The 56,995-nt window shown below is 70.3% G+C and carries 52 protein-coding genes (1 of these 52 cut by a window edge); 27 read left to right on the top strand and 25 right to left on the bottom strand.

All coding sequences use genetic code 11. From position 1 onward, the window contains the following. Window positions 1-67: 67 nt before the first annotated feature. Window positions 68-853, bottom strand: coding sequence for an IclR family transcriptional regulator (locus ACFYRX_RS20940; protein ID WP_389101682.1), 786 nt, complete (start codon window positions 851-853; stop codon window positions 68-70). Further along, window positions 850-1,269, bottom strand: coding sequence for a MarR family winged helix-turn-helix transcriptional regulator (locus ACFYRX_RS20945; RefSeq protein ID WP_389101684.1), 420 nt, complete (start codon window positions 1,267-1,269; stop codon window positions 850-852). Before ACFYRX_RS20945 ends, ACFYRX_RS20940 begins: the two co-directional genes overlap by 4 nt. 242 nt (window positions 1,270-1,511) lie before the next feature. Between ACFYRX_RS20945 and ACFYRX_RS20950 the strand changes: the two genes are divergently transcribed. The 4 genes from ACFYRX_RS20950 to ACFYRX_RS20965 are packed head-to-tail and all read left to right on the top strand — an operon-like array spanning window position 1,512 to window position 5,323. Next, window positions 1,512-2,429 (top strand): SDR family NAD(P)-dependent oxidoreductase, encoded by a 918-nt coding sequence (locus ACFYRX_RS20950; protein WP_389101686.1) that lies wholly within the window; start codon window positions 1,512-1,514, stop codon window positions 2,427-2,429. Window positions 2,430-2,461: 32 nt separating this feature from the next. Further along, window positions 2,462-3,337 (top strand): amidohydrolase family protein, encoded by an 876-nt coding sequence (locus ACFYRX_RS20955; protein ID WP_389102705.1) that lies wholly within the window; start codon window positions 2,462-2,464, stop codon window positions 3,335-3,337. A gap of 10 nt (window positions 3,338-3,347) precedes the next feature. After that, window positions 3,348-4,853 (top strand): long-chain fatty acid--CoA ligase, encoded by a 1,506-nt coding sequence (locus tag ACFYRX_RS20960; RefSeq protein WP_389101688.1) that lies wholly within the window; start codon window positions 3,348-3,350, stop codon window positions 4,851-4,853. Window positions 4,854-4,867: 14 nt separating this feature from the next. Further along, entirely contained in the window at window positions 4,868-5,323 is a 456-nt protein-coding gene (locus tag ACFYRX_RS20965) for a MaoC family dehydratase (protein WP_389101690.1), read from the top strand. Window positions 5,324-5,395: 72 nt separating this feature from the next. Here ACFYRX_RS20965 and ACFYRX_RS20970 read toward each other — a convergent pair whose 3' ends face one another. From ACFYRX_RS20970 to ACFYRX_RS21005, 8 genes are all read right to left on the bottom strand, one after another. Continuing rightward, window positions 5,396-7,066, bottom strand: coding sequence for a histidinol-phosphatase (locus ACFYRX_RS20970; RefSeq protein ID WP_389101692.1), 1,671 nt, complete (start codon window positions 7,064-7,066; stop codon window positions 5,396-5,398). Between the two features lie 10 nt (window positions 7,067-7,076). Continuing rightward, entirely contained in the window at window positions 7,077-8,900 is a 1,824-nt protein-coding gene (locus tag ACFYRX_RS20975) for a LamG-like jellyroll fold domain-containing protein (protein ID WP_389101694.1), read from the bottom strand. 35 nt (window positions 8,901-8,935) lie between these two features. After that, on the bottom strand, window positions 8,936-11,875 hold the full coding sequence (locus ACFYRX_RS20980; protein ID WP_389101696.1) for a glycoside hydrolase family 2 TIM barrel-domain containing protein: 2,940 nt from the start codon (window positions 11,873-11,875) through the stop codon (window positions 8,936-8,938). Continuing rightward, window positions 11,872-12,831, bottom strand: coding sequence for an alkaline phosphatase family protein (locus ACFYRX_RS20985; RefSeq protein WP_389101698.1), 960 nt, complete (start codon window positions 12,829-12,831; stop codon window positions 11,872-11,874). Before ACFYRX_RS20985 ends, ACFYRX_RS20980 begins: the two co-directional genes overlap by 4 nt. 27 nt (window positions 12,832-12,858) lie before the next feature. Beyond that, window positions 12,859-13,728: a carbohydrate ABC transporter permease gene (locus ACFYRX_RS20990; RefSeq protein ID WP_389101700.1), complete on the bottom strand. Its 870-nt coding sequence runs from the start codon at window positions 13,726-13,728 to the stop codon at window positions 12,859-12,861. Further along, entirely contained in the window at window positions 13,725-14,699 is a 975-nt protein-coding gene (locus ACFYRX_RS20995) for a carbohydrate ABC transporter permease (RefSeq protein ID WP_389102708.1), read from the bottom strand. Before ACFYRX_RS20995 ends, ACFYRX_RS20990 begins: the two co-directional genes overlap by 4 nt. Window positions 14,700-14,733: 34 nt before the next feature. Then, window positions 14,734-16,011: an ABC transporter substrate-binding protein gene (locus ACFYRX_RS21000; RefSeq protein WP_389101702.1), complete on the bottom strand. Its 1,278-nt coding sequence runs from the start codon at window positions 16,009-16,011 to the stop codon at window positions 14,734-14,736. Between the two features lie 65 nt (window positions 16,012-16,076). After that, entirely contained in the window at window positions 16,077-17,093 is a 1,017-nt protein-coding gene (locus ACFYRX_RS21005; RefSeq protein ID WP_389101704.1) for a carbohydrate kinase family protein, read from the bottom strand. A 127-nt stretch (window positions 17,094-17,220) separates the two neighbouring features. Between ACFYRX_RS21005 and ACFYRX_RS21010 the strand changes: the two genes are divergently transcribed. From ACFYRX_RS21010 to ACFYRX_RS21025, 4 genes are all read left to right on the top strand, one after another. Beyond that, the gene (locus ACFYRX_RS21010) at window positions 17,221-17,985 is read left to right on the top strand and encodes a DeoR/GlpR family DNA-binding transcription regulator (protein ID WP_389101706.1); all 765 of its coding nucleotides are present in this window, start codon (window positions 17,221-17,223) and stop codon (window positions 17,983-17,985) included. Continuing rightward, entirely contained in the window at window positions 17,982-19,319 is a 1,338-nt protein-coding gene (locus tag ACFYRX_RS21015) for a 6-phospho-beta-glucosidase (protein ID WP_389101708.1), read from the top strand. Before ACFYRX_RS21010 ends, ACFYRX_RS21015 begins: the two co-directional genes overlap by 4 nt. Before the next feature lie 76 nt (window positions 19,320-19,395). Then, window positions 19,396-22,443, top strand: coding sequence for an alpha-mannosidase (locus tag ACFYRX_RS21020; protein WP_389101710.1), 3,048 nt, complete (start codon window positions 19,396-19,398; stop codon window positions 22,441-22,443). Between the two features lie 4 nt (window positions 22,444-22,447). Continuing rightward, window positions 22,448-23,698, top strand: a complete 1,251-nt coding sequence (locus ACFYRX_RS21025; RefSeq protein ID WP_389101712.1) for an alpha-L-fucosidase — start codon at window positions 22,448-22,450, stop codon at window positions 23,696-23,698. Between the two features lie 80 nt (window positions 23,699-23,778). Here ACFYRX_RS21025 and ACFYRX_RS21030 read toward each other — a convergent pair whose 3' ends face one another. Together ACFYRX_RS21030 and ACFYRX_RS21035 are read right to left on the bottom strand one after the other, a co-directional pair. Further along, a complete protein-coding gene (locus ACFYRX_RS21030; protein ID WP_389101714.1) occupies window positions 23,779-25,458 on the bottom strand; it encodes a carbohydrate binding domain-containing protein in 1,680 nt (559 codons plus the stop codon). 371 nt (window positions 25,459-25,829) lie between these two features. Beyond that, on the bottom strand, window positions 25,830-26,966 hold the full coding sequence (locus ACFYRX_RS21035) for an ATP-grasp domain-containing protein (protein WP_389101716.1): 1,137 nt from the start codon (window positions 26,964-26,966) through the stop codon (window positions 25,830-25,832). A 263-nt stretch (window positions 26,967-27,229) separates the two neighbouring features. Here ACFYRX_RS21035 and ACFYRX_RS21040 point away from each other — a divergent pair, with 263 nt between their 5' ends. Both ACFYRX_RS21040 and ACFYRX_RS21045 read left to right on the top strand, forming a co-directional pair. Continuing rightward, window positions 27,230-28,090 (top strand): metallophosphoesterase family protein, encoded by an 861-nt coding sequence (locus tag ACFYRX_RS21040; RefSeq protein WP_389101718.1) that lies wholly within the window; start codon window positions 27,230-27,232, stop codon window positions 28,088-28,090. Next, entirely contained in the window at window positions 28,087-28,767 is a 681-nt protein-coding gene (locus ACFYRX_RS21045) for a 4'-phosphopantetheinyl transferase (RefSeq protein WP_389101720.1), read from the top strand. Before ACFYRX_RS21040 ends, ACFYRX_RS21045 begins: the two co-directional genes overlap by 4 nt. A gap of 32 nt (window positions 28,768-28,799) precedes the next feature. Here ACFYRX_RS21045 and ACFYRX_RS21050 read toward each other — a convergent pair whose 3' ends face one another. Continuing rightward, entirely contained in the window at window positions 28,800-29,039 is a 240-nt protein-coding gene (locus ACFYRX_RS21050; protein WP_389101721.1) for a hypothetical protein, read from the bottom strand. Between the two features lie 243 nt (window positions 29,040-29,282). On the opposite strand from ACFYRX_RS21050, the gene ACFYRX_RS21055 reads away from it, so the two are divergent. Further along, window positions 29,283-30,305, top strand: coding sequence for an alpha/beta fold hydrolase (locus ACFYRX_RS21055; RefSeq protein ID WP_389101723.1), 1,023 nt, complete (start codon window positions 29,283-29,285; stop codon window positions 30,303-30,305). Between the two features lie 25 nt (window positions 30,306-30,330). Here the strand turns inward: ACFYRX_RS21055 and ACFYRX_RS21060 are convergent, their stop codons facing one another. Continuing rightward, the gene (locus ACFYRX_RS21060; RefSeq protein ID WP_389102711.1) at window positions 30,331-30,861 is read right to left on the bottom strand and encodes a toxin-antitoxin system, toxin component; all 531 of its coding nucleotides are present in this window, start codon (window positions 30,859-30,861) and stop codon (window positions 30,331-30,333) included. Window positions 30,862-30,893: 32 nt separating this feature from the next. Then, window positions 30,894-31,550 (bottom strand): helix-turn-helix domain-containing protein, encoded by a 657-nt coding sequence (locus tag ACFYRX_RS21065; protein WP_389101725.1) that lies wholly within the window; start codon window positions 31,548-31,550, stop codon window positions 30,894-30,896. A 224-nt stretch (window positions 31,551-31,774) separates the two neighbouring features. On the opposite strand from ACFYRX_RS21065, the gene ACFYRX_RS21070 reads away from it, so the two are divergent. Further along, window positions 31,775-32,425: a hypothetical protein gene (locus ACFYRX_RS21070; protein ID WP_389101726.1), complete on the top strand. Its 651-nt coding sequence runs from the start codon at window positions 31,775-31,777 to the stop codon at window positions 32,423-32,425. Window positions 32,426-32,537: 112 nt separating this feature from the next. Here the strand turns inward: ACFYRX_RS21070 and ACFYRX_RS21075 are convergent, their stop codons facing one another. From ACFYRX_RS21075 to ACFYRX_RS21090, 4 genes are read right to left on the bottom strand one after another with little or no spacing between them, the layout of a single operon-like run. Next, window positions 32,538-33,353, bottom strand: a complete 816-nt coding sequence (locus tag ACFYRX_RS21075) for an ABC transporter ATP-binding protein (RefSeq protein ID WP_389101728.1) — start codon at window positions 33,351-33,353, stop codon at window positions 32,538-32,540. A gap of 26 nt (window positions 33,354-33,379) precedes the next feature. After that, the gene (locus ACFYRX_RS21080; protein ID WP_389101730.1) at window positions 33,380-34,159 is read right to left on the bottom strand and encodes an ABC transporter permease; all 780 of its coding nucleotides are present in this window, start codon (window positions 34,157-34,159) and stop codon (window positions 33,380-33,382) included. Further along, window positions 34,156-34,929 (bottom strand): ABC transporter permease, encoded by a 774-nt coding sequence (locus ACFYRX_RS21085; RefSeq protein ID WP_389101732.1) that lies wholly within the window; start codon window positions 34,927-34,929, stop codon window positions 34,156-34,158. The genes ACFYRX_RS21080 and ACFYRX_RS21085 overlap by 4 nt, the downstream gene beginning before the upstream one ends. After that, entirely contained in the window at window positions 34,926-35,897 is a 972-nt protein-coding gene (locus ACFYRX_RS21090; protein WP_389101734.1) for an ABC transporter substrate-binding protein, read from the bottom strand. Before ACFYRX_RS21090 ends, ACFYRX_RS21085 begins: the two co-directional genes overlap by 4 nt. Window positions 35,898-36,058: 161 nt before the next feature. Here ACFYRX_RS21090 and ACFYRX_RS21095 point away from each other — a divergent pair, with 161 nt between their 5' ends. Next, a complete protein-coding gene (locus ACFYRX_RS21095) occupies window positions 36,059-36,913 on the top strand; it encodes an IclR family transcriptional regulator C-terminal domain-containing protein (RefSeq protein ID WP_389101736.1) in 855 nt (284 codons plus the stop codon). Here the strand turns inward: ACFYRX_RS21095 and ACFYRX_RS21100 are convergent. The 3 genes from ACFYRX_RS21100 to ACFYRX_RS21110 are packed head-to-tail and all read right to left on the bottom strand — an operon-like array spanning window position 36,828 to window position 39,030. Beyond that, complete coding sequence (locus tag ACFYRX_RS21100; protein ID WP_389101738.1) at window positions 36,828-37,766, bottom strand: PDR/VanB family oxidoreductase; 939 nt, start codon at window positions 37,764-37,766, stop codon at window positions 36,828-36,830. The two genes, ACFYRX_RS21095 and ACFYRX_RS21100, sit on opposite strands and share 86 nt — an antisense overlap. Beyond that, entirely contained in the window at window positions 37,763-37,960 is a 198-nt protein-coding gene (locus ACFYRX_RS21105) for a hypothetical protein (RefSeq protein ID WP_389101740.1), read from the bottom strand. The genes ACFYRX_RS21100 and ACFYRX_RS21105 overlap by 4 nt, the downstream gene beginning before the upstream one ends. Continuing rightward, on the bottom strand, window positions 37,957-39,030 hold the full coding sequence (locus ACFYRX_RS21110) for a Rieske 2Fe-2S domain-containing protein (protein ID WP_389101742.1): 1,074 nt from the start codon (window positions 39,028-39,030) through the stop codon (window positions 37,957-37,959). The genes ACFYRX_RS21105 and ACFYRX_RS21110 overlap by 4 nt, the downstream gene beginning before the upstream one ends. Before the next feature lie 365 nt (window positions 39,031-39,395). On the opposite strand from ACFYRX_RS21110, the gene ACFYRX_RS21115 reads away from it, so the two are divergent. Beyond that, complete coding sequence (locus ACFYRX_RS21115; protein ID WP_389101743.1) at window positions 39,396-40,202, top strand: SGNH/GDSL hydrolase family protein; 807 nt, start codon at window positions 39,396-39,398, stop codon at window positions 40,200-40,202. A gap of 69 nt (window positions 40,203-40,271) precedes the next feature. Next, window positions 40,272-41,570, top strand: a complete 1,299-nt coding sequence (locus ACFYRX_RS21120; protein ID WP_389101745.1) for a DUF3533 domain-containing protein — start codon at window positions 40,272-40,274, stop codon at window positions 41,568-41,570. 82 nt (window positions 41,571-41,652) lie between these two features. Here the strand turns inward: ACFYRX_RS21120 and ACFYRX_RS21125 are convergent, their stop codons facing one another. Further along, window positions 41,653-42,228 carry a PadR family transcriptional regulator gene (locus ACFYRX_RS21125; RefSeq protein ID WP_389101747.1) on the bottom strand — a complete coding sequence of 192 codons (576 nt, stop codon included), beginning with the start codon at window positions 42,226-42,228 and terminating at the stop codon, window positions 41,653-41,655. Window positions 42,229-42,353: 125 nt separating this feature from the next. Between ACFYRX_RS21125 and ACFYRX_RS21130 the strand changes: the two genes are divergently transcribed. The 4 genes from ACFYRX_RS21130 to ACFYRX_RS21145 all read left to right on the top strand — a co-directional run bounded on the left by ACFYRX_RS21130 (window position 42,354) and on the right by ACFYRX_RS21145 (window position 46,490). Continuing rightward, the gene (locus ACFYRX_RS21130; protein WP_306985059.1) at window positions 42,354-42,746 is read left to right on the top strand and encodes a nuclear transport factor 2 family protein; all 393 of its coding nucleotides are present in this window, start codon (window positions 42,354-42,356) and stop codon (window positions 42,744-42,746) included. Window positions 42,747-43,210: 464 nt separating this feature from the next. Further along, the gene (locus ACFYRX_RS21135) at window positions 43,211-45,187 is read left to right on the top strand and encodes a Xaa-Pro dipeptidyl-peptidase (RefSeq protein WP_389101749.1); all 1,977 of its coding nucleotides are present in this window, start codon (window positions 43,211-43,213) and stop codon (window positions 45,185-45,187) included. A gap of 101 nt (window positions 45,188-45,288) precedes the next feature. After that, window positions 45,289-45,813, top strand: coding sequence for a SigE family RNA polymerase sigma factor (locus tag ACFYRX_RS21140; RefSeq protein ID WP_328747096.1), 525 nt, complete (start codon window positions 45,289-45,291; stop codon window positions 45,811-45,813). Next, entirely contained in the window at window positions 45,810-46,490 is a 681-nt protein-coding gene (locus ACFYRX_RS21145; protein ID WP_389101751.1) for a hypothetical protein, read from the top strand. The genes ACFYRX_RS21140 and ACFYRX_RS21145 overlap by 4 nt, the downstream gene beginning before the upstream one ends. A gap of 491 nt (window positions 46,491-46,981) precedes the next feature. Here ACFYRX_RS21145 and ACFYRX_RS21150 read toward each other — a convergent pair whose 3' ends face one another. After that, window positions 46,982-47,842, bottom strand: a complete 861-nt coding sequence (locus tag ACFYRX_RS21150; protein WP_389101753.1) for a LysR family transcriptional regulator — start codon at window positions 47,840-47,842, stop codon at window positions 46,982-46,984. 82 nt (window positions 47,843-47,924) lie between these two features. Continuing rightward, entirely contained in the window at window positions 47,925-48,677 is a 753-nt protein-coding gene (locus ACFYRX_RS21155; protein ID WP_389101755.1) for an SDR family NAD(P)-dependent oxidoreductase, read from the bottom strand. A 329-nt stretch (window positions 48,678-49,006) separates the two neighbouring features. On the opposite strand from ACFYRX_RS21155, the gene ACFYRX_RS21160 reads away from it, so the two are divergent. The 8 genes from ACFYRX_RS21160 to ACFYRX_RS21195 all read left to right on the top strand — a co-directional run. Further along, entirely contained in the window at window positions 49,007-49,495 is a 489-nt protein-coding gene (locus ACFYRX_RS21160; RefSeq protein WP_389101758.1) for a GNAT family N-acetyltransferase, read from the top strand. Window positions 49,496-49,782: 287 nt separating this feature from the next. Further along, complete coding sequence (locus ACFYRX_RS21165; RefSeq protein ID WP_389101760.1) at window positions 49,783-50,811, top strand: chitinase; 1,029 nt, start codon at window positions 49,783-49,785, stop codon at window positions 50,809-50,811. A 206-nt stretch (window positions 50,812-51,017) separates the two neighbouring features. Further along, on the top strand, window positions 51,018-52,322 hold the full coding sequence (locus ACFYRX_RS21170; protein ID WP_389101763.1) for an extracellular solute-binding protein: 1,305 nt from the start codon (window positions 51,018-51,020) through the stop codon (window positions 52,320-52,322). Beyond that, window positions 52,322-53,260 (top strand): carbohydrate ABC transporter permease, encoded by a 939-nt coding sequence (locus ACFYRX_RS21175; protein ID WP_389101766.1) that lies wholly within the window; start codon window positions 52,322-52,324, stop codon window positions 53,258-53,260. The genes ACFYRX_RS21170 and ACFYRX_RS21175 overlap by 1 nt, the downstream gene beginning before the upstream one ends. Continuing rightward, window positions 53,257-54,084 carry a carbohydrate ABC transporter permease gene (locus ACFYRX_RS21180; protein WP_389101769.1) on the top strand — a complete coding sequence of 276 codons (828 nt, stop codon included), beginning with the start codon at window positions 53,257-53,259 and terminating at the stop codon, window positions 54,082-54,084. Before ACFYRX_RS21175 ends, ACFYRX_RS21180 begins: the two co-directional genes overlap by 4 nt. Next, the gene (locus ACFYRX_RS21185) at window positions 54,081-55,406 is read left to right on the top strand and encodes a carboxylesterase family protein (RefSeq protein WP_389101772.1); all 1,326 of its coding nucleotides are present in this window, start codon (window positions 54,081-54,083) and stop codon (window positions 55,404-55,406) included. The genes ACFYRX_RS21180 and ACFYRX_RS21185 overlap by 4 nt, the downstream gene beginning before the upstream one ends. After that, on the top strand, window positions 55,400-56,545 hold the full coding sequence (locus ACFYRX_RS21190) for an ROK family protein (protein WP_389101774.1): 1,146 nt from the start codon (window positions 55,400-55,402) through the stop codon (window positions 56,543-56,545). Before ACFYRX_RS21185 ends, ACFYRX_RS21190 begins: the two co-directional genes overlap by 7 nt. A 31-nt stretch (window positions 56,546-56,576) precedes the next feature. Continuing rightward, window positions 56,577-56,995: the 5' portion of a GMC oxidoreductase gene (locus ACFYRX_RS21195; protein ID WP_389101777.1), read on the top strand. It continues 1,120 nt past the right edge of the window; 419 of the gene's 1,539 nt are visible here — the first part of the coding sequence; its start codon is at window positions 56,577-56,579; its stop codon lies off the right edge, out of view.

Consider the following 56,995-nt stretch of genomic DNA (forward strand, 5'->3'; position numbering starts at 1 on the left):
GTACACGGCGGGGCGTACCAGGACCGGGCGGGCGGCGGACGTGAGCGGTGGCTCGGGCGCCGGGACCTCACCGGTGCGAGGGATATCCGGTGCCCGACGGGGGCATGGTCGTGGGCTGCCACCCCAGTGCCCGTGAGATGCCGAGCGCGGCCAGCCGTACGGCGGGGATCAACGCCGGTACCCGGGCGTCGTCCTGAGGCACGACGACCGACACGGCCGCGACCACCGTGCCGTCCGGGCCGCGCACGGGGGCGGCCACCGACAGGGCGTCGTCGGTGACCTGACGGCTGCTCACCGCGACGCCGGTGCGCCGGACCTCGGCCAGGACCCGGCGCAGTTTCACCGGTTCGGTGAGGGTGTACGGCGTGAAGACGGCGAGCGGGGTCGCGCAGTACTCCTCCTGCTCCCGCGCCTCGCAGTGGGCCAGCAGGACCAGGCCGACCCCGGTGGCGTGCAGCGGCCAGCGGGCCCCGACCCGGATGTGCACACCGACCGACGAACGCCCCGAGATCCACTCGATGTAGACGACGTCGTTCCCGTCCCGCACCGCCAACTGCACGTTCTCGTGCGTGGCTTCGTACAGGTCCTCCAGATAGGGCAGCGCCAGTTGCCGCAGCGCCACCCCGCGCGGTGCGAGCGCCGCGACCTCCCACAGGCGCAGCCCGACGTGGTAGACCCCGGAGTCGTCCCGCTCCAGGGCGCCCCAGTCGGTCAGCGCGCCCACCAGCCGGTGTGTGGTGGTCAGGGTCAGCCCCGCCCGCCGGCTGATGTCGGACAGGGACAGCGCCGGGTGGTCGTGGTCGAACGCGGCGAGCACGGACAGCAGCCGGTCCGGCGCGGAACGCACGGTCATGGCTGGTCGGCGACTCTCAGGAGGAGGGCCTGGAGCGTCTCGCGTTCGGCGGCGTCGAGCGGGGCGAGCAGGTCGTTGGTCACCCGGCGGCCCGCCTCGTCGGTGCCGCGCAGGAAGGCGCGGCCGTTCTCGGTGAGGGCGACGATCTTGCTGCGGCGGTCGTCGGGGGAGGGGCGGCGCTCGGTCATCCCCAGCTTCTCCAGGTCGTCGACCAGGCCGACGATCGCGCTGGGGTCGTAGCCGAGCCGGGTGCTCAGCTCCCGCTGGAGGGCGCCGTCGGACCCCGCGAGGTAGCGCAGCACCGCGTAGTGGCGCAGGCGCAGCCCCGACTCCTGGAGGAACGTGTTGAACAACTGACCCGAGCGCAGGCCCAGGCGGTACAGCAGATAACCGGTGTCCGCGTGCAGCCCGCGCATCCACGGCTCCTCCGAGTCGATGGCCTTCGGGGTGACGTGCTGGCGTGTGATGGCGGGCTCCCTGTGCTCCGGAGGTCGTGGTGATCCCAGCATGGCGCACCTGTGAGTCGACTACAACTATTGACGTCACCAATTATTGCTCTTAGCTTCGATCTCGTAGCTGCATCTCTCGTAACCGAATCTCTCGTAACCGCACCTCTTGTAGCCGCATCTCAAGCATCAGCTCGTGAAGGGACTCGCTCGTGCCCAGCATCGATCTCACCGGCAAGGTCGCCGTCGTCACCGGCAGTGGCCGGGGCCTCGGCCTCGCCTACGCGCACGCCCTCGCCGCCCACGGCGCCTCCGTGGTCGTCAACGACGTCGACGAGGCGGTCGCCGAGCAGGCCGTGAAGTCCATCGTCGAGGCCGGCGGAAGGGCGGTCGCCGAGGTGGTTCCGGTCGGCACCACCGAGGCCGCCGAGCGGCTTGTGAACCGGGCGGTGGAGGAGTTCGGACGGCTCGACATCCTGGTCACCAACGCGGGCATCCTGCGCGACAAGGTGCTGTGGAAGATGACCGACGACGACTTCGACGCGGTGATCACCACCCACCTCAAGGGCACCTTCACCTGCGCCCGCGCCGCCGCCGTCCGCATGCGCGAGCAGGGCGAGGGCGGCACCCTGATCCTGGTCGGCTCCCCGGCCGGACAGCGCGGCAACTTCGGGCAGACGAACTACTCCGCCGCCAAGGCCGGCATCGCCGCGTTCGCCCGCACCTGGTCCATGGAGCTCGGCCGCGCGGGCATCACCGTCAACGCGATCGTGCCCGTGGCGGCCACCGCGATGACCGAGACCATCCCCGCCTTCGCCCCGTACATCGAGGCCATGAAGAACGGCGAGGCGCTCCCGGACTTCCTGCGCAAGGGCGAGGGCTTCGGCACCCCCGAGGACTGCGCGGCCATCGTGCCCTTCCTCGCCTCCGACGCCGCCCGCTCCGTCACGGGGCAGGCGATCGGCATCGGTGGCGACAAGGTGGCACTCTGGTCCCATCCGCAGGAGATCAGCGCGGCCTACGCCGACGGCGGCTGGACCCCCGACACCCTGGCCGACGCCTTCCCGACCTCGGTCGGCGCCGAACTCCAGACGGTCGGCATCCCGGCGCCGAAGCTTCCGGAGGCGTGATGGAACCCCCCGTCAAGACCCCGACGACCCCCATGAACGTCGACGAACTGGTCGCCATCGACGTACACACCCACGCCGAGGTGTCCTCCAAGGGCCACTCCTCGCTCGACGAGGACCTGCACGACGCCTCCTCGGCCTACTTCAAGGTGCAGGGCAAGCGGAAGCCCACGCTGGAGGAGACGGCCGCCTACTACCGCGAGCGGAAGATGGCCGCCGTGATCTTCACGGTGGACGCCGAGTCCGCGACCGGCACCGCGCCCGTCCCGAACGAGGAGGTCGCCGAAGCCGCGGCGGCCAACTCCGACGTCCTCATCCCCTTCGCCTCCATCGACCCCTTCCGCGGCAAGGCGGGCGTCAAGCAGGCCCGCCGCCTGGTCGAGGAGTACGGGGTGAAGGGCTTCAAGTTCCACCCCAGCATCCAGGGCTTCTTCCCCAACGACCGCGCGGTGGCATACGACCTCTTCGAGGTGATCGAGGAGACCGGCACCATCGCCCTCTTCCACACCGGCCAGACGGGCATCGGCGCCGGAGTCCCAGGCGGTGGCGGCATCCGCCTCAAGTACTCCAACCCCCTCCACGTCGACGACGTGGCCGCCGACTTCCCGCACCTGAAGATCATCCTGGCGCACCCGTCCTTCCCCTGGCAGGACGAGGCGCTCGCGGTCGCCACGCACAAGCCGGGCGTGCACATCGACCTGTCCGGCTGGTCGCCGAAGTACTTCCCGCCGCAGCTCGTGCAGTACGCGAACACACTGCTCAAGGACAAGGTCCTCTTCGGCTCCGACTTCCCCGTCCTCACCCCCGACCGCTGGCTCGCCGACTTCGAGAAGCTGCCGATCAAGGACGAGGTCAAGCCGAAGATCCTCAAGGAGAACGCCGCCCGTCTGCTCGGGCTGACGAAGCCGTAAGGGGCCCCAGATGCGCAACGAGGGACTCGGGTCATGGCCCGCACGCCGGGCCCGCAAGACCCCGCACCGCACCGCCCTGATCCACGGCGACACGACGGTCACGTACGGCGAACTGCACACCCGTGTCACCCGCCTCGCGCACGCCCTGCGCGCCCGGGGCATCCGGCGCGGCGACCGGGTGGCCTACCTCGGCCCCAACCACCCCTCCTACCTGGAGACGCTGTTCGCGGCCGGCACCCTGGGCGCGGTCTTCGTCCCCCTCAACACCCGCCTCGCCGGACCGGAGATCGCCTACCAGCTCTCCGACTCCGGTGCCAGGGCGCTGGTCTACAGCCCCTCGCACGCGGGACTCGTCGCCGGACTGCCGGGCAGCACCGACGTCCGTACGTACGTCGAAGTCGGCCCGGAATACGAGCAGTTGCTCACCGGGCCGGCGGTGGAACCGATCGACGAGCCGGTCGCTCCCGACGACACCTGCATCATCATGTACACCTCGGGCACGACAGGCCGCCCCAAGGGCGCCATGCTCACCCATGGCAACCTCACCTGGAACGCGATCAACGTCCTCGTCGACCACGACCTGATCACCGACGAACGCGCCCTGGTCTCCGCGCCGTTGTTCCACACGGCGGGCCTGAACATGCTGACCCTCCCGGTGCTGCTCAAGGGCGGCACCTGCGTCCTGGTCGAGGCCTTCGACCCGAACGCGACCTTCGACCTGATCGAACAGCACCGGATCACCTTCATGTTCGGGGTGCCCACGATGTTCGAGCAGGTGGCGAGGCACCCGCGCTGGCCGCACGCGGACCTGTCCTCCCTGCGGATCCTGACCTGCGGCGGCTCCCCGGTGTCGACCCCGCTCATCACCGCGTACGGCGAGCGGGGGCTCACCTTCCTCCAGGGGTACGGCATGACGGAGGCGTCCCCCGGCACCCTGCTCCTGGACGCCGAGCACTGCGTCAGCAAGGCGGGCTCCGCGGGCGTCCCCCACTTCTTCAGCGATGTGCGGGTCGTACGGCCGGATCTCGTGCCCGTCGACGTCGGCGAGACCGGTGAGGTCGTGCTCCGCGGCCCGCATGTCATGCCCGGCTACTGGGGACTGCCCGAGGAGACCGCCGCCTCCTTCACGGACGGCTGGTTCCGCAGCGGGGACGCGGCCCGCGTGGACGAGGACGGATACGTCTTCATCGTCGACCGCATCAAGGACATGATCATCTCCGGCGGCGAGAACATCTACCCCGCCGAGATCGAGGACCTGCTCCTCGCCCACCCGGACATCGTCGAGTGCGCGGTCATCGGCGTCCCGGACGACAAGTGGGGCGAGGTGCCGCGGGCGGTCGTCGTACCCCGGGAAGGCGCGTCCGTCGACGGCGACGAGGTGCTCGCCTCCCTCGCCGGGCGGCTCGCCAAATACAAGATCCCCAAATCGGTGGTGCTCGCGGACGAACTCCCGCGCACCGCCTCCGGAAAGCTCCTCAAGTCCCGGGTGCGCAAGCGCTTCGGCTCCGACTCCTAGATAAGGACAGCTACATGAGCGTCACCGTCAACGGCCTCGACGAACTGAAGAAGCTCGCCGGCAGCGACCTCGGCACCAGCGAGTGGATCGACGTCACCCAGGAGCGCATCAACACCTTCGCCGACGCCACGGGCGACCACCAGTGGATCCACGTGGACCCCGAGAAGGCGGCCGAGGGCCCGTTCGGCGCCCCCATCGCGCACGGCTACCTCACCCTCTCCCTGTTCATCCCGCTCTTCACCGAGCTCCTGGACGTCCAGGGCGTCACCACCAAGGTCAACTACGGCCTGAACAAGGTCCGTTTCCCCTCCCCGGTGAAGGTCGGCTCCCGCATCCGCCTCGTCGCCAAGCTCACGGACGTCGAGGAGGTGCCGGGCGGTGTCCAGGTCACCGTCGACGGCGCGGTGGAGATCGAGGGCGGCGCCAAGCCGGCGGCGGTGCTGCAGAGTCTTTCCCGGTTCTACGCCTAGAAAAGGCAGCGGGGAACTGCGCGACCGCTGTGACCGGTCGCGCAGTTCCCCGCGCCCCTTCGGGCGCTCGCCTCAGCCGGTGACGTCGACGAAGACCGGGTTGGAGTAGAACCACGTGTCCGCCCACGGGTCACCGTCACCGGGCGCGTGCGGAATCGGCCCGTGCGGGTCGACCGAGGCACCGAGATACCCGGCACCGTGGCGGTTGCCGTCGCTGCCGCGCAGCCGGACGTAGAAGGACTCGTCCCCGGCGGTCAGCGGGATGCGCAGGGTGTACGTCCCCTTACGGCCCGACACGTCCTTCGTCTGTACGACCTTGGTGTCGGGCGCCTTCCAGCTGTCCCGGTCGGCCACCGGACCGCGCACCGCGCCCCGGATCACGTCGACGTGCGCCAACTCGGGCAGGATTCCCTGCGGGTTGGGGCGGGAGGCGGTCGTGACCGTGACGTACAGCGTGATCTTCTCGCCCTTGCGGACCCGGAGCCGTCCGCCCAGCGTGACACCGCGCCCGAAGTCGCAGTCCCGCTTCACACGGACGTCGAGCCCGTCGAGCAGATGCCCGTGGTCCACCCAGACCCGGCCCGCACGCATGCCCGCCATGACCGAGCGGTAGCCGTAGCGGGTCACGCCGACGTGGGTACGGCTGAACTGACCCGGCCAGAAGTCGCTGCCGGGCTGCGCGGTGTCGGTGTTCACCGGGTCGGGCAGCTTGCCGGTGTTGTCGAAGTTCTGCCCCGCCGGCCAGTCGCCGTTCTTCCAGGTGTCGAAGACGGTGCGGTGGTTGTCGGAGTTCGTGGTGATCGAGAACAGGCTGCCTTCGGCCAGCATCGAGTCCCACAGCCCGCCGACGGTCGCCGTCGCCCAGTCGAAGCCGCCGTACGTCACATAGGCCTCGGCCGGATAGCCCGACCACGACTGCGCCGAGGGCTTGTTCTCGTACTCGCCGCGGATCGACGTCGCACCGCGCCAGCCGGGGAGAGCTGCGCCCTGGGCGCCGGGTGCGCCCTCCATGCCGATCATGATCTCGGGGGCCGCGTCCCGCCAGCCCCGCATCTCGTGCGGGGAGTCGATGCCGAGACGCAGCGGGTGGTTGGCGAGGACGAGGACGTCGTCGACGTAGCCCGAACGGCGCTGCTCCGCCAGCCACTTGATCGCCTTGACGGCGTGCGCCTCGTTGCGGGCGGTGTCCGCCGCGCCGGCGGAACCCTCGGTGTAGCCGAGCAGCTTGCCGTCGTAGGCGAGCTCGAACTGCGTGAGCAGATCGGTCTCGTGGGGGCCGGGAGCCGCGAACACCGTGCAGTGCTCGGCGGCCGGGATGTACCACTCCAGGCCCTGGAAGATCAGCTGACGCGGGTTCTCCGCACGGGCCTTGACGATCTCCGCGTGTTCCAGCTTCGCGCCGTAACTGGCGTGCCCGAAGTTGGAGTGCTCGTTGAACACCATCCAGTCCAGGCCGTACCTGGCGGCGGCCTTCGCCTGCTGGGAGAACGTGTACTTCGCGTCGTGGCTGTACACGGAGTGCACGTGGTGGTCGCCCACCAGGTAGGCCAGGCGCGGGTCGTCGCCGCCGAAGCCGTGCCGCTGGGGCGAGGCGAAGGCGGGCGTCGCCGCCGAGCCGAGGGCGAACGCGGCGCCGAACAGGCCCGCGCCGCGCAGGAGTCCGCGTCTGGACACGCCTTGCGCGTCGAGCTCGGCGGGAGGGACGGAGGGGTCGGCCCAGGAGGGCAGTTGCTGCTCGGTCATGGTGATCCCGTCAGTGCGTCATGAAGGAGGAGACGGGCAGTGCCCGCGAGACGATCCGTACGTCGCCGAGGCGGCCGTGGAAGATCTGGTCGATCGTGTCGGCGTACGTGTAGCCGCCCAGCAGCCACGGCTCGCCGACCGAGGTGATCCCGACGGCGGACGCCTTCGGGTTGCGGACGACCGGGCAGCCCTGGACGTACAGCGTGGTGTGCCGTCCGTCGTTGACGACGGCGAGGTGCCACCAGGTCTCCAGCGGCGTCTCCTGGCCCCAGTTGGTGGCGATGCCCTCCTGGTTGAGGGGACGCATGGCCCACTGCGGCTCACGGTCGTTGGAGAGCGAGAGCGTGGCGAGCGGCTCGTCCGGGTCGTCACCGGTCTTGCCGGCGGCGCCGCCCGTACCCCGCCGACTGACCAGTCCCGCCCAGGCGTTGTGGTCCGGGTCCCAGTCGGCGGGCATCCGGTAGAACACCTCGATGGTGTAACCGTCCTTGAAGGTCGCCCTGTTGAGCGGCGCCCCGTCGACCGTCTGCAGGTACGCGCCCTTGAGCGGCGACTTGTAGCCCTGGAACTCCAGGCTGCCGTGGCCGGGCTGGTCCGGGTGGTGGTCGGCGGACCAGCCGAGCGAGCCGCCGCCGACCGACACCATGGTGAGGTCGTTGCCCCGGCCGGACAGGTCACGGACCGTGCCGGAGGCCGCCGACTCGAAGCGCCAGTACGCGGCCGTACCCGGGATCAGCATCTTCGACGCCGGGCGAGCCGCACGGGCGGGCACCGGGGCGAAGCCGGCGAACCGCTCCGCGAAGTCGATGTCGACCGTGAACCGGTCGGCGTCGCCGCTCAGTTCGATCTCCTGCCGCTCCAGCTCGTTGAGCCCCTTCGCGGCCCGGCCGAGGATCCACGGCGAGACCGTCTCCACGTCGATCACACCGCGGTCGAGGTCGAAGCGGTACAGGCGGATCATGGCGGCGCCGCCGAAGTACCGGTTCTGGTAGTTCGTCAGGTGCAGGTGGACGTCGTTGCCCGCCGTGTTCGTGCGGGTCGCCCGCCCGGCCGGCCAGTAGTGCCCGTTGAGGGTGAGGAAGATCTGGTCGTGGTCCTTGACCAGCTGGTCCCACAGCTGCTGACCGTAGTCCGACAGGGTGTCGTCCTCGACGACCAGCTCGTGCGTGGTGAGGACGACCGGCGTGGTCGGGTGGGCGGCCAGGACGCTCTTCGCCCAGGCGTACCCCTTGTCCGAGAGCCGCCAGTCCAGCGCGAGCACCATCCACTCGCGGCCCGCGGCCTTGAAGAGGTGGTAGGTGTTGTAGCCGTCGGGCGAGGCGCCGCCGAAGGTCTTGTGTCCCTTGAACCGGTCGGGCCCGAACGTGTCCAGGTAGGGCGAGGTGCCGCGCTGGTCGGTGGTGGACGACTTCACGTCGTGGTTGCCCGCGAGGACGCTGTAGCCGACGCCCCGCCGGTCGAGGAGCCTGAACGCCTCGCCGATCGCGGCGACCTCGGGTGCCGCGCCGTTCTGGGTGAGGTCGCCGAGGTGGGACAGGAAGACGATGTTCTCTTCCTTGCCCTGCTCGAGCAGATACCGCAGCGAGGCCTCGACGGGCGCCTTGTCGATGCTCGGCCCGTCGAAGAGGTACTGCGTGTCGGGCATCACGGCGAGCGTGAAACGCCGGCTCTCCGTGTCGGGACGCCAGCCGGACGTCGTGGCCTCGGCCACGGTCGGCAGCGCGACCCCCGCCGTGGCGGCTGCGCCGAGCAGGGCCGTCGCCCGCAGGAAACTGCGCCGTCCGGCGCCGGCCTGCGCGGCCTCGCCCTGGTTGTGGTCATGCGAAGTACACACGTGTGCTCCGTAGCGAAGGGAAGTCGAGAGGGGGTTCAGAGCGCGCGCAGGGTCCAGCTCCAGCGATGGACGCCCGGCGCGACGAGATAGGAGGAAAAGGTGTCGGGGCCGCACGAGGCGGTGCCGAGGCCGCGGTGGGCCGCGTCGATGTGCACCACGCAGCCCGCCCGCGGAACGAGTTCGTCGTGGTGCGCGGCGCCGGTGAGGTCCGCGGCGCGGTACCGGCTCACACTGACCTGGCGCGGTTCGTCCAGGACGACCGACAGGCCGGTGGCGTCCGGTGCCGAGAGCGTGAAGTGCCGTACGCCGTGCCGGCCGCCGCTCTCCTGCGGACGCAGGTAAGGGGTGAACAGCTCGTCCACGGGCACGGAGTGATGGCCGACGGGAGCCCCGAAGGCGCGGTCCGGATACGACTCCCAGGGGCCCTGTCCGTACCACTCCATCAGGTCGAGCCCGGCGACCGTCTCGAACACGGAGCCGACCCGTGCCACGTCGTGGAACTCCTCCGGCAGCTCGGCCGACTCCTCGACGTGGACGCCGCCCTCGACGGCGGTGAAGACCTGCACATGGCGGACGACACCCGTCTCGCAGACGTACTCGGCGTGCACGGTGGCCCGTCCCACGCCCAGGCGCACGTCCGCGACCTTGCGTACCAGCGCGTCGAGCCCCCAGCCACGCCAGCGCGGTGCCATGCCGCCGAGCTCGTCGTTGTCGGTGGGCGCCCGCCACAGGCTGAGCGTGGGGGCGCAGGTGAGCAGGGGGTGGACCAGGAGTCCGTCGGCGTCGACCTCGACGGAACGGTTCTGCACGGTCACGGGAGTCTGCGGGACCGCCTCTCGCAGCCGCACCTGGGGCACGCACACCACGGTGCCGCGCGGCGCCCAGGGCTCGTCCCCGGCGGTCGTCACCCGCAGGGTCAGCCAGGCCTCGCCGTCCTCCTCAGGCAACTCGAACGGCAGCGCCACCGCCGCCGTCTCGCCGGGCCGCAGATCGGGCAGTTCGGCGGGCGCGGTCAGGGTGCGGCCGTCGGCCAGGGACAGCTCCCACTCGGCCGCCAGCCAGGCCAGGCCCCGGAAGTGCTGGTGGTTGCCGAGGACGATGCCCTCGTGCCGGAAGCACTCGATGCGCACCGGCGCCGCGATCTCCCGATGCTCGTACATCACCGGCTTCGGCGTGCGGTCGGGGAAGACCACGCCGTCGGCGATGAAGGCGCCGTCGTGGATCGCCTCGCCGAAGTCGCCGCCGTAGGCCCAGCGGTGGCCGGGCGCGGCGACACCGTTGTCAAAGAGTCCGACGCCCCCACGTCCGACCGGTCTGCCGTCGTTCACACGCTGCAGAATGCCGTGGTCCCAGAACTCCCAGATGAACCCGCCCTGAAGTCCTGGCGTTGACTCGATGGCCGCCCAATGGTCCGCGAGCGTGCCGTTGCTGTTGCCCATGGCGTGGGAGTACTCGCACCAGATCAGCGGCTTGGTCTGCCGGCCGGACAGCGCGTGCTCCACGCACTCCTCCAGCGAGGCGTACATGGGGCAGGCGATGTCGGTCGCGTCGCCGGTCGCCGCCCAGTCGAGCTTGGCCGCCCCCTCGTACTGGATCGGCCGGGTCGGATCGTGCCGACGCACCCAGCCGGCGGCCGCGTCGTGGTTGGCCCCGTAGTCGGACTCGTTGCCCAGCGACCAGACGATGACCGACGGGTGGTTCTTGTCCCGCAGCACCATCCGCGAGACCCGGTCCACGAAGGCGTTCAGATAGCGCGGGTCGTCGGCGATCTCGTGGGCGTGGTCGTGCGACTCGATGTCCGCCTCGTCGACGACGTAGAAACCGAACTCGTCGGCGAGGTCGTAGAGGGCGGGATCGCCCGGGTAGTGGGAGGTGCGGATCGCGTTGAACCCGAAGCGCTTCAACGTGATCAGGTCCGCGCGCATGTCGTCGTACGACACCGTCCGCCCGGTCAGCGGGTGGAAGTCGTGCCGGTTGACTCCACGGATGAAGACCCGCTCGCCGTTGACCAGCAGGTCACGGCCGACGATCTCGACGTCCCGGAAGCCGATCCGGTGCCGTGCGGTGTCGGCGACCGTGCCGTCGGCGCGGTGGAGGCGGACGGTGAGGTCGTAGAGCTCGGGAAGCTCGGCGTTCCAGGTGCGGACGTCCGGGACGGTGGCGGTGAGACGCGCCTCGCCGAGGAAGTCGGAGACCCGGTCGTCCTCGGCGTTGAACCGGTCGAACTCGGCGTCCTGGGTGAGCAGTTGGCCTTCCAGGTCCCCGCTGACGTACCACCCCTCGGGCAGCGCGCCGCCCGTGTCCCGCACCTTGCAGTCCACCCGCAGCTCTCCGCCGTGCGAGGCCCGCACGGTCACGTCCGCCAGATGCAGCGGGTCCGTCGCGTACAGCAGTACGGAGCGGGTGATCCCGCCGTGCCACCACTGGTCCTGGTCCTCGATGTGCGAGGCGTCGGACCACTTGACCACCGTCAGCCGTACGACGGTCCGCGCACCGGTGCGCACAAGTCCCGTCAGGTCGAACTCGGCCGCCAGGTGGGAGTCCTTGGAGACGCCGACGGGCCGCCCGTCCACGTGCACGAGGAGCACGCTCTCGGCGGCCCCGACCTGGAGCACGACCCGGCGCCCGGCCCACTCGGCGGGGACGTCCACCTCACGTTCATAGACCCCCGTCGGATTCGCGGCGGGGGAGTGCGGCGGGAACTGCGGGAACGGCATCCGTACGTTGGTGTACTGCGGCAGGTCGTCCGCGCCCTGCATCGTCCAGACGCCGGGGACGTACGCCGAGGACCACGCACCGCCGACCGGCGCGTCCGGAGCGGGCAGCAGCTGGAAACTCCAGTCGCCGTCCAGGGGGAGTACTCCGGAGCGCCGGTCGACGGCGTTCATGGGCAGCCGCCCCCAGGAGGTCACCTCGGGTGCCTCCCAGGGCCGCAGGGCGATGAGGGGATCGGTGGGGCGGGGTGCGTCGGTCATGACCGTTCCGGAGTCGGAGGTGCGGTGGGTGGCGCCGGGGCGTGGCAGGACTGTCCGTGGCCGTGCAGGACCCGGCCCTGCAGGCCCCAGGCCGGGTCGACAGGGACGCCGAGCCGGTCCAGGACGGTGGGAGCGATGTCGATGAGACGCGGTGTGTCGAGCCGGGTGCCGCCGGACATACCGGGCTCGGCCAGGACGACGAACACCTCGCGCTCGGCGCGGGTGTCGCCGCCGTGGCCGCCGCTGTCGAGGTGGCCGTGGTCCGTGGTGACCAGCACGGTCCAACGCTCCCGCGCGCGGGCGGGGTCGGAGCGCCGGGCGTCGATGGCCGCAAGGAGCCACCCGAGGTGGGTGTCCTGGGTGAGCAGGGCCCGGTCGTAGGCGAGGCTGTGCGGGCCCATGGCGTGGGCGGCCTCGTCGGTGGCGCCGAAGTACACGAAGACGGCGTCGGGATCGTCCTGGGTGAGCCAGCGCTCGGCGGTGCGGGCGACGAGGCGGTCCGCGGTGGCGTAGCCGTCCGACTCGCCGTCATAACGCACCCGGCGGCCGATGGCGGGGCCGAGGGTGCCGCGTCGGATCAGTTCCGGCCAGGACACCGCGGCCGCGGTGCGCAGCCGGCGCCGGGCGGTGACGGCCCGGCTCAGGAAGTCGGGGTAGCGGGCGTAGTCGGCCCCGGCGAAGTCGTTGCCGCGCACGCCGTGCCGGTCGGGCCACACCCCGGTCAGCACACTCGACCAGCCGGGCCCGGAGTCGGTGTAGGCCATGCTGGTGGACGGCCCGTCCGGGGCCTGGCCGTCCACCTCGCCGTAGGGCAGCAGGCTGGTGCCGTGGGCGCCCGCCGCCATCAGTGCGTGCAGCACCGGCGCGGTGGCCGGCGAGCGGGTCAGCAGGTCGTACCGCAGCCCGTCCATGCCCACGACGAGCACCTTGCCGCGTCCGCCGATGTCGTACGTCACCGCCCACCCCCTTCTCACGGCACCGGGTCAGGAGCCCTGTACCGCGCCCTCGGTGGCACCCGCGATGAACCCGCGGGCGAAGATGCTGAACACGATGACCAGCGGGAGCGCCGCCATCAGGACACCGGCCATGACCATGCTGTAGTCGGTGGTGTGGCCGACGTTGAGCTGGGCGAGCTCCACCTGGAGGGTCACGTGGCCCGGGTCGGTGAGCACGACGAGCGGCCAGATGTAGTCGTTCCAGCAGTTGACGAAGGCGTAGATGGCGAGGAACGACAGCGCGGGCCTGATCATCGGCAGCGCGATGTTCCAGTACTGACGGAAGAACCCGGCGCCGTCGATGCGCGCGGCGTCGAGGAGTTCGTCGGGCACACCGTTCTGGATGTACTGGTGCAGCCAGAAGATGCCGAAGGCGTTGGCAAGGGAGGGCAGGGCGAGCGCCTTGAGCATCCCGACCCAGCCGATCTTCGACATCAGGATGAACTGCGGCAGGATCGCCAGTTGCAGCGGCAGCATCATGAACAGCAGCAGCGTGCCGAAGAGCAGTTTGCGTCCGGGGAAGTCGAACTTGGCGAAGGTGAAGGCCGCCAGGGAGTCGATGAACAGCACCAGGGCGGTGGTGACGGTCGCGACCAGCACCGTGTTGAGCATCGACCCGAAGAAGTCGATGGTGTTCAGCACGTGCCGGATGTTCTCCAGCAGATGGGAGCCGAAGGTGAACTTCGGCGGGCTCTTGTAGATGTCCTGCGTGGTGTTGGTCGCCATGATGATCGTCCACGCGAACGGGAAGACCGAGACCAGGACGGCCACGACGAGGATGATGTGCGCTGTCAGGCCCTTGGGGCGGCGAAGTCGCCTGCCGCCCGTGGCCGGCCGCGCGGTGTCGACCGCGGTCATGCCTTCCTCCCTCGTGTGGTGATGCGCCAGTTGACGGCGACGAGGATGATGATCAGGACGAAGAAGGCCCACACGATGGCCGCGCCGTAGCCGTAGTCGTTGTTGAGGAAGGCCGACTGGTAGAAGTACAGCAAGGTCGTCAGACCCGCCTGGCCCGGTCCGCCGAGGTTGGCGTTGGCGGCGTTGCTGGCGAACAGGACCTGGGGTTCGCTGAAGCTCTGCAGGCCGTTGATGGTCGAGATGATGACCGTGAACAGGATGATCGGCCGCATGATCGGGATGGTGATCTGGAAGAACGTGCGGATGGGGCCAGCGCCGTCCATCTTCGCCGCCTCGTAGATCGAGTTCGGGATCGCCTGCAGGCCGGCCAGATAGATGATCATGTTGTAGCCGGTCCACTGCCAGGTCATCAGCAGCGAGATGACCACCTTGATCAGCCACGGGTTGCTCAGCCACGGAACCGGCGAGATGCCGACCATGCCCAGGATCGCGTTGACCAGACCGAAGTTGTTGCTGAACACCGCGCCGAAGAAGATCGCCACGGCGACGATCGAGGTCACGTTGGGCACGTACAGCGCGATGCGGTAGAAGCCCTTGAAGCGGCGCACCGAGTGCAGGAGTGTCGCCAGCGTCAGGGCGCCGAAGAGGGTCGGCACGGTGGACAGCACCCAGATCACCAGGGTGTTGCGGATCGACAGCCAGAAGACCGGGTCGTCCCACAGGAACCGGAACTGCTGGAGCCCCACGAACTGCATGTCGCCCAGGCCGTCCCAGCGCTGGAACGCCAGGTACAGCGAGTAGAAGACAGGGAAGAAGGAGAACGCGGCGAAGATCAGGTAGAACGGCGAGATCGCCAGGTACTGCCGCCAGTACGACAGCGGACCTCGCCGTTTGGGCCGAGCGGTACCCGCGGGCGTGGCGCGCCGCGGGCGGAACCGGGCCGGGCCCGGCCCGCCGCGGTGCTCGGACACCGCGGCGGGACCGGTGACCGGAGGTGACGTCACCTCAGCTCACCCCCTGCCGCCTGGCGATCTGCTTGGCCTGGCTGACCGCGTCCTTCCAGGCGTCGTCGGGCTTCTTGCCCTTGGCCTCGATGTTGGTCAGTTCCGTCTTGTAGGGGGCCATGACAGCGGCGTCGGCCGGGGCCTCGTAGGCGAGCGGAACGGCCTTGGCGGCAGGACCGAAGACCTCGATGATCTTCTGTCCGCCGAAGAAGGCGTCGGGGCCCGTCATGGCCGGCGTGGTGTAGGCGGCCGGGGCGGCGGGGAAGATGGCGGCGTCCGTGAATCCGCGGGCGTCGTTGGCGGGGCTGAGGATCCAGCTGATGATCTTGAAGGCTTCTTCGGGGTTGCGGCACTGCTTGGGCAGGGCCAGGTAGGAGCCGCCCTGGTTGGCCGGTCCGACGGGCATCGGGCACACCCGCCACTTGCCCTTGGTCTGCGGGGCGGCCTGCTCGATGTCCAGCGCGTGCCAGGCCGCGCCGAGCTCGGTGAGGAGGGTCTTGCCGACGGCGGCGTTCCAGGTGTTGTCGTTGATCTTGGCGTCGAGGCCGAGGGTGTAGGGGCGCACCGAGGTGGTCCACGCGGCGCGGATGTGGTCCTGGTCGCCGATGAAGTGGTTGTCCTTGTCGATGAACCGCTGGGTGCCCTGGCCGACGGTCATGTCGAACATGGTGCCGAGGTTGTTGACGAGGTAGGTGCCGGGGTTCTTCTTCTGCAGCTCGAGCCCGAGCTGGAAGTAGTCCTCCCAGGTCTTGACCAGCGCGGCGACCTTGGCGGGGTCGGTGTCCACCCCGGCCTTGGCGAAGAAGTCCTCGCGGTAGTACATCGCGGTGGGGCCGATGTCGATCGGGAAGCCGATCTGCTTGCCGTCCTCGGTCTGGGCGAGCTTGGTCTTCCAGTCCAGGTACTGCGGCGCGAGCTTCTTGAAGCCGAGGTCGTTCAGGTCGAGGAAGCGGTCGGCGTTGGGCAGGAAGGACGCGATGTCCTCGCCCTTGATGCCGGTGATGTCGGGCACGGAGCTGCCCGCCGCGAGGGTGGTGGTGAGCTTCTGCTTGAAGTCGCCGCCGATGGACGCCGTGGTCAGCTTGATCTGGCTGCTGAAGTGGGTCTTCGCCTCCGCGACCACCTTGTCGCTGAGCGCGCCGCCCCAGTACCACAGGGTGAGGTTCTTGCCGTTCTTGGTGCCGCCCGAGCCCGAGCTGCCGCCGCAGGCGACGGTCAGTCCGGACGCGGCCGCGGTGAGCGCGGCGGCCTGGAGGAAGCCTCTACGAGAAAGGTCCACGGGTCACTCCTGTTGTTCCTGTTCGTGGTGCTGAGGGGCGTTGGACTGTGGGGGCGTTGTGAGGATCAGTGCTGCCGGGGCGGGGTGACCGGAGCGTGGCGCACCGGCGGGCCGACGTCCGTCGGCAGGCGGTCGGCCAGGAAGCCGTACGTCCTGCGCAGCTCGGGGTCGGTCAGGGAGCGCCACCAACGGTCGACGCCGTACCAGCCGGGAGCCGCCAGGGCGCCGCCGTGGTGCTGGACGGAGAGGCCGGCCGCGAGGACGGCGAACCGCAGCCGTTCCTCCAGCGGCCAGCCGCCCAAGGAGGCGGCGACGAACGAAGCGCCGAAGACGTCACCGGCGCCCGTCGCGTCCAGGACGTCGACAGGGAGGGCCGGGACCTCCGCGTACTCGCCGGTGACCTGGTCGACGGCGACCGCGCCGTCCCCGCCGCGGGTGACGACCGCGACCGGCACCAGCTCGGAGAGCGTGCCGAGCGCCGCGACCGCGCTGTCGGTGCGGGTGTAGGCCATCGCCTCGCCCTCGTTGGGGAGGAAGGCGTGGCACAGCGCCAGCTGGTCCAGGAGGTCTTTCGACCACTCCTGGGTGGGATCCCAGCCGACGTCCGCGTAGATGTGGGTGCCGTTCGCGGCGGCCTTGGCGAGCCAGGCGCGCGGCTCGGCCTCCAGGTGGACGAGGGCCGTACGCGCCTCGGGCGGGTCGCCCATCAGCACGTCCTGGGAGTACGGGGGTTCCTGGCCGTGGGTGACGAGGGCGCGGTCGTGACCGTGTGCGAGCGACACGGTGACAGGGGTGGACCAGCCGTCCGCGGTGCGGGAGAGGGCGAGGTCGACGCCTTCCTGGTCGTCGAGGACATCACGGCAGTGCTCGCCGTAGAAGTCGTCGCCGAACACCGTGGCCAGGGAGGTCCTCAGGCCGAAGCGGGACGCGGCCACCGCGAGGTTCGCGATGCCGCCGGGGCCGCAGCCCATGCCGGCCGTCCAGATCTCCTCGCCCGGTGTCGGGGGCTTCCCGAGCCCCGTCAGGACGAGGTCGTAGAAGAGCAGCCCGGTCAACAGCACATCGGGCCTGTCGTCGTCCACTCGCACAGCCTCTCGTCAAAACTCGTCATTTCGATGACCGGAATCGTGCGCTGATCCATGAGATTGGTCAATACCTAAGCAGAACTGAGCATAGAAATGATTGAAGATGACGAGTAGTGTTCGCGCCGTGCTGGCAGAACGACGACACCAACTCATCCTGCGGGCCCTGCGCTCCGGCGGCCCCGCGGCTGTGACCGACCTCTCCGAGCAGCTGGGCGTGAGCCCCGCCACGATCAGGCGCGACCTGGTCAAGCTGGAGGAGGACGGCCTGCTCACCCGGGTGCACGGCGGCGCGCGCGCCGAGGAGGGCGACCAGCCCTTCGCCGAGGTCGCCGAGGTCCGGGTGGCCGAGAAGGACGCGATAGTGGCCCGGGCCGCCGCCCTGGTCCAGGACGGCCAGTCCGTCCTGCTCGACATCGGCACCACCGCCTACCGGCTGGCCCGCCAGCTGCACGGCCGCCGGCTCACCGTGATCACCAGCAACCTGGTGGTCTACGAGGAGCTCGCCGACGACGAGGGCATCGAACTGGTGCTGCTCGGCGGCATGGTCCGCCGCGAGTACCGTTCCCTGGTCGGCTTCCTCACCGAGGACAACCTCCGCCAACTGCATGCCGACTGGCTCTTCCTCGGCACCAGTGGAGTGCGCCCGGGCGGGCAGGTGATGGATACGACGGTCGTCGAGGTGCCGGTCAAGCGAGCCATGATCAAGGCGAGTGACAAGATCGTCCTCCTCGCCGACACGGCCAAGTTCCCGGGCACGGGCATGGCGAAGGTCTGCGGTCCCGAGGACCTGGACATGGTCGTGACGAACGCGCCGGTCCACGCGGCGACCCGCTCCTCCCTGGAGGAGGCGGGCGTCGAGGTGGTCCTGGCAGGAAAGGTACAGGCGTGAAACTGACGATTCTCGGCGGCGGCGGCTTCAGGGTCCCGCTCGTCTACGGGGCCCTCCTGACGGACCGCGGCGAGGGCCGGGTGACCGAGGTCGTCCTGCACGACCTGGACGCCGGCCGGCTCACCGCGGTCGGCCGCGTGCTCGCCGAACAGGCGGCCGCCGTCCCCGGCGCCCCCACGGTGACGACCACGACCGACCTCGACGAGGCACTGCGCGGCGCCGACTTCATCTTCTCGGCGATCCGCGTCGGCGGGCTTGAGGGCCGTGCCGACGACGAGCGGGTGGCCCTCGCGGAGGGCGTCCTCGGCCAGGAGACGGTCGGCGCGGGCGGCATCGCCTACGGCCTCAGGACCGTCCCGGTCGCCGTCGACATCGCCCGGCGGGTGGCCCGGCTCGCCCCCGACGCCTGGGTCATCAACTTCACCAACCCGGCGGGTCTGGTCACCGAGGCCATGTCCCGCCACCTCGGCGACCGTGTCATCGGCATCTGCGACTCCCCGGTCGGCCTCGGCCGCCGCATCGCGCGCGTGCTCGGCGCCAACCCGAACGAGGCGTGGATCGACTACGTCGGCCTCAACCACCTCGGCTGGGTCCGCGGCCTCAAGATCGCCGGCCGGGACGAGCTCCCCCGCCTGCTCGCCGACCCCGACCTGCTCGGCTCCTTCGAGGAGGGCAAGCTCTTCGGCACCGACTGGCTCCAGTCGCTCGGCGCGATCCCCAACGAGTACCTGCACTACTACTACTTCAACCGCGAGGCCGTCCGCTCCTACCAGCAGGCCGAGAAGACCCGCGGCGCCTTCCTCGCCGACCAGCAGGGACGGTTCTACGACGAGGTCGGCGCGCCCGGCGCCAAGGCGCTCGACGTGTGGGACCGCACCCGCGCCGAGCGCGAGGCCACCTACATGGCCGAGAACCGGGAGACCGCGGGCGCCGGCGAACGCGACGCCGACGACCTCTCCGGCGGCTACGAGAAGGTCGCCCTCGCCCTGATGCGGGCCATCGCCCGGGACGAGCGCACCACGCTGATCCTGAACGTCCGCAACCAGAGCACGCTCTCGGTGCTCGACAACGATGCCGTCATCGAGGTGCCCTGCCTCGTCGACGCCAACGGCGCCCACCCGGTCACCGTCGCCCCGCTGCCCGACCACGCCACCGGCCTGGTCTGCTCGGTCAAGGCGGTCGAGCGGGAGGTCCTCGCCGCCGCCGAGTCCGCCTCGCGCGCCACCGCGGTGAAGGCCTTCGCGCTGCACCCCCTGGTGGACTCCGTGAACGTCGCCCGCAGGCTGGTCGAGGGGTACACCGCCGTGCATCCGGGGCTCGCGTACCTTAAGTAGTACCTGTCTTCGGAAAGCGCTTTCCCCTCGCCTCCCGGCCCCACCAGCTCGCCCTCTCCCTCCCTGGAGATCCTTCATGCACGACGAAAGCCGCCGCATCGAGGAGCGCGTCCAGCGCGCCCACGACCAGCGCATCAAGCCCGCGATCTACGCGGCGACCGTCCCCTTCGAGGTCGAGGCCTGGCAGGCACCGGGGGAGCCGGTGTCCTTCGAGGAGGCCGCGGCCGCCCGGTACACGCCCTTCGCGATGGACACCCTGTGGGGTCCGCCCTGGGGCACCACCTGGTTCCGGATGCGCGGCCGGGTGCCCGCCGAGTGGGCCGGAAAGCGCGTCGAGGCCGTCATCGACCTCGGCTTCGTCGGCGACTGGCCCGGCAACCAGGCCGAGGCCCTGGTGCACCTCGCCGACGGCCGCCCCCTGAAGGCGGTGAACCCCCTCAACCAATACGTCCCCATCGCCAACCCGGCCACCGGCGGCGAGGAGATCGACTACCTGGTCGAGGCGGCCTCCAACCCGGACATCCTCAAGGACAACTTCTCCAAGGTCACGCCGATGGGCGACAAGCTCACGGCGGGCTCCGCGCCGCTCTACACCTTCCAGCGCGCCGACCTCGCGATCCTCGACGAGGAGGTCTTCCACCTCGACCTGGACCTCCAGGTACTGCGCGAACTCATGGTCCACCTCGCCGAGCACGACCCGCGCCGCCACGAGATCCTGCACGCCCTGGACCGGGCCATGGACGCCCTCGACCTGGACGACGTCTCCGGCAGCGCGGCCGCCGTCCGCGCGGTGCTGGCGCCGGTCCTCGCCAAGCCCGCCCACGCGAGCGCGCACACCGTCTCCGGTGTCGGCCACGCCCACATCGACTCCGCGTGGCTGTGGCCCATCCGCGAGACCAAGCGCAAGACGTCCCGCACCTTCTCCAACGTCACCGCGCTCGCCGACGAGTACGACGACTTCATCTTCGCCTGCTCCCAGGCCCAGCAGTACGAGTGGGTGCGCGACAACTACCCGCACGTGTGGGCCCGTATCCAGGACTCCGTGAAGAAGGGCCAGTGGGCCCCGGTCGGCGGCATGTGGGTGGAGGCCGACGGCAACCTGCCCGGCGGCGAGGCCATCGCCCGCCAGCTCATCCACGGCAAGCGGTTCTTCATCGAGCACTTCGGCGTCGAGACCAAGGGCGTCTGGCTGCCGGACTCCTTCGGCTACACCGCCGCCTACCCGCAGCTCGCCAAGCTCGCCGGCAACGACTGGTTCCTCACCCAGAAGATCTCCTGGAACCAGACCAACAAGTTCCCCCACCACACCTTCTGGTGGGAGGGCATCGACGGCACCCGCATCTTCACGCACTTCCCGCCCGTCGACACCTACAACGCCCGCTTCAGCGGCGAGGAGATGGACCGCGCGGTCCGCAACTACTCGGAGAAGGGCGCCGGTACGCGCTCGCTCGCCCCCTTCGGCTGGGGCGACGGCGGCGGCGGCCCCACCCGCGAGATCATGGAACGCGCCCGGCGCCTCGCCGACCTGGAGGGTTCGCCCAAGGTCGTCGTCGAGCACCCCGACGACTTCTTCGCCCAGGCCCGCGCCGAGTACCCGGACGCCCCGGTCTGGGTCGGCGAGCTCTACCTGGAGCTGCACCGCGCCACCTACACCTCGCAGGCCCGCACCAAGCAGGGCAACCGCCGCTCCGAGCACAAGCTGCGCGAGGCCGAGCTGTGGGCGACGACGGCCGCGCTCCACGCGCCGGGCTACTCCTACCCGTACGAGAAGCTGGACCGGCTGTGGAAGACGGTCCTGCTGCACCAGTTCCACGACATCCTGCCCGGCTCCTCGATCGCCTGGGTGCACCGCGAGGCCGAGGCCGAATACGCCCGCGTGGCCGAGGAGTTGGAGGCGCTGACCGCCGAGGCGGTGGCCGCGCTGGGGGCCGGAGACACCCGGGTCTTCAACACCAGCCCGTTCGACCGGGCCGAGGTGGTCCGTACGTCCGAAGGGGCCCTGGCCTTCGTTCAGGTGCCCGCGAACGGCAGCACCGCGCTGACCGGCACCGAGCCCGCGCAGCCGGTCCGGGTGTCCGGTCGCGTCCTCGACAACGGCCTGGTGCGCGTGGAGGTGGCGGACGACGGCACGCTGTCGTCCGTCTTCGACCAGCGCTTCGGCCGTGAGGTGCTGGGCGACAAGGGCAACCTGCTCCGCCTGCACACCGACCTCCCGAACTACTGGGACGCCTGGGACATCGACAAGCACTACAAGAACCGGTACACGGACCTTCTGGAAGCGTCGTCCGTCGAGGTCGTCTCCGAGGACCCGCTGACGGGTGCGATCCGTGTGACCCGGTCCTTCGGCAAGGGCTCGACGATCACCCAGACCATCACCCTGCGCGCCGACAGCCCCCGGATCGACTTCGAGACCGAGATCGACTGGCACGAGGCCGAGAAGATCCTCAAGGCGGCCTTCCCGGTGGACGTCCGGGCCGCGCACTCCTCCGCGGAGATCCAGTTCGGCCACGTCCAGCGGCCCACCCACACCAACACCACCTGGGAAGCGGCCCGTTTCGAGGTCCCCGGCCACCGCTGGGTCCATATCGCCGAACCGGGCTACGGCGTCGCGGTCCTCAACGACTCCACCTACGGCCACGACGTCTCCCGCACGGTCCGTGAGGACGGCGGTACGACGACCACGGTCCGGCTCAGCCTGGTCCGCGCCCCGCGCATCCCGGACCCGGAGGCAGACCAGGGCACGCACCGCTTCACCTACTCGCTGCTGCCCGGCGCGAGCATCGAGGACACCGTCGCCGAGGGCTACTCCCTCAACCTGCCGCTCCGCGTGGCGGACGCGGCCGGTGCCCCCGAGCCGGTCGTCTCGGTCGACGGCCAGGGCGTGACCGTCGAGGCGGTCAAGCTCGCCGACGACGGGTCCGGCGACGTGGTGGTCCGGCTCTACGAGTCGGGCGGCGGGCGCGCCCAGGGCGTGCTGCGGACCGGCTTCCCGCTGGCCGGCGCCCAGGTGACCGACCTGCTGGAGCGTCCTCTGGAGGACGAGACGGCCGAGATCACCGACGGCGGGGTGGCCATCTCGCTGCGGCCGTTCCAGGTACTGACGCTCCGGCTGCGGAGGGCGTGACCCCGTGCCGATGCAACCCTGGTTCACCGACGCCAAGTTGGGGATCTTCATCCACTGGGGCATCTACGCCGTCGACGGCGTGCAGGAGTCCTGGTCGTTCTATGACGACATCGTCCCGCACGACCGGTACATGTCCCAGCTGGAGCGGTTCACGGGGGCCAGGTACAACCCCCGTGAATGGGCTGACCTGTTCGCCCGCGCGGGGGCCAAATACGCTGTCCTGACGACCCGTCACCACGACGGTGTGGCCCTGTGGGACACCGAGTTCGGCGACCTGAATCTCGGCAAGGACTACATCGGGCCCTACGTCGAGGCCCTGCGCGAGAAGGACCTCAAGGTCGGCTTCTACTACTCGCACTCCGACTGGAACCATCCCGACTACGCGTCCACGCGCAAGCCGGGCCGCCCGCCGGAGCAGGAGGACAACCGCTACTCCGAGGTGGCGGCCGAGGACGAGGACCTGGCGGCCTGGGAGCGGTTCATCGCCTACCGGGACGGCCAGATCCGCGAGCTCGCCTCCCGCTACCGGCCCGACCTGATGTGGTTCGACGGTGAGTGGGACCGCAGCGAGGAGCAGTGGCGCATCCCCGAACTCGCCGCGCTCATACGGTCGTACACACCCGACGTCGTCTTCAACGCGCGCATGCTCAGCGAGGGCGACTACGCCACCCCCGAACAGGGCGCTCCCATCGAACCGCCGGACGGGCCCTGGGAGTTGTGCCTGACGATCAACGACTCGTGGGGTTACCAGCACCAGGACCACAACCACAAGTCCCTTGCACAGCTGATCCGTTACTTCACCGAGACCATCGGCGGGGGCGGCAACCTGCTGCTGGATGTCGGGCCGATGGAGGACGGCACGATCCCCGCGCCTCAGGTCGAGCGCCTCGAAGGCCTCGGGGAGTGGATCGCCAAGCACTCCGAGGCCGTGTACGGGACCGTGCGCGGACTGCCCGCCGGGCACCACTACGGGCCCAGCACGCTCTCCGCGGACGGTCGGACGCTGTATCTGGTGCTCTTCGACGCGCCGCGCGCCGAGATCGGGCTGCGGGGTCTTGTCACCCCGGTTCGCCGGGTGAGCGTCCTCGGCACCGGGACCGAGCTCGGGCACCAGGTGGTCGGAGGCCTGCACGAGGCCGTGGGCATCGTGTGGATCGACCCGCCCGCGCAGGCCGACCTCGATCCGTACGCCACGGTGCTCAAGGTCGAGCTGGACGGGGAAATGGAGCTGTACCGGGGGGCGGGCCGATTCTGACCCGGGCGTCGAACTGCCCCCACGCCTGGCCGAGTCGGCGCAGGCGTGGGGGTGACCGACGGGTCGACCTACTGCTCGGCTCAGCCGGTGAAGCCGGCCGTGATCGAGGTGAACTGCCAGTTGTTCTGGCTGATGCCGGAGCAGTTGCTCGTCACGCCGCCGCCCGGGCACGGCCGGTCACGGTTGACCGACCAGAACGCCAGCCGGGCGATGTGACGGGAGTTCGCCCAGTCGCGGATCTGGGTCCAGACCGCGGTGCCGGTCAGCTCCTGCTGGTCGCTGAGCCCGTTCATGCCGGAGATCCCGATGTGGGCGTAGGCCGTCGCGTCGTCCCACCCGAAGGTGGACTTCAGCTTGGTCTTCAGCCCCTCCGAGGCGTTCACGGTGTTGCCGTACATGTCGCTGCCGCCGCCGAAGTCGAACGGCATGATCGTGAAGACGTCGATGTTCGCGTTCAGGGCCTTGGCCTGCTCGATCAGCCGGTTGCCCCAGTACGTCGGCCCGGTGGTCGAGGTGCCGAAGGTGAGGATGGTCCTGAGGCCCGGGTTGTTCGCCTTGACGATCTTCAGGGCGTTCAGGATCCGGTCCTGCACGGTCGCGTTCTCGAACTCGTCCGTGTTCTCGATGTCGACGTCGATCGCCTTGAGCCCGTAGGCGTCGATCACCTTCTGGTAGGCGCCCGCGAGCGCCTCGGGGGTCGAGCAGTTCGGCCCGAGCTTGTTGCCGCTCCAGCCGCCGATGGAGGGGACGACGTCGCCGCCCGCGGACCGGATGGAGTTGATGACGGACTGGTCGTTGCCGCCGGTCAGGGCCCGGCTCCCGTCCCAGGCCGGGGTGCAGCCACCGGAGGACAGGATGAACGCCATCGTGAACCACTTGATCCCGGTCGCGCTCATCACCGAGGTCGCGCTGGGCGGATCACCCCACCCGAGATACAGATAGGGCGCGGCCTGCTTGAACCCGGTACCGCCACCGCCGCCCGTGTCTGTCGTCACGGACACGGTGTTGGAGGCCGCCGAGATGTTCCCGGCCGCGTCCCGCGCCTTCACGGTGAAGGAGTAGGAGGTCGCGGCGGCGAGCCCGCTCACGGTCGCGCCGGTCCCGGACACGCTCAGCACCTGGTTCGACCCGCTGTAGATGTCGTACGCCGTCACCCCGACGTTGTCGGAGGAGGCGTTCCACGCCAGCGACACACTGGAGGAGGTCTTCCCGGTGGACCGCAGACTCCCGGGCGCGCTGGGCGCCTGTGTGTCCGAACCCCCGCCCCCGCCGGGCCCGTCGAGGCTGATGTCGTCCGCCTGGTAGCTGCCCTGCGCGTACCACCCGTGGACGTAGAGGGTGGCGCTGGTCTGCGCGGCACCGGTGGTGAAGGAGACGCTCAGCTGGCTGTACGCCGAAGGCGACGACGTCCATGTCGAGGCCCCGCCGTCCACGCCGATGTACACATAGGAGCCACGCACCCAGCCGCTGAGCCGGTAGGCCGTGTTCGGCTGGACCGAGACGGTCTGGCTGCACTGCGCGTTGTCGCTCGAACTCACCGCGCCCTGAAGGGCCTTGGAGCCTCCGTGCACGGGTGAGGAGACGACGGACCCGAGATTGCCGGTGCAGGTCCAGGGGGCGAGGCTTCCGGACTCGAAGCCGGGATTGGTCAGGATGTTGGCCGCCTGGGCCGTCTGGGGAAGAGCGACGGCACCGACGAGCGCGAGGGCGGCGGAGCCGAGGAGAGCGAGAAGTCTGGAACGTCCGAGTGGGTTGCGCACGCGATCTCCCTGAAGATATGGGGGTGTTCGGGAGTGCAAAGAGGTGCGTAACCAAGTTGGTATGGACCAATGAGAGTGTCAAGACCTGCCACCGAATTGGTCCATACCGGTTGAGGTGACCCACTCAGGGGCGCGGGGAACTGCGCGACAAGCCACAGCCGGCCCGCAGCGGCGCCAGGGAACGGGTTCATACCGGCCGAGGTGACCCACCCAGGGGCGCGGGGAACTGCGCGCCAAGCCACAGCCGGCCCGCGCCCGGCCGGCAACCTGCAGCGGCGCCAGGGACTGGGTCCGTACCGGCCGAGGTGACCTACTCGGGGGCGCGGGGAACTGCGCGCCAAGCCACAGCCGACCCGCGCCCGGCCGAGCACCTACAGCGGCAGGGCGGACGCCGCAGTCTCGACGGAGCCGATCTCGTCGGCCATCGGCGCCGGCACGGCAGGCAGCAGGGGTTCTGTCGTCTCCATGCGCTGGGCCGGAACCGAGACGGGCCGCAGCGGACGTGCCCCCGACACCACCGTGTAGTCCTGCCCCAGGAACGGCGGCTCGATCACCCCGGGGTCCTCCCCGAGCGCCAACTGCACAGCCGCCCAAGGCACGTTGACCCCGCACAGGGACAGCTGGTGCAAGCCGCCGGCCGGCCGTGTGTTGACGTCCATGAGCACCGGCCGGTCCCCGAACATACGGAACTGGATGTTGGACAGATAGTGCAGCCCGAACCCCTCCGCGATCAGCCGCGCCGGCTCCAGCCACTGCTCGTCCTGCGTGAACCCGCGACGGCGCCCGTTCTTCGTACGGCCGATCGCCAGCCGCACCCGGTTGTCGGTGCCGGTGAGCGTGTCGACCGACACCTCCGGCTGCTCGAGACGCGGCATGACCAGCCAGTCCACCTGCTCGTCGGCCTGCTGCAGCGCCTCGACGACCATGTCGAGCGACACGTACGGGCTCGGGAACCCGTTGAGGTGCGAGAGCGAGAAGGGGGCGCGCGTGATGACCCGGAAGCCCACTCCGCCCGCGCCGGACGCCGGCTTGAAGCACGCCTTGTGGCCGCCCGCCTCCAACTCCTCCACGGCCGCGACCAGCTCGTGAGCGGTCCGCACCCGCCACCACGGCGGTACCGGAACACCGATCGCCTGGACCGCCTCGTAGGCGATGACCTTGTCGTGGAAGACGGCCACACCCTCCGGCGGCGGCGCGAGCAGCGCCGTGCCGATCGCGGCGAAGTCGGCGCGGTGCGCCACGATCGCTGCCTGGTGCAGGCGCGGCACGAACACGTCGATGCCACGGCGCTGGCACTGGTCGAGGGCGAACTCGACGTACGCGGCGGGGGACAGCCCCTCAGGCTCGAGGTCGGCGGTGTCGGCGGCGGCCAGCACGGGTGAGTCGGCGTCCGCGTGCGTCGCGTGGATCTCGACGGCGCGATCACTGGGATTTCGCCGCAACTGATCCATGAAGAACACGTTCTCCGCGTACGTGCGGTTGAGCCAGACGCGTACGCGAGAGAGCATGCAGGCCGCCTTTCGGGCATTTTCGGGCACGGCGAAGCGGGCCCGTGCCCGGGCAGGGTGATTGGAGGGACACCAAACCGCCCTTGCGAAGGGAGGTGCAATGCGGTGGTGTTGGGGCGATCATACGGCTTTCAAGGGGTGCGCGTGCAACGCCGGTGTTACGGATTCACCGATCATGGACGTGCGCTGCCGTGATCCACTCTTGTACCGGGAAAACAAATGTGTTCTCGTGGTCGGACCCGGGAGTTCGGAGGGGGCGAGAGGTGACGTCTACGGCCGGTGACGCGGCACAGCTACTGGCCGTCAGCGATCTGCACATCGGTCATCCCGAGAACCGCTCCCTCGTCGAGCGAATGCGCCCCGGGAGCGACGACGACTGGCTCCTGGTGGCCGGCGACGTGTCCGAGACCGTCGCCGACGTCCGCTGGGCCCTGGAAACCCTCGCCGGCCGCTTCCGCAAGGTGGTCTGGGCTCCCGGCAACCACGAACTGTGGACCCACCCGAGCGACACCGTCACCCTGCGCGGGGTCGCCCGCTACGAGCATCTCGTCGAGATGTGCCGGGAGTTGGGCGTCCTCACCCCCGAGGACCCCTACCCCGTCTGGGACGGCCCCGGCGGGCCCGTCGCCGTCGCCCCGCTCTTCCTGCTGTACGACTACTCGTTCCTGCCGGCCGGCTGCACCACCAAGGAGCAGGGACTGGAGTACGCGCACGGAACCGGCATCGTCTGCAACGACGAGTTCCTGCTGCACCCCGACCCCTACCCGTCCCGCGAGGCCTGGTGCCGGGCCCGGGTCGCCGAGACCGCGCGCAGGCTCGCCGAGCTCCCCGAGGACCTGCCCACCGTCCTGGTCAACCACTACCCGCTGGACCGGCACCCCACGGACGTCCTGTGGTACCCCGAGTTCGCCATGTGGTGCGGCACCACCCTGACCGCCGACTGGCATCGCAGGTTCCGTGTCGAGACCATGGTCTACGGCCATCTGCACATCCCGCGGACCACCTGGCACGACGGGGTCCGCTTCGAGGAGGTGTCGGTGGGCTATCCGAGGGAGTGGCGGCAGCGGCAGGAGCCGCCGGGGCGGCTGCGCCGGATCGTGCCGAGGGAGGTCGGCGCGCGGTGATCGAGGAACTCCTGCCGGACTCGGTGGTGGCCGTCGAGATGTACGGCCACGACGAGCCGCGGAACGCCCCGCTCTACCCCGAGGAGGCGGCACTCGTCGTCCGGGCCGTCGCCAAACGCCGTCGCGAGTTCGCCGCCGTGCGGGCCTGTGCCCGCCGGGCCATGGAGAAGCTCGGCGTACCGCCCCAGCCGGTCCTGCCCGGTGACCGCGGTGCCCCGCAGTGGCCGGCCGGCCTCACCGGCAGCATGACCCACTGCGACGGCTACTGCGCCGCGGCCCTGGTCCGCGTAGCCGACCTGGCCTCCCTCGGTATCGACGCCGAACCCCACGGCCCGCTGCCGGAGGGCGTGTTGGAGAGCGTGTCCCTGCCGGGGGAGCGGGCCCGGCTGCGGCAGCTCGCCGAGGCGCATCCGGCCGTCCACTGGGACCGGCTGCTGTTCAGCGCCAAGGAATCCGTCTACAAGGCGTGGTTCCCGCTCACCGGCAAGTGGCTGGAGTTCACCGAGGCCGACATCGGGATCCTCGTCGACCCGAAAAAGCCTCTCAGCGGCACCCTGCGCGCCGAACTCCTCGTCCCCGGCCCGCTGGTGGGCGGCGAGCGGCGCGGTGTCCTCGAGGGGCGCTGGGCGGTCCGGGACGGCCTGGTGGCGACGTCGGTGACGGTGCCGCACTCCTGAGAGCACCGGCACCGGCACCGGTCACCACCCCCCTACGGTTGCGGCGGGCACCAGCTGTGCAACAGCCCGAAGAACGCCTCCTCGTTGCCCGCGAGGCCCGCGTCCGCCAGCGCCCGGTCGGCCTCGGCGAGGACCGACGGCGGGACCACCGGCGGCCGGGCGGAGTCCGGCGGACCGGACGCGGTGTCGAAGGCGGCTCGGACCGTGTGCAGCAACCGCAGATACGCCTGGACGGCGGTGCGCTCGCGGTCGGTCAGTACGGCGGTGGGCATCGGCGGCTCTCCCCAGGTCGGCGTCGGTCGCACCCCCGGGCGGGGCGCGTCGGTCGCACCCCGCACACGGGCGTGCATCCCCAGCTTGCCGCCCACCACTGACAATCCGGCTTCCGCGCCTGTCCGTTCGCCCGCTTAGCGGAGGCGAAACCTCCCCGAAATCACCGCGGGGAAAGCGGTCCTACGCTGGGAGGAAGGGCTTTCGGCCGCTTCGCCGCGGCCACGGAAACGGGAGGCGAGCACGTGGTCGACGACCCGCGAAGGCGCCCGGTGCGCGCCGTCCGGCTGCGCCCGGTGGGCGACGGCGAACTGGAGCTGCAGTACCGCGTCGTGCACGGCTACCGCCGCGCCTTCCGCATGGCCGGCGAGGGCCCGCCGCTCGTGCTCATCCACGGCATCGGGGACTCCTCCGCGACCTGGGCCGAGCTGATCCCCGACCTCGCCCGCACCCACACCGTGATCGCCCCCGACCTGCTCGGCCACGGCGACTCCGACAAGCCGCGCGCCGACTACTCGGTGGCCGCCTACGCCAACGGCGTGCGGGACCTGCTCACCACCCTCGGCATCGAGTCGGCCACGCTGGTCGGGCACTCGCTGGGCGGCGGTGTGGCGATGCAGTTCGCCTACCAGTTCCCCGAGCGCACCGAGCGGCTCATCCTGGTCAGCGCGGGCGGCGTGGGCCGTGAGGTCAACCCCGTGCTGCGGCTGGTGTCCCTGCCCGGCGCCCACCTCGTGCTGTCCTCGTTGCGGCTGCCCGGCATGCGCCTCCAGGTGGGCCTCGCGGTGCGGCTGATGAAGCTTCTGGACACCGACCTCGGCCAGGACGCCCCGGACCTCCTGAACCTCGTCGACGCCCTCCCCGACGAGACCTCGCGCAACGCCTTCATCCGTACCCTGCGCGCGGTCGTCGACTGGCGCGGCCAGGTCGTCACCATGCTCGACCGCTGCTATCTCACCGAAGGCATGCCGACCATGCTGCTGTGGGGCGACCGGGACAGCGTGGTGCCCGTCCGGCACGCCTTCGGGGCGCACGAGGCGATGCCCGGCAGCCGCCTGGAGATCTTCGAGGGGGCGGGCCACTTCCCGTTCCACAGCGACCCCGTCCGGTTCGTCTCCTTGGTCGAGGAGTTCACGGCCACGACCTCGCCGGCGGACTGGAGCCGGGAGCACTGGCGGGAACTGCTGCGGGAGGGCAGCCCGGGTACGGCCCGGTCGCGTGGTGCGGAGCGGGAGATGAGGGAGGCCAGCGAACGCAGCGCGACGTGACCTCGCGCCTGACCCCGCGCCGATCTCAGCCCTGCGGCCCCAGATAGCCCAGCGACGTCTCGATCCGCCCCGCCAGGTGATCCCGCTGCACCGGGCCCCGCAGGGACGAACCCGCCAGCCAGGTCCGGCACTTGCTGGCGAGCAGCAGGCCGAAGCTCTCCGCCTCCCGCTCGTCGTCGAGCTCGAAGCGGCTGCGGGCGGCCACCTTGCGGACCGTGGCCTGGAGGTCGGCGTCGTCGCTGAGGAGCCGGGCGGCGACCGCGGCGCCCTCGACGTGGTGCGAGCAGTGGCCCGCGTTCATGTGCCACAGCTCGTGGCCGAGGATGACCAACTGGTGGTCGGGGGCGGTGCGTTCCTCGATCACGACGAGGTCCTGGTCGGCCATGTCGAGCCACAGTCCGCTCGCCGTGCCGACCGGGAAGGGAGCCGTACGGAAGTGGACGGGGCGGCCCCGGCGTCTGCTCATCGCGTCGCACAGGGCGCCGTACAGGTGCTCGGGCCGGGCCGGCGCGGTCAGCTCCAGCTCCGCCACCAACTCGCCGCTGAGGCGGCGCATGTGCTTACCGATGCCCACAGTTGTCTCCCGGATCAGGACTCGGGCCGCTTGACGCTCTCCAGGAGCATGTCCAGCCACTCGGCGACCTTGTCACGGTGCTGGTCGGTGGGCAGCTGCGCGGCACGCCAGGCGATCCCGCGGACGCCGTGGTCCTGCAGCAGCCGCTCCAACGGGTCACCGGCGGCGGCCGCCGCCTCGCGCTCCCGGTCGGCGAGCTTGTGCAGGAGGTCCTGCTCGGTGTGCTGCAACGCGCCCGCGAGCGCCTCGGGGTCCTCGGCCGTCAGGAACCCGGCGTGCACCCGGAAGAACCGCTGGATGGCGTCGCAGTGCTCCATGGTGGGGCGCCGGTCGCCGTTGATGAGGGCGCCCGCCTGCTGCCGGGACATGCCCGCGCCGTCGGCGATCTCCTGCTGGGTGTACTTGCGTCCGTTGGGCTTGAGCCGGGTGCGGCGCAGCAGGTCCAGCCGCTGCAGGAACCGCGCCTGCACGTCCGGTTCACCCGCCGGGCGGCCGCTGAGCAGCGCCCTGACCACGGGTTCGGGTACACCTGAGGCGACAGACAGACGGCCGGTGTCGAAAACCCGCGCATGCGCCACGCCGAGCCGGTCGGCGAGTGCGGTGACGCGGGCGACGACGGCCGTCAGCACGACCGTTGCCGCGCCGTCCGGGCTCTCGAAGCCATCCGACACCGACAGATCTCCTACGTCTCTCACCCGACTTCTCACAGGCGGTCGCCGTGAACTTCCCGGAGAGTAGCCGGTTGTTCGAACTCACATCCAGGTCTCGCCACAACTGTGGCCAATTTCAGCCGTCAACCGTCATGGAATGCCACGATAGTTGACATGCCTCGCTCCGGGGAAGCAGGATCAAGGCGCCGCGTGAAGGCCGCATAGGCAAGAGGGGTGACCTCCCGATGGCATATCAGGCAGGTGGGCAGCGGTCCGAACTGCGGCCCGTCCCCGAGGGGCTCGAAGCCCAGGCATACCTTCAGGACTACGCGACGCTCCTGGAAGCCGTCCCCTTCCCGTCCGTCGTCGTCGACCACCGCTGGGACGTCGTCCTCGACAACACCGCTTTCGCGTCACTTTTCCGCGCCGTGGGTCCGCACCCGACCGCCATGCCCGGTGACAACTTCCTCAGGTTCGTCCTCTTCCACCCCGACGCGAGCAGCGTCCTGGGCGAGCACGAGTCCCGCTGGTGCCTGCCGATGCTCGCGCACTTCGCGGCCGCGGTGGAGCGGCACGGCCACGACCACGGCCTCCAGGCGATCCGCCGGGACATCGCCCAGGACCCCATCATGGAGGCCGCCTACCGGCAGGGCCTGCCGCACTGGATCCGGGCCGTCGGCGAGCAGGCCGTGGAACACGACGGTTCCGTACGCCCCCTGCTGCACCCCGACCCGCGCTGGGGCGCCACCGACTGCCGGGTCGTCGACGAGACCCCGCGCACCTTGCGCGACCTGGGATACACGAGGCTGACGCTGGTGCTGCGCCCGGCCGCCGCCCGGCGTCGCCCGCGCCGTGCGGCCAGCCATCTCACGGTGGTGCCCACCCCCCAGGCCTGACAAGGCACCGTCGGCGTTCAGGTCGTCGACGGCGCCTCGTCAGTGGATGTCGGTCCCCCGTGGAGCAACGGTGTTCCACGGGGCCTCGACCGGCCGGGGCCAGCAGTCCACCTCAGCGAGGCGGGAGCGTGTCCGGCCTCGCGACCGCGGCGTCCCGCACGACCCCGCGCTTGGCCGTCTGGATCTGTTCGTACACATGGGTGCGCAGTTCGGCGAAACGCGGGGCCACGCGGGTGTGCAACTGGTCCCGTTCGTCCGGCAGATCGACCTTCAGCTGCTCCTGCACGACAGTGGGGGAGGCCGAGAGCACGATCACCCGCTCGCCCAGGTACACCGCCTCGTCGATGTCGTGGGTGACGAACAGGATCGTGATGCCGCGCTCCCGCCACAGCCGCCGTACGAGGTCCTCCAGGTCGGCGCGGGTCTGGGCGTCCACGGCCGCGAACGGCTCGTCCATCAGCAGGACTTGAGGCTCGTACGCCAGCGCCCGGGCGATCGCGACCCGCTGCTGCATGCCGCCGGAGAGCTGCCAGGGATAGGCGTCGGCGGCGTCCGAGAGGCCCACCGACTCCAGCGCGTCGGTGACCAGCTCCCGTCGTCTGGTTTTGCTCAAGTCCTTCTGCTTCAGCGGGAGTTCGACGTTGTCGGCGACCCGCATCCAGGGGAAGAGGCTGCGTCCGTACTCCTGGAAGACGAACGCCATGCCGGGCGGGGGGCCGTTCACCTTCCGTCCGCCCAGGTGGACTTCGCCGGCTGTCGGGGTGAGCAGACCGCCCATGCACTTCAGCAGGGTGGTCTTGCCGCAGCCCGACGGGCCGACGAGACACACGAGTTCGCCCGCCTCGACGGTGAAGGTGAGATCCCGTACCGCCTCGACGCGGCGGCCGGACCCCTCGTAGACCTTGTTCAGGCCGCGCACGTCAAGCATGGACCGCCCTTTCACGTTCGGGTGACTCACGGGGACCGCCGGGCCGAGGCGCGCAGGCCGTGGTACCAGGCGAGGACCCGCCGCTCGACCAACTGGAAGACGACGGAGAGCAGGTAGCCGAGCAGACCGAGGACGATGATCCCGGTCCACATGTCGGGGACGGCGAAACTGCGTTGGAACTGGACGATGGTGAAGCCGATGCCGCTGCTGGCCGCGGACATCTCGCTGATGACCATCAGGATGATGCCGATGGACAGCGCCTGGCGCAGGCCCGCGAAGATCTGCGGGCTCGCCGAGCGCAGCACCAGATGGCGCATGCGCGACGGGCCGGTGATGCCGTAGGAGCGGGCCGTCTCCAGCATCACCGGGTCGACCGCGCGCACGCCCTCGACCGTGTTGAGCAGGATCGGCCAGACGCAGCCGCTCGCGATCACCGTGACCTTCATGGTGTCGCCGATGCCCGCGAACAGCATGATGACCGGTATCAGCACCGGTGGCGGGACCGCCCGCAGGAACTCCAGGACCGGCTCGCACACCGCGCGCACCCGCCGGTAGGTGCCGATGACGGTGCCGACCGCCACTCCGACGACGGCGGCCAGCGCGTACCCGGCCGTCAGCCGCCAGATGCTCGGCAGGACGTCGTCGCGCAGCCGCTCACCGGTCCACACGTCCGGGAAGGTCTGCATGATCGTGCGCAGGGGCGGCCAGAAGACGTTGGTGCTGTCGGCCGACGCCAGCCACCAGCCGGCGACCAGCAGCGCGGGCAGCGCGATCACGAAGACCAGTTGGAGTGCGAAGCGCTTCACACCGCCACCTCCCCGCGCACCGACTGGTGCCAGGCCAGCGCCCGTCGCTCCACGGTACGCGCGCCGACGTTGATGAGCAGCCCCAGAAGGCCGGTCACCACGATCAGCGCGTACATCTCCGGCACCGCCTGCGAGTTCTGCGCGACCGCGATCCGCGCGCCCAACCCCGGTGCGCCGATGACGAGTTCACCGGTGATGGCGAGGATCAGTGCGACCGCCGCGGCGAGCCGGACGCCGGTGAACACATACGGCAGCGCGGTCGGCCACAGCACATGCCGGATCCGCGCCCAGGTGCCGAGCCCGTACGACCGCGCCGTCTCGTCGGCGACGGGGTCGACGTCCTGGACGCCGTAGAGCGTCTGGAGGAGGACCTGCCAGAAGCTGGCGTACACCACGAGCAGCAGCACCGAGCGCAGTTCGCTGCCGTACAGCAGCACCGCCAGCGGGATGAGGGCGACCGAGGGGATCGGGCGCAGGAACTCGATCGTCGAGGCCGTCGCCTCGCGCAGATACGGCACGACCGACACGATCACCCCGATGACGATGCCCGCCGAGGCGGCGATGGCCAGGCCCAGGGCCCAGCCGGTGAGGGTGTCGCCGAGCGCCGTCCAGAAGGTGCCGTCGGAGAGTTCGTCGGCGAAGGCGTCCGCGATCCGGCTGGTCGGGGGGAAGTACTCCTCCTTGACCAGCCCGAGGCGCGGCACCACTTCGCCCAGCGCGAGGAAGGCCGCGAGTCCGGCGGCGCCCAGCGCCGCGTTCTCGAACCTCATGGAAGGAGCGCGTCGACGTCGGGGGTCTTCTTGAAGAACCCGTCCTCCTCGCCCAGCTTCGCCAGCGCCTCGATCGAGGTCCTGTTCGGCTCGGCCGGCCACTTCGGGAGGATCACCTGCGCCAGCACCGAGGCGGGGATCTTGGTGTAGGTCGTGATGATCTGGCGTGCCTCGTCCGGGTGGGAGTCGGCGTAGGCGAGGGACTCGGCGGTCGCCTCCTGGAACTTCTTCACCACGTCGGCGTTCTGCTGCTGGTACCGCGTGGACGTGAAGTACATGGCGACCGTGGTGTCCTTCGCCACGTCCACCAGCGGAGAGGCGATCACCTGGCCGCCCTGGCTCTTGATCGTGGCCAGCGCGGGCTCGACCGCACAGGCCGCGTCGACCTGGCCGCTGTCGAGGGCGGCGGGCATCTGGTCGAAGGCCAGCTCCACGAACTTCACCTTGTCCGGGTCACCGCCGTCCCCCCGGACCGACTCGCGCACCGCGGACTCGTTGATGTTCTTCAGGGTGTTGATGGCGACCTTCTTGCCCTCCAGGTCCTTCGCGGACTTGACCGAGCTGCCCTTCTTCACGGCGATCGCGGCAAAGTCCTTGCCCGCCACGCCGGTTGAGGCGATGCCATTGGAGACCGCCTTGATCGGCACCCCGGACGACTGCGCGAGCAGGAGGGAGGTGACGTTGGAGAATCCGAACTGGAACTGCCCGCTGGCGACTCCGGGCACGATCGCCGCGCCGCCCGACGCGTTCGATATCTCCAGCTTCAGCCCGTGCTTGCTGTAGAAGCCCTTCTTCTGGCCCAGGTAGATCGGCGCGACATCGACGATCGGGATGAGCCCGAGCTTGACGGTGGTGGTCCCGCCGGACGACGATCCCCCGTCCGAGGCCCCCGAATCACCGGACGAGCCACAGGCCGACACGGTGACCAGAAATGCTCCGGCCGCGAGGGCGGCGAGCATACGACGCATGGCTCCTCCTGTGCAGACTTCGTTGTTCCGACAGGCTGTGCTTACGACAGGCTGTGCGCAGACCGCACAGTGGTGCTCAGCGCGAAAGGTATTGGTCTCGCGAGTCGGGGTCAACTCCTTTGGCTGACAATATTGTTGACACTCGCTCGACGGAGGCGACGATGTCCGAAGCAGAGCGCGCCCCTCACTTCGTCCGTTCCCTGGAGCGCGGCCTCGCCGTGATCCGGGCCTTCGACGCCGACCACCCGGAGCTGAGCCTGAGCGAGGTGGCCCGGACCTGCGGACTGACCCGCGCGGCGGCCCGCCGCTTCCTGCTGACCCTGGCCGACCTCGGATACGTCCGCGCCGACGGCCGCACCTACCGGCTCACCCCGCGCGTCCTGGAGCTCGGCTACTCCTATCTGTCGAGCTTCTCCCTGGCCCAGCTGGCGGAACCGCATCTGGAGCAACTCGTCGACAGGACAAGGGAGTCGTCGTCCCTGTGCGTGCTCGACGGCGACGACATCGTGTACGTCGCGAGGGTGCCCGCGCGCCGCATCATGACCGCGGCGATCACCGTGGGCACCCGCTTCCCGGCGTACGTCACCTCGGTGGGCCGGGTCATGCTCGCGGGCCTGCCGGGCGACGAGATGGAAGTACGGCTGGAGAGCGCGCAGTTGGTCCCGCTCACCGCCCGCACGATCGTCACCGCCGACCTCCTGCGCGCCGAACTGGAACGGGTGCGCAGACAGGGATACGCCCTCGTCGACCAGGAGTTGGAAGAGGGGCTGCGCTCGATCGCCGCCCCGGTGCGGGGCCGGGACGGCGAGGTGGTGGCGGCGGTCAACATCCCCGTCCAGGCGGGCCGTACGACCCTCGCGGCGGTGCGGCGGGACCTGCTGCCGGCATTGCTGGAGACCGTGGCCGGCATCGAGGCCGATCTCCGGGTTGCTACAGGTCCAGCACGAGCTTCCTCCCGCGGCACCGGGACACACAGATCATCATCGTCTCCCCGGCCTCCCGCTCCTCGTCGGTGAGCACCGAGTCCCGGTGGTCCGGGGTGCCTTCGAGGACGTCGGTCTCACAGGTGCCGCAGGTGCCCTCGGTGCAGGAGAACAGCACCTCCACGCCCGAGGCGCGCACGGCGTCGAGCACGGACACGTCCGCGGGGACGGTCAGGCTCTTCCCGCTCTGCGCCAGCTCGACCTCGAACTCCGTGTTGGCGCCCACCGGTTGCTCCTTCGGCGCGAACCGCTCCACGTGCAGCAGCCCGGCCGGGCAGCGCGCCTCCACCGCGTCAAGAAGCGCACCGGGCCCGCAGCAGTAGACGAGCGTGCCCTCGGGAACGCCGTCCAGCACGGACGCGAGGTCCAGCAGACCCGTCTCGTCCTGCGGGGCGACGGTGACGCGATCGCCGTAACGGCTCAACTCCTCGGTGAAGGCCATGGAGTCGCGTGACCGGCCGCCGTACAGCAGCGTCCACTGCGCGCCCTCGGCCTCCGCCGCCGCGAGCATCGGCAGGATCGGTGTGATGCCGATGCCGCCCGCGATGAACCGGTAGCGCGGCGCGGGCCGCAGGGCGAAGTGGTTGCGCGGACCGCGCACCCGGACCTTGTCGCCCTGCTCCAACTGCTCGTGCACATGGGCGGATCCACCGCGCCCGGCCGGCTCACGAAGTACGGCGATCCGCCATCCCGAACGGTCGGCGGGGTCGCCGCACAGCGAGTACTGCCGCTCCAGACCGGGCCCGAGCAGCACGTCGATGTGGGCGCCGGGCTCCCAGGCCGGGAGCTGTTCGCCCAGCGGGTGGCGCAGGGTGAGGGCGAGCACGCCGTCGGCAGCCGAGTCCCGGCGGTCGACGACGAGTTCGGCTTCGTACGCGTCACTCATGAGCTGTTTCCTCGCGACTGGTGTTCCGGGGGCTCTTGCGGGGAGTGCCCGTTCGGGTGCGCGAGCATCCACTCCCACATCTCGATCGGGTCCTGCGAGGTGTGTTCGCGTCCGCAGTGACAGGTGCCGTGCAGGGTGTCGGTGCCGGGCAGCCAGTCGATGCGGTAGATCTCCCCGGTGGCTCCGGCAGTCACAGGACCTTCTCCACGGGCTTGTCGCCCTCCTCGACGAGCCGGGCGAGGATCCGGCGGGCGGCGAGGCCACCGGTGTCGATGTTGATGCTCAGTTCCTGGTAGCCGGTGCGCTCGGAACCCAGCGTCCGCTGCAGCAGGTTGAGCGCGTCGACGTCCTGCATGACGACGGTGTGGTTGTTGCCCCGCAGGAACTCGGTGACCTCGGCGTCCTCGGTCGCCCAGTCGCGCGAGACCATCCAGAAGTCGTACACCTTGCCGTCGGCGGACGGCGTGATGGCGTACGTGATCTCGGTGTGGAAGCCGTTCGGGTCGCTGCCGTCGGCCTCGGGGAGCACGCCGACCGGGGCTATCCGGCTGTGCAGCAGATACAGGCAGGGGGCGTGGTACTCGATGTCCTGCCAGCGTGTGATCCGGCCCTCGATGCCGGTGGACCGGGCGTAGAACGGCGGGCACTCGGCGTCGTCCATGTGCCGGCTCACCCGGACGATCCCGGCGCCCTCGTCGACCTCGGTGGTGATCGGCGTCTCGGCGACCTCGGGGGTGCCGATGTAACCGCCGTGCAGATAGGTCTCGTGGGACAGGTCGAGGAGGTTGTCGACCAGCAGCCCGTAGTCGGCGTCGATCGGCTCCATGCCGCGGACGGTGACCCAGCCGGGGGAGTCGAGGTGCCGGGCCCGCGGGATGGTGTCGGCGTCGGCGAGCGCCGGGTCGCCGATCCACACCCAGACCAGGGAGTCCAGTTCGGCGACGGGGTAGGAGGCGACGCGCGCGGTGCGCGGTACGCGCTTCTGGCCGGGGACGTACACACAGGTGCCGGACTTGTCGTAGGTGAACCCGTGGTACCCGCACACGAGCCGGTCGCCGTCGAGCCGGCTGGGCTTCTCGTGCAGCGGGAACCTGCGGTGCACACAGCGGTCGGCGAGCGCGACGGGCGTCCCGTCCTCCTCGCTGCGATAGAAGACGAGGGGCTCACCGAGGATCGTCCGGCCGAGCAACTCCTCGCGCCCGACCTCGTGGCTGTAGGCGGCGACGTACCACTGGTTCCTGGCGAATGCGGTGGTGTGCGGCATGGTGGCGGGTTCCCGTCTCTGTGGCGTGGTGACATCGTCCGCAGAGGCTTCGCGAGGCCGCAACACTGCTTCCGCCTCGCGGAAGCGGACTTCGAAATCGCCTGCTCATAGGGGCTGTTGGCGCGCAGGAGCAGGTTGCGGGCACGGTGAAGGCACCAGCCCCGGTCAATGGCGTCGATCGCGCCGTGTGCGGACTGTGGCGGTGGACCGCCCTCGACGGCCTCACCTCCTGTCCGAGCGGCGTCACTTTGCAGGAAGGTGAGCCTGCAGCTATCGTCATACTCAACAATGCGACTAGGTGCCTAGTTGTTTAGCGGTGGCGGTGCCACTTCCATCAGCAGCGTTGAGGAGAGGCGGTCGGCCCCGTGTCGAGCAGTGGGTATCTGCGCTATGTCGCCCTGGGTGACAGTCATACCGAGGGGCTCGGGGACGGCGACGACGTCCGTGGTCTTCGGGGCTGGGCGGACCGGCTCGCCGAGCAGGTCGCCCGCCACAGCCCCGGCCTGCTCTACGCCAACCTCGCGGTGCGCGGCCGTAAGGCCGGTCAGGTGCGCGCCGAGCAGCTGGCTCCGGCTCTCGCGATGCGGCCCGACCTCGCCACCGTGGTGGCCGGGGTCAACGACGTGCTGCGCCCGGGGTGCGACCTCGACGAGGTGGCCGGCCATGTCGAGGCGATGTTCGCCGCCCTCACGGCGCAGGGCGCCACCGTCGCGACCCTCATGTTTCCCGATGTCGGGCGTATCACGCCGTTGGCCCGCCCGATCGGTCACCGTGTTCTCGCACTCAACGCGCGCATCCGGGAGGCCGCCGACCGCCACGGCGTGGTGGTGGCGGAGACGGCCGCGCACGCGGCGGCGACCGATCCGCGGTTGTGGAGTGCTGACCGGCTGCACGCCGGCCCGCTGGGGCACGCGCGCATCGCGGCTGCCGTGGCCCAGGCGCTCGGTCTGCCGGGCAGCGACGGCAAGTGGGCTCTTCCCCTTCCGGCCGAGGGGACGGACATCTCTGTCTGGAGGACCGTGGGCGCCGAAGTGCGCTGGGCCGGCACCTTCCTCGGCCCCTGGCTCGGCCGCCGCCTGCGTGGCCGCTCCTCCGGCGACGGCCGTCAGGCCAAGCGGCCGGCCCTGCTTCCGGTGGCCGCGTCCACCGGGGACACCTCCTCAGCCGTATGAGGCTCCGCCCGCGACGACGCCGGCGGCTCCCGCTGCTGCACTTCTCTCTTCCTCGTACCGGAGCTGGAAATGAGTAACGCCCACCCCTTCCGCGTCCTGCGCGCGAAGCGTCTGTGGACCGTCAACGGCGTCATCGTGGGCTTCGTGGCACTGCTGTTCACGGTGTTCTACGTCGGCGCCAACATCGACCCTGCCGGTCACCTGCACAAGCTGCCCGTCGGCCTGGTCAGCGCCGATGAGGGGGCGAAGGTCGGTGGCAAGCAGACCGACCTCGGTGCACAGATCACCCAGTCGATCAAGAAGTCGTCCCAGGGCGGAGACAAGATCGACTGGAAGGTGATGGACGAGGAGGAGATGAGGGAGGAACTGGGCAAGGGCAAGCTGTTCGGCGCGCTCGTCGTGCCCCGCGACTTCACCTCCACCGTCGCCGCCCTCACGAGCCCCGGGGTGGCCGGCAAGCCCGTCCGCCCGACACTCACCGTGCTGACCAACCAGTCCGCCGGCAGCGTGGGGTCGGGCATGGCGCGGCAGGCCACGACGACGGCCGCGCAGTCGGCCTCCGCGCAGGTGGGTGAACAGCTGACCGCTCAGGCCGAGGCCGCGCAGGCCCAACTGCCCGCTGCGGCGCGCCTGCTGCTGGCCGACCCGGCCGTGGTGCAGATCGAGGACGGACATCCGCTCGACTCGCACAGCGGCCTCGGTCTGAGTGCCTTCTACTACTCCCTCGTCCTCGTCGTCTGCGGCATGCTCGCCGCCAACGTCATCAGCGGCCAGGTGGACCACGCCCTCGGCTACACCCACAGCGACATGGGCCCGCTGCGGGTCCACAACCCGCTGCTGCGCGCGACTCGCGTCCAGGCCCTGGCCATCAGCAGCACGCTCATGATCGGTCTGTCCCTGCTCATGGGCAGTCTGGCCCTGGCCGGAGCGGTGGGCATCATGGGCATGGACGCCTCTCACCTGCCCCTGCTGTGGCTCTTTTCCGTGTGCACGATCGCGGTCGTCGGCATCGGCGGGCTCGGACTGCTCGCCGTGTTGGGCACACCGGGGATGCTGTTCATCACGATCTTCTACATCGCCATGGCGGTACCGACGTCCGGCGCCACGGTCCCCCTCCAAGCCCTCCCCGGTTTCTACCGCGCCCTCGGCGAGTTCGAGCCCCTGCGCCAGATCACGGGCGCCGTCCGCTCCATCCTCTACTACGACGCCCAGGGCGACGCGGGTCTGACCCGGGGCTGGGTGATGCTGGGCGTGGGACTCGCGGTCGCCGGCCTCTTCGGCTTCGGCATGACCCGCTTCTACGACCGCAAGGGACTCCATCGCATTCCCGCCGACGAGGAACCGCAGCCGCTTCTCGCCCGGGCATAGTCCGACTACCGGTGAGGGGTGGAGTCGGGCACGACCACCCCACCCCTCTTCTGGACCGCTCGTGCAGATGGGATCGTCGCGGTCAGCCGTCGGCCCGCAGTGCCGCTGTGCGCTGTTCGAGCCTGCGCAGCGCCATGTCCCCCCACTGGAGGTTCTCCCGCTCGAACGACATGCCGCGCAGCAGGGTGAGATACGGGCCGATGCGCTCGGCCTCGGCGAAGTACGCCTCTTCAGAGCGCCCGTCGAGCAGGCGCTGCCGGAGCCGCTCGTAGCCGGCCAGCTTGGCGGTGGCCCACTCCATGCGCTCCGCGATGGCAGTCCGGACCGCTTCCATGTCGCCCACGTCCACGCACTGCACCTTGACAAGCAGCTCGTCCCGGACCACCGCCGGTTTGCCCAAGGGCTCGGCGGTGTAGGCGTGGACGGCCTTTTGCCCGGCCTCCGTCAAGGAGAACAGCCGCTTGTTGGGGCGGCGTTTCTGCTCGACGACGCGGGCCGTGACGAGTCCTTCGGCCTCCATGCGCTCCAGCTCCCGGTAGAGCTGCTGGGGCGTCGACATCCAGAAGTTGGCGACCGTCGCATCGAACGCCTTCGCGAGGTCGTACCCGGACGCCTCGCCCTTCAACAGCGCGGCCATCACCGCGTTCCGCAAAGCCATGGATCCACGCTAACAGATTAATCAACAACGTGACTAATAGTCATCGATCCCCTGTAGGCAAGCCATAACAGATTCTCTATTCTCTACCGCACCTATTAACATTGTTGAGTATCAGAGGTGGGCTCATGCATCCCTTCCGCAAGGCCGTCGAGAGCCGCGACCTGGACGCCGTGGCCGCCCTGCTGGCCGACGACGTCGTCTTCACCAGCCCCGTCACCTTCAAGCCGTACCCGGGCAAGGCGATCACCGCCGCGATCCTGCGCGGCGTGCTCCGGGTCTTCGAGGACTTCACCTACATCCGTGAGATCGCCAACCCCGACGGCCGCGATCACGCCTTCGTCTTCACCGCCACCGTCGCCGGCAAGCAACTCCAGGGATGCGACTTCCTGCACTTCGACGATGACGGGAAGATCGACGAGTTCACGGTGATGGTGCGCCCGCTCTCCGCCGCCCAGGCGCTCGGCGAGGCCATGGGCGCCCAGTTCGAGCAGATCGCCCGAGAGGCCGCCGAACAGTAACCACGACGACGGTCGCCTACGGCGGGCTGGAACCGGTGGCGCGGCTGGCCGAAGGGCAGGCTCTTCGACACCTGGTGCTACCACGCCGCGTTCACCGACTCCCCGCTCGCCTTGAGGGATGCCGAGCGTGATCACCGTCGGCACGCTGTCGTCGGGCAGGTGATCGCCGATGTCAAGAACAGCGGCTCTGCCCACGCGCAGTCCGGTCATTCCCAGGCCAATCCCGCGTGGCTCGCCGCCTGCCCGGCGTTCGGCCTCGCGGGCCTGACAGCGGCGGGTGCGGGAGACGGGGCCGAGTCCGGCCGTACCGCACGCGGCTGGAGCGGGGGTGGTCGGCAGACGTTTCCGGAACAGGGCAACCTCCAACGGTACCCAGGTTGTTGACGGCATGGAGGCGATGGCACCGCGATCGTGCGGGGTCGTCTGCCCTGTGTCCGAATGCCGAGCGACCGAAGGCTGCGTCCATGCCCTCCCACCGATCTGATGCGTCACCTCGCCGACGCGGGCCGCGCGCGCCGCTGACCGTGGCGGTGATCGCAGCCACGGTGGCCGCCCTGCTGCTGGCCGTCGTCCATTTCCTGGGAGGTCCGTCGACGGCGGAGACAGGCGGGTCGGCCTCTCCGGCGGTGAGCGGGCCGGCCGGGTCCGGGACGAGCGAGCCGGGCCTGTCCGGGGAGAGCAAAGCGGTGTACTCGTACCAGAAGGCCGTGCGGGAGAGCGTCTGGGTCGGCACCGGACTCGACTCGGACGGCGACGGGAAGGAGGACCGGGTCGCCGTCGACATCGTGCGTCCGGGCGAACCCGCGGCGAAGGGCCGCAAGATCCCGGTCATCATGGAGGCCAGCCCCTACTACTCGTGCTGCGGCCGCGGAAACGAGAGCCAGAAGAAGACGTACGACGCCAAGGGCCGTTTGATCCGGATGCCGCTGTTCTACGACAACTACTTCGTGCCCCGCGGCTATGCCTTCGTCGCCGTCGACCTCCCCGGCACCGGCCGCTCCGACGGCTGTACCGACGCTGGTGGACGTATCGACGTGCAGTCCGCCAAGGCCGTCATCGACTGGCTGAACGGACGTGCCCACGCCTACACCACCCGTACCGGATCCCAGCGTGCCGCCGCGTCCTGGACCAATGGGGCCACCGGCATGATCGGAAAGAGCTGGGACGGCTCCGTCGCCAACGGCGTCGCCGCCACCGGTGTACGCGGGCTGAAGACGATCGTCCCGATCAGCTCCATCTCCTCCTGGTACGACGCCTACTTCTCCCAGGGGGTCCAACTGGTCGGCAGCGCCCCGACCCCCGGCACGCTGATCCGCACGGTCGAGACCGACGGCACCGGCGCCCGCTGCGCCGCCGTGAACAAGCCGCTGGGCGACCAGGCGGCCCGGTCCGGCGACTGGTCGCCGATCTGGAGCGAACGGGACTACGTGGCCGCCGCGGACAAGGTCAGGGCGAGTGTCTTCGTCGTGCACGGTCTGCAGGACCTCGCCGTTCGTCCCAAGGAGTTCGGCCAGTGGTGGGACGCCCTCGCCAAAGCCGGGGTGCACCGGAAGATCTGGCTCAGCCAGACCGGGCACGTCGACCCCTTCGACTACCGTCGCGCGCAGTGGGTGGACACGCTGCACCGCTGGTTCGACCACGAACTCCTCGGCTACGACAACGGAATCGACCGCGCGCCGATGGCTGACGTGGAGCGCACCCCCGACCACTGGACCACGGACACCGTCTGGCCACCCAAGGCAGCCGCGTCCGTGACGCTGAGCCCCGGCAGGGGCGCGAAAGAAGGCGTGGGCACCCTCGGCACGTCACCCGGCACGGGGACCGCGACCTTCACCGACGACCAGGGCCACAGCGAACTCGACTGGGCCGAGCAGGCCGCCACCTCGACCCCGGACAAGGCCGGCTTCCTCACCCAGCCGCTCGACAAGGCCCTGCACCTGACGGGTTCACCCGAGCTGACCGTCACCGCGACCCCGACGACGCCCACGGCCAGCCTGTCGGCCGTCCTCGTCGACATCGGACCGGCGACCATCCGGCAGTACGGCTCCGGTGGCCTGGGCATCACCACGCTCGCCGGCCGGACCTGCTGGGGCGCGAGCACCACCGCGGACAGCGCCTGCTACAAGAAGACGGAGGCCGACACCACGCACGTCACCTCCACCGTCTTCAGCCGGGGCTGGGCCGCCCTGGGAACCTGTGCCGACGCCCACAAGGTCGCGGCGCTGACGCCCGGCAAGCCCTGCACTCTGACTCTCGACCTCGCGGCCACCGACCACGTCGTCCCGGCAGGACACCGACTCGCCCTGATCATCGCGGGGACCGACCGCGGCTTCGCCCAGCGGGCCGCCGACCGGCCGACGATCACCCTCGACCTGGCCCGCACCTCCCTGCGGGCAGCGGCTGTCGGCGGCTCCAAGGCCCTCACGGCGGCGCTAGGTTGATGGCGACCGGACAGTTCACTGCGCCCGAGCAGGCAACCGTTCGGCCCCGCCGTGTGGTTGACGGGGTGCGGGAGGGACGACGAGGGCAGGGGCGCGACGGAGTGAACCAATCGGCGGCGGACGGCGAGCCGGGATTCGAGGACTTCGTCGCCACCCGCGGGGACCGCCTGTACCGGGCCGCATGGCTCCTGACGGGCGACGCGCACGCGGCGGAGGATCTTTTGCAGACGGTTCTGGCCCGGGTGTGGCCCAAGTGGTCGCGCATTGCGGGGGACAACCCGGAGGCGTACACGCGCCGGGCGCTGGTCAACACCTACGCGACCTGGTGGCGACGGCGCTGGCGGGGCGAGACACCCACGCGGGACCTCCCGGAGGTCTCCCCGGCCCGGGACGTCTTCGCCGACATCGATCTGGAGCAGTCGCTGGCCTCCGTGATCCGTCAACTGCCGCCACGGCAGCGGGCGGTGGTGGTACTGCGCTACTTCGAGGACCTGAGTGTGGAGGAGACCGCCCAGGTGCTGGGCTGCCGTCCCGGCACGGTCAAGAGCCAGGCCGCCAAGGCACTTCGGCTCCTGCGCCACCAGCTCACGCCGTCACATCTCCTGGAAGTCGGTGAACAGCCGTGACGCGTCCGGAAGAAGAGACGGCACAGGGGCCGGAAGAGGAACTGCTGCGTCTGATGCTGGCCGAGGCCACTCCGGCGGGCTCGAATCCCCGGCGGGTCCAGGAGATCCGGCAGCGGGTGACGGCGTACCGGCGCCGCCGTCGTATCTGGCTGGCGGGCGCCACCACCGCAGTCGTCGTCGCGGCGGTCGGCGTGGTGGTGCAGACCTGGCCCTCCTCCCCGCCTCCGGAGCGAACTGCGGCAGCACCGCCGGCATCCTGGGCGCCGCCCGGGTTCACCGACATCCCGCGGGCCGGTCTCTCCCGGGAGCCGAGTCGGGGGTGGCAGGTCGTCCTGCCGGCGGGCGCCCGTTCAGGGGCCCGGGCCATCGTTTCGTTCAGTCCGGTTTCCCGGTCCCCGTTGACCCCTCTCAGCGCGGGCGCGGTGCTGGTGTTCTACGTCCGCAGCGATGCCACCGACGCGCGCATGACGGTGCGTCAGGTGAACCCGGTCGACGACTGGTGCGATCGGGCGGGAGGGAACCGGCAACTGGTCGCCGTCCGGCCGCGGGCCGACGACGGGGGAGAGACACGGGGCGGCTACGCCTGCCTCAACGACGCCTCGCGGGCAGTGATCGACCAGGCGAGCGAGATGCTCACCCGGACGTCCGCCACCGCGGTGGGCGCGAGCAGGAACTGAGTGCGGCCGGCAGCGGTGGCAGTGCAGACAACGGCTCACGTGTGTGCAATCTCCAGTTGAAAGACGGATGTTGGTTGGTGCGGTGGGTGGGGGGCGCACGTGGGCGGCGGACTGGTGGTGGGGCGCGTGCTGCGCGGCTGTGCCGGGAATGGCGCTGTGATTGCGCCGGTAGCTGACCGGCATGCCCGACACGACGAGCGACGTGCAGGTCTGGGCCCCTCACGGCCGCGTCCTCTCGCCACGAGCAGGGTCGTGAGAGTTGCTGCGGCTTGGCAAGGTGCCGCTACCGCACGGCTTCGGCCAGCCGTTCGATCTCGGCGAGATCGTCGATGGTCGGGTCGAAGAACAGTTCGTGGACGCCCCCGGTCCTGCGGCCGGTCATGTGGACCCCAATGGCCACGAGTCCAACACCCGTGGCCCGGCGCAACAATGACGGTTTCGGTATCGCGGAGTGATCCGACTGCTCGGGCGGGCGCACGGTGGGCAACGCACTAATCCGCCGGAAGTGCTCCGGACCGCATGGAGTCGGGGATCTCCGACGCGCTCACGTGCTTGGCCGTCACGCTCTTGGCCGTACGGACGAACGCATCTCGTGTCGCAGCCGGGATGTCCGGCCCCCAGGTCAGCACCAGCTGCGTCGACGGCACATCCGTCACCGGAACCGCCACGACGGCGGGTCCGATCCGGTCGGTCGCGCTCGCCCCCACCAGCACGATCAATTCGCCCATCGCGACCTGGTCGATGATCTCGTCGAGCGTGACCTCCGGCCACTCCGGCCGGAACAGCCCCTCCGACGCGAGATCGGCAGACGAAATAGCCGATTTCGCTGCGAGGAAATGATCCAGCGGCAGCAGCGCGACGGTCCGCTCCTGGGCGAGCTCGGTGAATTCCAGTCCCTCAAGGCCCTCGTGACCGCATGTCAGCGCGATGTCCGCCGAACCGTTGCGCACGAAGTCGACCTGGTCCCGGGTGAACACGACTTCGACGTCGGCAGCACCGGGCCGGCGGCGGTAGGAGCGCAGCACACGTGCCAGCAGCCCGGACCCCGTACCCTGCAGCGCGGCTACCGTCAGTCGGTGCGGGTGACCGCTGCGTCGGGCGCGCGACACCGCCGTGTCCAGCGCGGTCAGCGCCTTCCGGCTCCCGGCCAGGAAAACCGCGCCGGCCGCCGTGAGACCGACACGACGGCTGGTGCGCTCGAACAGTTGAACACCCATGCGGCGTTCCAGCCTGCCGATCGCCCTCGACAGCGGTGGCTGCGCGATCCCGAGCCGCTCCGCGGCCCGCCCGAAGTGCAGTTCCTCGGCGACCGCGACAAAGTACTCGAGTTCACGCGTCTCCACCCGGTCCATACCCGCAGGGTAACAATCAGGTGCTCTGGTAAAGACTCGGCACATGCTGGGTCCAGAGCGTGGCGGCCGGAACGTGGATCCCTCAGCCGAAGGGGCCCAGTTGGGTGGCGCCGCCGTCGACGACCAGCTCGAAGCCCGTGATGTAGCTGCTCTGCTCCGATGCGAGGAACAGGATCGCGTCGGCCTGTTCCTCCGGCCGTCCCCATCGGCCCACTGGGACCTTCGTCGAGAGGGTCTCCATGAACGCGCGCTTGGTGGCCTCCTCGACCCCGCTCCCGATCCCGGGAGTGTCCGTGGTGCCCGGTGCCACCACGTTGACCCGGATCTTCCGTCCCTTGAGTTCGTTCGCCCAGCCCCGGGCGAACGAACGGACCGCGGCCTTGGACGCGCTGTAGACGCTGTAGCCCTCCGGCCCGGTGCTCCCCGACACCGAACCGACCAGCACGATCGAGGCACCGTCGGTGAGCAGCGGCAGAGCCTTCTTGACCGTGTTCAGCGTGCTCTTGACGTTGGTGTTGAAGACAGTGTCGAACATGTCGTCGGTGACGTCTTCGAGCTTGGCGAATACGGAGGTCCCGGCGTTCGCGACCAGCACGTCGATCCGGCGGCCGTCGCCCCGCACGGTGTCGTACAGCCGGTCGAGGTCCGCGGGATTCGACACATCGCCCTGGACGGCGATCGCGCCCACCTTCGCCGCGGCGGCTTCCAGCTCCTGCTGTCTGCGGCCGGTCACGTAGACCACCGCGCCCTCTTCGACCAACCGCTGCGCCGTGGCGAGTCCGACACCCGAACTGCCGCCGGTGATGACCGCGACCTTGTTGCTGAACCTGTTCATGACTCCGAGTCCAACACTGCTGACCTGGGAGAACAATGACGCTTTCGGTATCGCAGCGGTACCCGGAGGGTATCGGTCACGCGTGGTGGTGCCGGGCGCACCCGCCGGACGAGACCCTGCTTTCGAGGCGTAGAGCGAACAGTGCAACCGCCATGGTGGCGAGTACGGCCGCGCCGTTCAGCCGGGCCTTGTGCAGGAGGCAGGTGGCGACGTCCGGCCCTCCGCCGTCGCACACGCCGCGGCCCCCGCCCGGTCCGGCGTCCTCGCCCTTCCTCGGGGGGTGCCGACCCGCCGCACGACGTCACTCCGCGCTGCGAAATACTCTCCCGATGAGTCCCCGTACATCCCCGACGCGTCAGCCGGTCACGATTCGGAGGGCCGTCGCGCGGGATGCCAAACGGCTCACGCGGCTGGTGCGCGGCTCAGGCGCCTACGAGGGCAAGTACGCGGCCGCAGTCGCGGACTACCGGGTGGGTCCCGATTACATCGAGACTCACCGCGCCTTCGTGGCCGTCGGGGTCGGCGAGCACGGCGGCCGAATCCTCGGGTTCTACTCGCTCGTCCTCGATCCGCCGGAGCTCGACCTGCTGTTCGTCGCCGACGACGTGCAAGGACGGGGTATCGGACGGCTGCTCGTCGCGCACATGCAGTCCGAGGCCCGTGCCGCCGGGATCGACCGTCTCAGGGTCGTGTCGCACGTTCCCGCCGAGGACTTCTACCACCGCGTCGGTGCCGTGCGGACCGGGACCGCGTTCGCGAACCCGCCCGCCGTGCCGTGGGACCGTCCCGAATTCGAGTTTCGCATTCCGTCCGAATGACGCGGTGAGCCGGTTGGCTGCCGTCGTGGATCAGGCAGCTCGGCCAGGACGGGCCCGGGATGAAGATCATGCCACTGGCCGGGCAGCGCGGCGGCGACTTCGTCGGCGGACACATACAGCGGGCAACCTAATTGTAAAGAACCTTGACAGTTATATGGTCTAGTCCAATTATGGTCAGCGTTCGTCCCCAGCGGTTCCGTCCTTCCGCTGTCCCCGCATGCCCTTCTCCCATGGGAGTGTCAGTGAGACGACCTGGTCACCTTCGTGCGTGGCTGTCCTGTCTGAGCGTGAGCGCTCTGTCCGCCGGACTCGTCGGAATCGGGGGAGGGGGCGCGCTCGCGGCGCCGTACTCGCCCTCGGCCTTCGGCAGGCCCCTGCCGGCCCAGGTGTCGGCGCCCTACTTCGAGACGTGGACCGGGGACAGCCCGGCCGCCCTCGCCGCCGCCTCGGGCAACAAGTACCTCACCCTGGCCTTCCTCCAGACGGCCGCGGCGGGTTCCTGCACCGCCTACTGGAACGGGCAGGCCGATCAGCCGGTCTCGAAGGCGACCTTCGGACGCGACATCGCCGCCCTCCAGGCCCGCGGCGGCAACGTCATCCCGTCCTTCGGCGGCTGGTCGGCGGACACCACCGGCACCGAACTGGCGGACAGCTGCACCAGCGTCGACGCCATCGCCCAGGTGTACAAGAGCCTCGTCACGACGTACGGCATCACCCGCATCGACCTCGACGTCGAGGGCGACTCGATCGACAACGCCGCCGGAATCGACCGCCGCAACAAGGCGATCGCCCAGGTCCAGCGCTGGGCCGAACGCACCGGTCGCACCGTGCAGTTCTCCTACACCCTGCCGACCTCCACGCACGGTCTGGAGGCCAACGGCCTCGCCGTACTGCAGAACGCCGTTGCCGACGGCGCGCGCGTGGACGTCGTCAACCTCATGACGTTCGACTACTACGACGGCGCCACCCACGACATGGCGGCCGACACGAAGACGGCCGCGACGGGACTGCACGACCAACTGGCCGCACTGTTCCCGAAGAAGAGCCCCGCGAAGCTGTGGAGCATGATCGGCGTCATCGAGATGCCCGGCATCGACGACTACGGGCCCGAGGAGACCTTCACCACCGAGGACGCGGTCGCGGTGGAGAGGTGGGCCGAGGCCAGGAAGATCAACACGCTCTCGTTCTGGGCACTCCAGCGCGACAACGGCGGCTGCCCGGGCACCGGCGGCTCCGACTCCTGTTCCGGCATCGCACAGGACACCTGGGCCTTCAGCCACGCCTTCGAGCCGTTCACGAGCGGCGGCCACCGGTAGCCGCTCGGACAGGCGGCACACCTGAGGACGACCGGCCCGGTGCGCATCACGCGCACCGGGCCGTCGTCACACCGATTTCGCTACAAGTTCCGAAATTAACGAGGGCCGGGACCGCCACGTGGCCGAAACACGCGGTTCATAGCGTCGGAGCACATCACGTCACTGACCTCCGCCCCGTGGGGCACCCCGTGTGACAGGAGTCTCCCGTGTCCTCTCTCTCCCGCCGCACCGCCCTGCGGCTGACCGCCGGTATGGCGCTCGGCGCCGCCGCCCTCCCGCTGGCCGGCTGCGGCCGCAGCGACACCGACACGGTCCCCGCGGCCGGCGCCAAGAAGGTCGACGCGTCCCCGGCCACCGGCACCGTGAACGTCTGGGCCGCCCAGGGTGACGCCGACGTGCTCGGCACCGTCGTCAAGCCCTTCAAGGCCGCCAACCCGGACCTCGTCGTGAAGACCACGCTGATACCGAACGCCGAGTACTACACCAAGCTCCAGGCGGCGATCGCGGCGGGCAAGGGACCCGACATCGCCCAGTTCTTCCCCGAGTCGCAGGCGCAGTTCCTCGACTCCTCGACCCTGCTGCCGGTGCCGGACGGCCTGGTCGAACCGGGCAGCTTCTTCAAGAGCCTCTGGGACGCCGGAGTCGTGGACGACGTGGCCTACACGGTGCCCTGGTACGCGTACACCTACGCGCTCGTCTACCGATCGGATCTGGCCAAGAAGGCGGGCGTCGAGGCGCCGACCACCTGGGCCGGCATGGAGCCGTTCCTCAAGGCCCTCCAGGGCGCCGGAGCGACCCGCGCACTCGGGGCCGACATCGGGTGGGACATCTTCAACGGCCAGGACGTCGCCATGTACGCCTGGCAGGCCGGCGGCTCCCTCGTCACCCCCGCCGGCAAGTGGAACCTGAACACACCCCAGATGGTCGACGCCCTCAAGTACAACGCGGCCTTCTTCACCGCCGGCACCGCCGACACCAGCGGCCCGACCTTCCTCGACGCACAGCCGTACTTCGTCTCCGGGAAGACGGCGAGCATGATCACCGGGCCGTGGGTCGTCGGCCAGCTCGACACCGCCGCCAAGAAGAGCGGCTGGACGTCCTCCCACGTCGCCACCGCGCCGCTGCCCGCCGGAGCGTCGAGCAGCGTCTCCTTCTCCGCGGGCGGCACCTGGGGCGTACTCGCCGACAGCGGCAACGCGGACGCCGCCTGGAAGCTCGTGCGGTATCTGGCCCAGCCGAGTGCCCAGGTCGCGCAGTTCAAGGCGTACAGCTCACTGCCGGCCGTCATCTCCGCCTGGGACGACCCGGCGATCAAGAGCCGGCCGCTCCTGGACGCCTTCTTCACCCAGCTGAAGAACACCCGGGCGTTCCCGCAGGTGAGCACGTGGCAGCAGGTCGCGACCCGGCTGGGCAAGGAGATGGAGGCCGTCGCCAAGGGCAAGGAGAGTGCGGCGAAGGCGGCCGCGAACATCCAGGCGTACGCCGAGAGCGTCGGCACCGGGTCGAAGTGATGACCACGACGCTCGTATCGGCCCCGAAAACCACGGCCGTTCCGACGGCGACGGCGCGCAGGGCGTCCCGCGCCCGGCGCACCGCGGTCGCCTGGCTGTTCCTCGCGCCCTTCGCCGTCGTCTTCCTGCTCTACACGGCCGTCCCCACGGTCGCCGCCCTCGGCCTCAGCCTCACCGACATCCGGGGCGCCGACCTGCGCACGCCGTTCGCAGTCGACTTCACCGGTCTCGAGAACTACGTACGGCTGTTCCAGGACGCGACCTTCCGGCGGGACCTCGTCAACACCGGCCTCTTCGTGGCCGTGGGCGTACCGCTGACGATGGGCACCGGGTTCGTGCTGGCCCTCGCGCTGAACTCGGGCATCCGGCGGCTGCGCGGCCTGTTCCGCACCGTCTTCTTCGCCCCCGTCGTCACCAACATCGTGGCGGCCGCGCTGATCTGGCAGTACGCCTTCCACACCGACGGCACCGTCAACAAGGTGCTCGGCGCGATCGGCCTCGCCGGACCGAACTGGCTGGACGACCCGAACCTGGCCATGCCGGTCGTCGTCCTGCTCGGCGTCTGGCGCAACTTCGGCACGGCGATGGTGCTGTTCCTCGCCGGTTTCCAGGCCATTCCCCAGGACGTGTACGAGGCCGCCGCCCTCGACGGGGCGGGCCGGCTGCGGCAGTTGCGGCACATCACCCTCCCGCTGCTGCTGCCGACCACGCTCATGGTCTCCGTCCTGCTGACCGTCTTCTACCTCCAGGTCTTCGACGAGCCCTATCTGCTCACCGGCGGCGGCCCGCTCGGCTCCACCGAGTCGGTCGCGCTCTACACCTACCGGCAGTTCGGGGCGGGGGAGTTCGGGATGTCCTCGGCGGCGTCCTTCGTGACGCTCGTGCTGGTGACGGTCGTGAGCGCCGTCCAGTTCCGGCTGCTGAGGTCCCGCACATGAACACGAACCGGATCGCCCGCCCCCTGCTGTACGCCGCCCTGGTGGTCTGTGCGCTGCTCACGACCGTGCCCTTCGCCTGGGGGGTGAGCGGCTCCCTGCGCAGCCTGGACGACATCCGCTCCGACCCCGGCGCCCTGTTTCCGCACCACCTCACCTTCGGCAACTTCACCAGGCTGTTCGAGACCCAGGGCTTCGGCACCTTCCTGGGCAACAGCATCGTCGTCGCGTCGATCGTGGTGGCAGGCAACATCGTGGCGGCGTCGGCCGCCGGCTACGCGCTCGCCAAACTCGACTTCGGGGGCAAGAGGCTCGCGTTCGGCGCGGTCATGGCCGCGCTGATGGTGCCCTTCACCGCCGTGTTCGTACCGCAGTTCGTGATCACCGTCGACGCGGGTCTCGCGGACACCCTGACCGGGATCGCCCTGCCCAGCGCGGCGCTGCCGATGTCCGTCTTCGTCATGCGCCAGTACGCGCTGTCGGTCCCCGACGAACTCCTGGAGGCGGCCCGCATAGACGGCGCGGGCGAGTTCCGGATCTTCTTCCGGATCTTCCTGCCGCTGGCCGGACCCGCCGTCGCGACCATCACGATCATGTCGTTCCTCGCCTCGTGGAACAACTTCATCTGGCCGCTGATCGTCGCCCAGAGCATGTCGACCTACACCCTGCCGGTGGGCCTCGCCGCCACCAGCCAGGCGGCGGCGCACGTCACCGACTACGGCCTGCTGCTCGCCGGAGCGGTCGTCGTGATGCTGCCGGTACTGGTCCTCTTCCTGTTCCTGCAGCGGTACTTCGTGCAGGGCATCGCGGGAACGGGCATGCGGTGACCGCGGCCGAGTCGATCCTGGACGCCCCCGCGGGCACCGTCGTGGGACGACAGGAAGCGGGCGTACGACGGTACTTGGGCATCCCGTACGCCGAAGCACCCATCGGCGAACGGCGGTTCGCCCCGCCGGTCGCGCGCGGACGTTTCGCGGAGCCCTTCGACGCCTCCCGGCACGGCGCCACCTCGCAGCGTGTGCCGCTGTTCGCCGTGACCACGATCCCCGAGCCCTCGGTGCCGGGCGACGACGTGCTGAACCTGTCCGTCACGGCACCCGCGGCGCGGATGGGGCCCTGTCCGGTGCTGGTGTGGATCCACGGCGGCGGGTTCCTGGCCGGGAGCCCCGCGAGCCCCTGGTACGACGGCAGGGCCTTCGCCCGCGACGGCGTCGTCACCGTCACCGTCGGCTACCGGCTGGGCGTCGACGGATTCGCCGTACTGGACGGCGTACCGCCCAACCTCGGGCTGCGCGACCTGCTGCTCGCGCTCGACTGGGTCCAGGAGAACATCGCCGCCTTCGGGGGCGACCCGGACCGGGTCACCGTCGCCGGCCAGTCGGCCGGGGGAGCGGCGGTGCTCGCCCTGCTCTCGTCACCGGCCGCCCGGGGCCGCTTCCACCGCGCGGTGAGCCTGTCCGGTGGGTTCTTCGACAGGGACCCGTCGGCCGAGTTCCTCGCCGGGCTCGGGCACGTTCTCGGGGTGCCGGCGACCCGCGCGGGGTTCGCCCGCCGCACACCGGAACAGTTCCAGCGGGCCGTCCTCGACCTGCGGGGCACCGAGACCCCGGTCCTCGGCCCGGTCGTCGGCGACGGCCTCCTGCCGGTACCGGTAGCGGAGGGGCTCACCGCCCACGGACACGACGTGCCGCTCCTTCTCGGTGCCACCGGCGACGAGTTCGACGGGGCGGGTCCGCCGGAGGACCGCGCGCGAGGCATCCGGGTCACGGACACCCTGTTCCGTTCCGCCTGCCCCCGCGCCGCGGCCGCCCGGCGCACGGCCCCGGCCGGCACCTGGCTGTACTCCTTCGAATGGCCCTCGCCGACCCTCGGCGGTGCCGTGCACTGCGTCGACCTGCCGTTCTTCTTCGACCTGCTCGACGCGCCCGGCGTCACCGAGGCACTCGGACCCCGCCCGCCCGCGGAGCTGGCCGACCGGATGCACGCCGATCTCGTCGCCTTCGTCCGCGGCGGAACACCGGCCTGGGAGAAGGCGACCGGCGCGCTCGGCGACCCGGCCCGCGAATACGGCCGCCCCGGCGCGCCCCTCGCGGCCGACACCCGCGGCGGGTACGACCCCGTGACCGGGACGGAGCCGACGCCATGCTGATGTCGGGGATGAACCAGAGTGCCGTACGACGGGTCAACACCGCAGTCGTCCTGCGGGCGTTGGCGGTGTCCGCCGGTCCCAGGAAGCTGACCGAGCTCGCCGCGCAGACGGGCCTGTCCCGTCGTACCGTCGAAAGCGTCCTGGACTCACTGGTCGAGGCCGGCTGGGTCGCGGAACTGGACCGGGTGCCGATCGTCGGCTCGGCCGGACGCCCGGCCCGGCGCTACGAACTGCGCTCCGAACACGCCCTGTTGGCCGCCGTACGCATCACCACCGTCGACGTCAGCGCGGTCGTTGCCGATGTGCGCGGACACATACTCGGCCGGGCGCACCGGCCGCTGCGCGCCTACCAGGACCCGCGGACCACGCTCGACGACGCCGCCGAACTCGTCCTGCGGGCCCTCGACGACGCCGGTGGTTCGGTGGACCGACTGCGCGCCGGGGCGATCGCGGCGGGCGGTGCCATCGACGACGAGGGAGTCGTGCGGCGCCTGGTGTACACCACACGATGGGCAGGAGTGCATCTGCCCGAGGAGTTCGCGCGGCGCGTGCCGGTGCCCTGGTTCGCCGACAACGACACCAACCTCGGTGCGCTGGCCGAGCGTTGGCGGGGGGTGGCGGGCGACCACGACAACGTCGTGTGGGCCATGCTCGGCAACCGGGCGGGCCTGGGCATCCTCATCCGGGGCGCCGTGCACCGCGGTCTGGACGGTGCCGCGGGCGAGATCGTCGAGGCACCGTCGCTGCTGGCCGGCTCGCTGGACGACCGGCCCGTCGCCGCCCTCACCTCACCGCTGCCCGCCCGACGCGCCCTCGCACGAGCCCGGTTCGACGCGGCCAGAGCCGGTGACACCGACGCGCTCACCGAGGTCGACGAGTTCGTGGAGCACATCGCGTCGATCCTCACCACCCTGTCCTGGACGGTCGCCCCGTCGCTCATCGTCCTCGGCGGCGGACTGGAGGACGCCGCCGACGTCCTGCTGCCCCGGGTCAGGGCCGCGCTGCGGCACGCCCGCACCCCGGCGGTCGAACTCCGCGCGACCGCGCTCGGCCACGAAGGCCCGCTCGTCGGCGCGGTGAAGCTGGCCCTGGACCGCATGGACACCGAGCTGTTCGGCCCGCTCGTGCTGAGCACGTGACCCCCCACAACCCCTCCTGATGGAGCCTCACTTGACGCACGACCTCCGCACCGACGTCCTCGTCGTGGGCAGCGGCATCATGGGATCCCTCGTGGCCCGGCTGCTGCGCGACGGCGACCCCGGCCTGCGCATCACGATGGTCGACGGCGGCACAGCGATCGGCAGTGCGCCCGGTCTGCACCTGCACGACCTCGACGACCCCGCTCTGTGGTCCCGTTACAACGAGAAGGTCGCCACCGGCATCCAGGGCATGTACACCGGCGCCGAGGTGGTCCGCGACGTCGCCGACCGCCTCACCGACCTCACCCCCGGCATGTTCCACGCGCTCGCCTTCGGCCAGGACGCGGAGGCGATGCCGCATGCCGCGCTCGCCTGGAACGCGGGCGGCATGGGCGTGCACTGGACGGCCGCGACCCCCTGGCCGGCCGGCGACGAGGTGTTCGACTTCGG

It is taken from the genome of Streptomyces sp. NPDC005374 (genome assembly GCF_042872225.1).
GTDB lineage: Bacteria > Actinomycetota > Actinomycetes > Streptomycetales > Streptomycetaceae > Streptomyces.

Excerpts from the sequence above, each read along its gene's own strand:
- ACFYRX_RS20940 (WP_389101682.1), bottom strand. The coding sequence starts at position 853 with ATGACCGTGCGTTCCGCGCCGGACCGGCTGCTGTCCGTGCTCGCCGCG.
- ACFYRX_RS20945 (WP_389101684.1), bottom strand. The coding sequence starts at position 1,269 with ATGCGCGGGCTGCACGCGGACACCGGTTATCTGCTGTACCGCCTGGGC.
- ACFYRX_RS20955 (WP_389102705.1), top strand. The coding sequence starts at position 2,462 with ATGAACGTCGACGAACTGGTCGCCATCGACGTACACACCCACGCCGAG.
- ACFYRX_RS20960 (WP_389101688.1), top strand. The coding sequence starts at position 3,348 with ATGCGCAACGAGGGACTCGGGTCATGGCCCGCACGCCGGGCCCGCAAG.
- ACFYRX_RS20965 (WP_389101690.1), top strand. The coding sequence starts at position 4,868 with ATGAGCGTCACCGTCAACGGCCTCGACGAACTGAAGAAGCTCGCCGGC.
- ACFYRX_RS20970 (WP_389101692.1), bottom strand. The coding sequence starts at position 7,066 with ATGACCGAGCAGCAACTGCCCTCCTGGGCCGACCCCTCCGTCCCTCCC.
- ACFYRX_RS20980 (WP_389101696.1), bottom strand. The coding sequence starts at position 11,875 with ATGACCGACGCACCCCGCCCCACCGATCCCCTCATCGCCCTGCGGCCC.
- ACFYRX_RS20990 (WP_389101700.1), bottom strand. The coding sequence starts at position 13,728 with ATGACCGCGGTCGACACCGCGCGGCCGGCCACGGGCGGCAGGCGACTT.
- ACFYRX_RS21020 (WP_389101710.1), top strand. The coding sequence starts at position 19,396 with ATGCACGACGAAAGCCGCCGCATCGAGGAGCGCGTCCAGCGCGCCCAC.
- ACFYRX_RS21035 (WP_389101716.1), bottom strand. The coding sequence starts at position 26,966 with ATGCTCTCTCGCGTACGCGTCTGGCTCAACCGCACGTACGCGGAGAAC.
- ACFYRX_RS21050 (WP_389101721.1), bottom strand. The coding sequence starts at position 29,039 with ATGCCCACCGCCGTACTGACCGACCGCGAGCGCACCGCCGTCCAGGCG.
- ACFYRX_RS21060 (WP_389102711.1), bottom strand. The coding sequence starts at position 30,861 with ATGCGCCGCCTCAGCGGCGAGTTGGTGGCGGAGCTGGAGCTGACCGCG.
- ACFYRX_RS21070 (WP_389101726.1), top strand. The coding sequence starts at position 31,775 with ATGGCATATCAGGCAGGTGGGCAGCGGTCCGAACTGCGGCCCGTCCCC.
- ACFYRX_RS21075 (WP_389101728.1), bottom strand. The coding sequence starts at position 33,353 with ATGCTTGACGTGCGCGGCCTGAACAAGGTCTACGAGGGGTCCGGCCGC.
- ACFYRX_RS21085 (WP_389101732.1), bottom strand. The coding sequence starts at position 34,929 with ATGAGGTTCGAGAACGCGGCGCTGGGCGCCGCCGGACTCGCGGCCTTC.
- ACFYRX_RS21090 (WP_389101734.1), bottom strand. The coding sequence starts at position 35,897 with ATGCGTCGTATGCTCGCCGCCCTCGCGGCCGGAGCATTTCTGGTCACC.
- ACFYRX_RS21095 (WP_389101736.1), top strand. The coding sequence starts at position 36,059 with ATGTCCGAAGCAGAGCGCGCCCCTCACTTCGTCCGTTCCCTGGAGCGC.
- ACFYRX_RS21100 (WP_389101738.1), bottom strand. The coding sequence starts at position 37,766 with ATGAGTGACGCGTACGAAGCCGAACTCGTCGTCGACCGCCGGGACTCG.
- ACFYRX_RS21110 (WP_389101742.1), bottom strand. The coding sequence starts at position 39,030 with ATGCCGCACACCACCGCATTCGCCAGGAACCAGTGGTACGTCGCCGCC.
- ACFYRX_RS21120 (WP_389101745.1), top strand. The coding sequence starts at position 40,272 with ATGAGTAACGCCCACCCCTTCCGCGTCCTGCGCGCGAAGCGTCTGTGG.
- ACFYRX_RS21125 (WP_389101747.1), bottom strand. The coding sequence starts at position 42,228 with ATGGCTTTGCGGAACGCGGTGATGGCCGCGCTGTTGAAGGGCGAGGCG.
- ACFYRX_RS21130 (WP_306985059.1), top strand. The coding sequence starts at position 42,354 with ATGCATCCCTTCCGCAAGGCCGTCGAGAGCCGCGACCTGGACGCCGTG.
- ACFYRX_RS21135 (WP_389101749.1), top strand. The coding sequence starts at position 43,211 with ATGCCCTCCCACCGATCTGATGCGTCACCTCGCCGACGCGGGCCGCGC.
- ACFYRX_RS21150 (WP_389101753.1), bottom strand. The coding sequence starts at position 47,842 with ATGGACCGGGTGGAGACGCGTGAACTCGAGTACTTTGTCGCGGTCGCC.
- ACFYRX_RS21155 (WP_389101755.1), bottom strand. The coding sequence starts at position 48,677 with ATGAACAGGTTCAGCAACAAGGTCGCGGTCATCACCGGCGGCAGTTCG.
- ACFYRX_RS21160 (WP_389101758.1), top strand. The coding sequence starts at position 49,007 with ATGAGTCCCCGTACATCCCCGACGCGTCAGCCGGTCACGATTCGGAGG.
- ACFYRX_RS21175 (WP_389101766.1), top strand. The coding sequence starts at position 52,322 with ATGACCACGACGCTCGTATCGGCCCCGAAAACCACGGCCGTTCCGACG.
- ACFYRX_RS21180 (WP_389101769.1), top strand. The coding sequence starts at position 53,257 with ATGAACACGAACCGGATCGCCCGCCCCCTGCTGTACGCCGCCCTGGTG.
- ACFYRX_RS21190 (WP_389101774.1), top strand. The coding sequence starts at position 55,400 with ATGCTGATGTCGGGGATGAACCAGAGTGCCGTACGACGGGTCAACACC.